The sequence below is a fragment of the Candidatus Peregrinibacteria bacterium genome (assembly GCA_016699755.1).
Classification (GTDB): domain Bacteria; phylum Patescibacteriota; class Gracilibacteria; order CAIRYL01.
Genome location: CP065009.1, coordinates 1,210,464 through 1,268,134 on the forward strand (window position 1 = coordinate 1,210,464; position 57,671 = coordinate 1,268,134).

The 57,671-nt window shown below is 41.0% G+C and carries 51 protein-coding genes and 1 tRNA gene (2 of these 52 cut by a window edge); 25 read left to right on the forward strand and 27 right to left on the reverse strand.

The window, feature by feature from the left end:
* The 5 genes from IPN35_05410 to IPN35_05430 all read right to left on the reverse strand — a co-directional run.
* On the reverse strand, positions 1–1,176 hold the 5' portion of the coding sequence (locus tag IPN35_05410; GenBank protein QQS58993.1) for a threonine--tRNA ligase. It extends 567 nt beyond the left edge of the window; the window shows 1,176 of its 1,743 coding nt (coding positions 1–1,176); its start codon is at positions 1,174–1,176; its stop codon lies off the left edge, out of view.
* A 164-nt stretch (positions 1,177–1,340) separates the two neighbouring features.
* Complete coding sequence (locus tag IPN35_05415) at positions 1,341–1,532, reverse strand: hypothetical protein (GenBank protein QQS59946.1); 192 nt, start codon at positions 1,530–1,532, stop codon at positions 1,341–1,343.
* Between the two features lie 175 nt (positions 1,533–1,707).
* Complete coding sequence (locus tag IPN35_05420; protein QQS58994.1) at positions 1,708–2,625, reverse strand: tyrosine-type recombinase/integrase; 918 nt, start codon at positions 2,623–2,625, stop codon at positions 1,708–1,710.
* Positions 2,622–3,476 (reverse strand): glutamate racemase, encoded by an 855-nt coding sequence (gene murI / locus IPN35_05425; protein QQS58995.1) that lies wholly within the window; start codon positions 3,474–3,476, stop codon positions 2,622–2,624. The genes IPN35_05420 and murI overlap by 4 nt, the downstream gene beginning before the upstream one ends.
* Before the next feature lie 69 nt (positions 3,477–3,545).
* Positions 3,546–5,090, reverse strand: a complete 1,545-nt coding sequence (locus tag IPN35_05430; GenBank protein ID QQS58996.1) for a hypothetical protein — start codon at positions 5,088–5,090, stop codon at positions 3,546–3,548.
* A gap of 103 nt (positions 5,091–5,193) precedes the next feature.
* Here IPN35_05430 and IPN35_05435 point away from each other — a divergent pair, with 103 nt between their 5' ends.
* The gene (locus tag IPN35_05435) at positions 5,194–5,667 is read left to right on the forward strand and encodes a hypothetical protein (GenBank protein ID QQS58997.1); all 474 of its coding nucleotides are present in this window, start codon (positions 5,194–5,196) and stop codon (positions 5,665–5,667) included.
* 2 nt (positions 5,668–5,669) lie between these two features.
* Positions 5,670–6,944, forward strand: a complete 1,275-nt coding sequence (locus IPN35_05440) for an FtsX-like permease family protein (protein QQS58998.1) — start codon at positions 5,670–5,672, stop codon at positions 6,942–6,944.
* Positions 6,945–6,979: 35 nt separating this feature from the next.
* Here the strand turns inward: IPN35_05440 and IPN35_05445 are convergent, their stop codons facing one another.
* The 4 genes from IPN35_05445 to IPN35_05460 form a co-directional block, all read right to left on the reverse strand.
* Positions 6,980–8,035, reverse strand: coding sequence for a 1-deoxy-D-xylulose-5-phosphate reductoisomerase (locus IPN35_05445; protein QQS58999.1), 1,056 nt, complete (start codon positions 8,033–8,035; stop codon positions 6,980–6,982).
* Positions 8,036–8,040: 5 nt separating this feature from the next.
* Positions 8,041–9,144, reverse strand: a complete 1,104-nt coding sequence (gene dnaN / locus IPN35_05450; protein ID QQS59000.1) for a DNA polymerase III subunit beta — start codon at positions 9,142–9,144, stop codon at positions 8,041–8,043.
* A 427-nt stretch (positions 9,145–9,571) separates the two neighbouring features.
* Positions 9,572–10,870, reverse strand: coding sequence for an NTP transferase domain-containing protein (locus tag IPN35_05455; GenBank protein ID QQS59001.1), 1,299 nt, complete (start codon positions 10,868–10,870; stop codon positions 9,572–9,574).
* A gap of 37 nt (positions 10,871–10,907) precedes the next feature.
* Positions 10,908–11,768 (reverse strand): MBL fold metallo-hydrolase, encoded by an 861-nt coding sequence (locus IPN35_05460; GenBank protein ID QQS59002.1) that lies wholly within the window; start codon positions 11,766–11,768, stop codon positions 10,908–10,910.
* A 164-nt stretch (positions 11,769–11,932) separates the two neighbouring features.
* On the opposite strand from IPN35_05460, the gene IPN35_05465 reads away from it, so the two are divergent.
* From IPN35_05465 to IPN35_05490, 6 genes are all read left to right on the forward strand, one after another.
* A complete protein-coding gene (locus tag IPN35_05465) occupies positions 11,933–12,340 on the forward strand; it encodes a hypothetical protein (protein ID QQS59003.1) in 408 nt (135 codons plus the stop codon).
* Between the two features lie 4 nt (positions 12,341–12,344).
* Complete coding sequence (locus IPN35_05470; GenBank protein QQS59004.1) at positions 12,345–12,737, forward strand: hypothetical protein; 393 nt, start codon at positions 12,345–12,347, stop codon at positions 12,735–12,737.
* The gene (locus IPN35_05475; GenBank protein ID QQS59005.1) at positions 12,725–16,138 is read left to right on the forward strand and encodes a PKD domain-containing protein; all 3,414 of its coding nucleotides are present in this window, start codon (positions 12,725–12,727) and stop codon (positions 16,136–16,138) included. The genes IPN35_05470 and IPN35_05475 overlap by 13 nt, the downstream gene beginning before the upstream one ends.
* A gap of 26 nt (positions 16,139–16,164) precedes the next feature.
* A complete protein-coding gene (locus IPN35_05480) occupies positions 16,165–19,200 on the forward strand; it encodes a PKD domain-containing protein (GenBank protein QQS59006.1) in 3,036 nt (1,011 codons plus the stop codon).
* Positions 19,201–19,312: 112 nt separating this feature from the next.
* Positions 19,313–19,588, forward strand: coding sequence for an HU family DNA-binding protein (locus IPN35_05485; GenBank protein ID QQS59007.1), 276 nt, complete (start codon positions 19,313–19,315; stop codon positions 19,586–19,588).
* Positions 19,589–19,733: 145 nt separating this feature from the next.
* On the forward strand, positions 19,734–20,492 hold the full coding sequence (locus tag IPN35_05490) for a slipin family protein (protein QQS59008.1): 759 nt from the start codon (positions 19,734–19,736) through the stop codon (positions 20,490–20,492).
* 10 nt (positions 20,493–20,502) lie between these two features.
* Here the strand turns inward: IPN35_05490 and IPN35_05495 are convergent, their stop codons facing one another.
* Positions 20,503–20,667, reverse strand: a complete 165-nt coding sequence (locus tag IPN35_05495; protein QQS59009.1) for a hypothetical protein — start codon at positions 20,665–20,667, stop codon at positions 20,503–20,505.
* Positions 20,668–21,090: 423 nt separating this feature from the next.
* Here IPN35_05495 and IPN35_05500 point away from each other — a divergent pair, with 423 nt between their 5' ends.
* Positions 21,091–21,918, forward strand: a complete 828-nt coding sequence (locus tag IPN35_05500) for a transketolase (protein QQS59010.1) — start codon at positions 21,091–21,093, stop codon at positions 21,916–21,918.
* Complete coding sequence (locus tag IPN35_05505; GenBank protein ID QQS59011.1) at positions 21,915–22,841, forward strand: transketolase family protein; 927 nt, start codon at positions 21,915–21,917, stop codon at positions 22,839–22,841. The genes IPN35_05500 and IPN35_05505 overlap by 4 nt, the downstream gene beginning before the upstream one ends.
* A 28-nt stretch (positions 22,842–22,869) precedes the next feature.
* Here IPN35_05505 and fmt read toward each other — a convergent pair whose 3' ends face one another.
* Positions 22,870–23,772 (reverse strand): methionyl-tRNA formyltransferase, encoded by a 903-nt coding sequence (gene fmt, locus IPN35_05510; GenBank protein QQS59012.1) that lies wholly within the window; start codon positions 23,770–23,772, stop codon positions 22,870–22,872.
* Between the two features lie 72 nt (positions 23,773–23,844).
* Here fmt and IPN35_05515 point away from each other — a divergent pair, with 72 nt between their 5' ends.
* The 4 genes from IPN35_05515 to IPN35_05530 are packed head-to-tail and all read left to right on the forward strand — an operon-like array spanning position 23,845 to position 26,944.
* A complete protein-coding gene (locus IPN35_05515) occupies positions 23,845–24,159 on the forward strand; it encodes a ribosome-binding factor A (GenBank protein QQS59013.1) in 315 nt (104 codons plus the stop codon).
* 15 nt (positions 24,160–24,174) lie between these two features.
* Positions 24,175–24,636 (forward strand): 6-carboxytetrahydropterin synthase QueD, encoded by a 462-nt coding sequence (gene queD / locus IPN35_05520; protein QQS59014.1) that lies wholly within the window; start codon positions 24,175–24,177, stop codon positions 24,634–24,636.
* Positions 24,623–25,846, forward strand: coding sequence for a bifunctional 3,4-dihydroxy-2-butanone-4-phosphate synthase/GTP cyclohydrolase II (locus IPN35_05525; GenBank protein ID QQS59015.1), 1,224 nt, complete (start codon positions 24,623–24,625; stop codon positions 25,844–25,846). The genes queD and IPN35_05525 overlap by 14 nt, the downstream gene beginning before the upstream one ends.
* A 57-nt stretch (positions 25,847–25,903) precedes the next feature.
* The gene (locus IPN35_05530; protein QQS59016.1) at positions 25,904–26,944 is read left to right on the forward strand and encodes a hypothetical protein; all 1,041 of its coding nucleotides are present in this window, start codon (positions 25,904–25,906) and stop codon (positions 26,942–26,944) included.
* Positions 26,945–26,988: 44 nt separating this feature from the next.
* Here the strand turns inward: IPN35_05530 and IPN35_05535 are convergent, their stop codons facing one another.
* The 4 genes from IPN35_05535 to IPN35_05550 all read right to left on the reverse strand — a co-directional run bounded on the left by IPN35_05535 (position 26,989) and on the right by IPN35_05550 (position 32,666).
* Complete coding sequence (locus IPN35_05535) at positions 26,989–29,073, reverse strand: hypothetical protein (GenBank protein QQS59017.1); 2,085 nt, start codon at positions 29,071–29,073, stop codon at positions 26,989–26,991.
* Between the two features lie 81 nt (positions 29,074–29,154).
* Entirely contained in the window at positions 29,155–29,949 is a 795-nt protein-coding gene (locus IPN35_05540) for a hypothetical protein (GenBank protein ID QQS59018.1), read from the reverse strand.
* Positions 29,950–29,959: 10 nt separating this feature from the next.
* Positions 29,960–32,104 carry a hypothetical protein gene (locus IPN35_05545; GenBank protein QQS59019.1) on the reverse strand — a complete coding sequence of 715 codons (2,145 nt, stop codon included), beginning with the start codon at positions 32,102–32,104 and terminating at the stop codon, positions 29,960–29,962.
* 1 nt (position 32,105) lies between these two features.
* Entirely contained in the window at positions 32,106–32,666 is a 561-nt protein-coding gene (locus tag IPN35_05550) for a hypothetical protein (GenBank protein QQS59020.1), read from the reverse strand.
* A 66-nt stretch (positions 32,667–32,732) separates the two neighbouring features.
* Between IPN35_05550 and IPN35_05555 the strand changes: the two genes are divergently transcribed.
* The gene (locus IPN35_05555; protein QQS59021.1) at positions 32,733–33,365 is read left to right on the forward strand and encodes a superoxide dismutase; all 633 of its coding nucleotides are present in this window, start codon (positions 32,733–32,735) and stop codon (positions 33,363–33,365) included.
* 83 nt (positions 33,366–33,448) lie between these two features.
* On the opposite strand, the gene IPN35_05560 is transcribed toward IPN35_05555, so the two are convergent.
* The gene (locus tag IPN35_05560) at positions 33,449–35,617 is read right to left on the reverse strand and encodes a bifunctional (p)ppGpp synthetase/guanosine-3',5'-bis(diphosphate) 3'-pyrophosphohydrolase (GenBank protein ID QQS59022.1); all 2,169 of its coding nucleotides are present in this window, start codon (positions 35,615–35,617) and stop codon (positions 33,449–33,451) included.
* 122 nt (positions 35,618–35,739) lie between these two features.
* Here IPN35_05560 and IPN35_05565 point away from each other — a divergent pair, with 122 nt between their 5' ends.
* On the forward strand, positions 35,740–38,376 hold the full coding sequence (locus IPN35_05565; GenBank protein ID QQS59023.1) for an ATP-dependent Clp protease ATP-binding subunit: 2,637 nt from the start codon (positions 35,740–35,742) through the stop codon (positions 38,374–38,376).
* A gap of 34 nt (positions 38,377–38,410) precedes the next feature.
* On the opposite strand, the gene trpB is transcribed toward IPN35_05565, so the two are convergent.
* On the reverse strand, positions 38,411–39,664 hold the full coding sequence (gene trpB, locus IPN35_05570; GenBank protein QQS59024.1) for a tryptophan synthase subunit beta: 1,254 nt from the start codon (positions 39,662–39,664) through the stop codon (positions 38,411–38,413).
* 82 nt (positions 39,665–39,746) lie between these two features.
* Here trpB and IPN35_05575 point away from each other — a divergent pair, with 82 nt between their 5' ends.
* Together IPN35_05575 and IPN35_05580 are read left to right on the forward strand one after the other, a co-directional pair.
* Positions 39,747–39,974, forward strand: a complete 228-nt coding sequence (locus tag IPN35_05575; GenBank protein ID QQS59025.1) for a hypothetical protein — start codon at positions 39,747–39,749, stop codon at positions 39,972–39,974.
* A gap of 6 nt (positions 39,975–39,980) precedes the next feature.
* Positions 39,981–40,448, forward strand: a complete 468-nt coding sequence (locus IPN35_05580) for a 23S rRNA (pseudouridine(1915)-N(3))-methyltransferase RlmH (protein ID QQS59026.1) — start codon at positions 39,981–39,983, stop codon at positions 40,446–40,448.
* A 65-nt stretch (positions 40,449–40,513) separates the two neighbouring features.
* On the opposite strand, the gene nrdR is transcribed toward IPN35_05580, so the two are convergent.
* Complete coding sequence (nrdR, locus tag IPN35_05585) at positions 40,514–40,957, reverse strand: transcriptional repressor NrdR (GenBank protein QQS59027.1); 444 nt, start codon at positions 40,955–40,957, stop codon at positions 40,514–40,516.
* A 109-nt stretch (positions 40,958–41,066) separates the two neighbouring features.
* Complete coding sequence (locus IPN35_05590; protein ID QQS59028.1) at positions 41,067–43,214, reverse strand: tetratricopeptide repeat protein; 2,148 nt, start codon at positions 43,212–43,214, stop codon at positions 41,067–41,069.
* 159 nt (positions 43,215–43,373) lie between these two features.
* Here IPN35_05590 and IPN35_05595 point away from each other — a divergent pair, with 159 nt between their 5' ends.
* The 3 genes from IPN35_05595 to IPN35_05605 are packed head-to-tail and all read left to right on the forward strand — an operon-like array spanning position 43,374 to position 45,422.
* Entirely contained in the window at positions 43,374–43,877 is a 504-nt protein-coding gene (locus IPN35_05595) for an asparaginase (protein QQS59029.1), read from the forward strand.
* 40 nt (positions 43,878–43,917) lie between these two features.
* Positions 43,918–44,523 carry a hypothetical protein gene (locus tag IPN35_05600; protein ID QQS59030.1) on the forward strand — a complete coding sequence of 202 codons (606 nt, stop codon included), beginning with the start codon at positions 43,918–43,920 and terminating at the stop codon, positions 44,521–44,523.
* A complete protein-coding gene (locus IPN35_05605) occupies positions 44,520–45,422 on the forward strand; it encodes a GNAT family N-acetyltransferase (GenBank protein ID QQS59031.1) in 903 nt (300 codons plus the stop codon). The genes IPN35_05600 and IPN35_05605 overlap by 4 nt, the downstream gene beginning before the upstream one ends.
* On the opposite strand, the gene IPN35_05610 is transcribed toward IPN35_05605, so the two are convergent.
* The 3 genes from IPN35_05610 to IPN35_05620 form a co-directional block, all read right to left on the reverse strand.
* On the reverse strand, positions 45,378–48,149 hold the full coding sequence (locus tag IPN35_05610) for an HD domain-containing protein (protein ID QQS59032.1): 2,772 nt from the start codon (positions 48,147–48,149) through the stop codon (positions 45,378–45,380). The two genes, IPN35_05605 and IPN35_05610, sit on opposite strands and share 45 nt — an antisense overlap.
* 63 nt (positions 48,150–48,212) lie before the next feature.
* Positions 48,213–48,656, reverse strand: a complete 444-nt coding sequence (locus IPN35_05615; GenBank protein QQS59033.1) for a DoxX family protein — start codon at positions 48,654–48,656, stop codon at positions 48,213–48,215.
* A 251-nt stretch (positions 48,657–48,907) separates the two neighbouring features.
* Positions 48,908–48,982: transfer RNA gene (locus tag IPN35_05620), tRNA-Glu, on the reverse strand.
* Positions 48,983–49,143: 161 nt separating this feature from the next.
* Between IPN35_05620 and IPN35_05625 the strand changes: the two genes are divergently transcribed.
* On the forward strand, positions 49,144–50,595 hold the full coding sequence (locus IPN35_05625) for a leucyl aminopeptidase family protein (GenBank protein ID QQS59034.1): 1,452 nt from the start codon (positions 49,144–49,146) through the stop codon (positions 50,593–50,595).
* A 114-nt stretch (positions 50,596–50,709) separates the two neighbouring features.
* Positions 50,710–51,240, forward strand: coding sequence for a hypothetical protein (locus tag IPN35_05630; protein ID QQS59035.1), 531 nt, complete (start codon positions 50,710–50,712; stop codon positions 51,238–51,240).
* Here IPN35_05630 and IPN35_05635 read toward each other — a convergent pair whose 3' ends face one another.
* Complete coding sequence (locus tag IPN35_05635; GenBank protein ID QQS59036.1) at positions 51,241–52,137, reverse strand: GNAT family N-acetyltransferase; 897 nt, start codon at positions 52,135–52,137, stop codon at positions 51,241–51,243.
* Positions 52,138–52,211: 74 nt separating this feature from the next.
* Between IPN35_05635 and IPN35_05640 the strand changes: the two genes are divergently transcribed.
* Positions 52,212–53,096, forward strand: coding sequence for a cation diffusion facilitator family transporter (locus IPN35_05640; GenBank protein ID QQS59037.1), 885 nt, complete (start codon positions 52,212–52,214; stop codon positions 53,094–53,096).
* Here IPN35_05640 and gatB read toward each other — a convergent pair.
* The 3 genes from gatB to IPN35_05655 form a co-directional block, all read right to left on the reverse strand.
* On the reverse strand, positions 53,093–54,526 hold the full coding sequence (gene gatB / locus IPN35_05645) for an Asp-tRNA(Asn)/Glu-tRNA(Gln) amidotransferase subunit GatB (GenBank protein QQS59038.1): 1,434 nt from the start codon (positions 54,524–54,526) through the stop codon (positions 53,093–53,095). The two genes, IPN35_05640 and gatB, sit on opposite strands and share 4 nt — an antisense overlap.
* A gap of 217 nt (positions 54,527–54,743) precedes the next feature.
* Positions 54,744–56,390, reverse strand: a complete 1,647-nt coding sequence (gene groL / locus IPN35_05650) for a chaperonin GroEL (GenBank protein ID QQS59039.1) — start codon at positions 56,388–56,390, stop codon at positions 54,744–54,746.
* A 38-nt stretch (positions 56,391–56,428) separates the two neighbouring features.
* Complete coding sequence (locus IPN35_05655; protein QQS59040.1) at positions 56,429–56,698, reverse strand: co-chaperone GroES; 270 nt, start codon at positions 56,696–56,698, stop codon at positions 56,429–56,431.
* Between the two features lie 170 nt (positions 56,699–56,868).
* Between IPN35_05655 and IPN35_05660 the strand changes: the two genes are divergently transcribed.
* Positions 56,869–57,570, forward strand: coding sequence for a hypothetical protein (locus IPN35_05660; protein QQS59041.1), 702 nt, complete (start codon positions 56,869–56,871; stop codon positions 57,568–57,570).
* Here IPN35_05660 and IPN35_05665 read toward each other — a convergent pair.
* Positions 57,485–57,671: the final stretch of an undecaprenyl-diphosphate phosphatase gene (locus IPN35_05665; GenBank protein QQS59042.1), read on the reverse strand. It continues 605 nt past the right edge of the window; 187 of the gene's 792 nt are visible here — the last part of the coding sequence; the start codon falls outside the window, past its right edge — the gene reads right to left on this strand; its stop codon occupies positions 57,485–57,487. The two genes, IPN35_05660 and IPN35_05665, sit on opposite strands and share 86 nt — an antisense overlap.

Sequence of the window (57,671 nt, forward strand, 5' to 3'; positions counted from 1 at the left end):
TTCCTCAAGCACCTTTTCTGCCTCATCCCAAGAGCTTGCTTCCCCGAGATATTTTTCTGGTGTTTTTGGGTCTCGAACCGAAAGGCTCACCCAATATCCTCCTTGCTCAAACATACCAAGCTTCCCGTAGAATTCACGAATCACCGAAACAATGTTTTTTGATTCTTCTTTTATTTGGGCGATACGACAAAAAATATGCCCGTCATCTTGTGTAAGACTCCTGACACGGGAAAGCCCCAAGAGCTCCCCAGGAAGCTCATCACGATAACATGCGGTAACTTCGGAATATCGAATAGGAAGATCGCGATAGCTTCGCATTCTGCTCGAAAAAATCTGAGCATGATGCGGACAGTTCATAGGTTTCATCACAAATTGCGTATCACCTTTTCCACTTACATGAAATAAATCGTCTTTAAATTTTTGCCAATGTCCACTCTTTTCATAAAGATCCTTTTTCGCAATATGGGGAATATTTACTTTTTCGAAACCATATTTTTCCTGAATTTCTTGAATAGTATCGGCAATTTTATTACGAATGAATGTTCCTTTCGGTGTAAAGAGTGGTAAGCCCGATCCGACAAGTTCGGAAAAGGTAAACAGATCTAGCTCTTGTCCGATCTTTCGATGATCTCGCTTTTTTGATTCTTCTAAGAGCATGAGATGATTTTTAAGATCCCCTGGAGAAGCAAAGCAAAGCCCGTAAATACGGGTCATCTGTTCACGACCGGAATCCCCCTGCCAATAGGCACCAGAAAAATGGGTGAGCTTAACCGCTCCAATTTGTCCAGTGTGCTCTACGTGTGGACCCTCACAAAGATCAACAAACACCTCTCCGTTTTTGTAAAATGAAACAGATGTCACCCCTACTTTTTCGAACTTTTCTACGAGTTCTGCCTTAAAGGGTTGGTTTATTTTTCGGAGAAAGGCCTTTGCCTGATCAATTGGCTCATCAAAACGTTCAAATGGGATTTTTTTTCCAGAAATTTCTCGAATTTTTTTCTCGAGGATTGGAAGGTCTTCGGGAATAAGCGGGCGAGGAAGAAGAAAATCATAGTAAAACCCGTGATTAATGACCGGTCCGGTTCCCATTTTTGCCTCAGGGAAGAGAGAGAGTACTGCTGCCGCAAGAACATGCGCCGCAGAATGCCGTCGCTCATCAATGGTAATTTCTGACATAAAAAGGATAAAGAAAAAACTCCGCTTTTGTTACGGAGCACTTTTTACCAAAACAGGAAAAAAACTCCGCTCATTACAGAGATGTGATTCGCGTTATCGCCTCTGTTGTAAAAATAAGGAAGATCATGCAGGGGTGTATATACCTTTTGTGTGAAAGGCAAAATTCATGAAGAGTGTCGTTCGTCTTTTACTTTCATCTCTGAAAAACCAACATGTTTTCTTTGGAGAGGATCATACATTTTATCTGCCACCTTCTCTTTCGGTACATTCCGATGATTGTTGTGGTACTTGTGTTTCAGAATTTGTCCATTTGGACCAATAATCACAACCACTTTTTTCTTCTTTCCGCGCGGCATCTTTAAAAAATTCAAAAGAAAGACCGGATTATTCTGTCAACTTCTCTTCCAAGAGTCAAATATTTGTTTTTTAAGCTCCTGATGAAGAAATGGAAGAGTCAAAATGAGACAGGACTCCCGAGAAATTTTGAAGTACAGCGTCATATTTCGTACCCCATCAACACAAAAAAGACGCTTAGTGGTGAAATTTCTCATGGATTTCGTGCAGGTTTCGGTCTGTGAGGTGTGTATAAATTTGGGTGGTAGCAATGGTACTGTGTCCGAGCATTATTTGCACCGCACGAATATCTGCGCCGTTTTGGAGAAGCGTGGTGGCGAAAGAGTGGCGAAGTGTGTGTGGTGTAACGTGTTTTACAATTCCTGCCGAAAATGCCGCATTTCGAACAACGGTCTCCACTACACCACGGGTAAGCCTTCGTCGTTGCCCGTCGACAATGTCGTCTTTTGACTTCCTTGCATACGAAAGAAACAATGGCGAGAGGTTGTCGGTTCGCTTTTTGAGATAGTCTTGAAGCGCATCAGCTGATCTGCTTGTAAGAAAAACGAGTCGCATTTTTTGCCCCTTTCCTCTCACGGAAAATTGACGCGTTTTTAAATCCACGTGTTCACGATTCAGCGAACACAATTCGGAAACACGAAGTCCTGTGGAATAAAGGGTTTCACAGATAGCGTAATTTCTCGCCTCAAATAGCGTTTCTCGTGGCATATCACAAAAGAAACGTTCGGTTTCTTCGGCGGTTAAAAAATCTACCGTTCTCTCGGGAAGTTTGGGGAGATCGACCTTTTCTGCGGACAAACATTCAATATCGTGTCGCTGAAGGTACTTTAAAAAACTTCGGAGCGCACAAAGATGGTAGTTTTGTGTGCGAAGAGAAAGCGGTGGAGACGCCCTGTTCATAAAAATTCGAAAAGACTGAACTGTATTTTGAGTGATTTCTTTTGGCTCCTTTTTGTCTCCCACAAGCGAAAGAAAACGATTCAAGTAGTGTCGGTAATTCTCGAGTGTTCGTGGGCTTCTGTTTTTTCCGATTTCGAGAAAAACAAGAAACTCTGAGACCAGTTCTCCAAGTGGTTTTTGTTTTTGTGTGTTCATTTTTGTGGAAAAACCGGAAGGAGTTCAATGTGCGAAATTTGTTTTGAAGAAATGGTTTCCCCAAGAAAACGAGACCCAAGCTCCCGAAAACGCGTTGCATCATCTGTTGTTAAAAACCGACACACACCATTTTGAGAAAGTGTTTGCTCTATCTCCCTGTGTCGAGAAAGATAATTTACAAAATTCCTTGCTTGTGCCACTCCAGAATTAATAATAACACATTGTTTTCCCATTTTTCTTTGAAACTCCTGAAGCAGGAGTGGATAATGCGTACACCCAAGAATGAGAGTATCAATATTCGCCTCCTTAAGGGGGCGAAGATACTTTCGAAGAATCATTCGCGTTTCTGGTTTTTTTATCCATCCTTCTTCCACAAGCGGTACAAGAAGGGGGGCAGGGGCGGAAGTAATTTTTGGAATTTGCTCTGCTCGTGTATCCGCAGGATGATACAAGAGTGAAGTAAGCTTATTGAGTTCTTTTTCATAATTTTTTGATGCCACCACGCCTCTTGTGGCGAGCACCCCAATACGTCCAAAACGAGTTTGAGCAAGGGCTTCTTCTGCCGCAGGAATAAGAACGCCGAGAGTTTTTTGGTGTGGATACTTTGATTGCAAATATCGAAGCGCATCTGCACTCGCCGTATTACACGCCACAAGCACTATCTTTGCGCCTTCTGCAAAAAGGCGCTGTACCCCCTCTTCAGTAAAGCGCGTTACAGCACTTGTGCTCCGTGAGCCATACGGCGTTCGTGCAGAGTCTCCTAAAAAAAGAATATCGTATTGTGGGAGGATGCGTCGCAATTCACGCACTGTTGTAAGTCCACCAAATCCGGAATCAAAAATACCAATCATGTGCTCTTAGAGACTATGCAAGAGAAGCATACTCTTTTTCAAAAGGATTGTTGAATACTGAAGTTTTTCTTAATGTTTCTTTTGTGTTGTATTTCTCCATTTTGCAAAGAAAAAGACCTCTTCCATTTCAGGAAATCGAAGCCAAAGTGCACCCCCAATAAAAAAAGATCCTCCCACAACAATTCCTCCGAGGAGGCGAAAAAAAACAGAAAAATCACCAGAAACCATGAGAAAGCTCATCACTACTAGTGCATCAAAAAGAGAAAGGGCTCCAATCCGAAGAACCCGAAGAAGAAAATCGCGTAAAAAGAGAGATGGATTTTTTCGGAGAAAAAGGGTCATCAAAAAGAAACACTCTGCAATAGCTCCTGAGGTAAATGCTACTCCAAAAATTGCGGCGCCACTTTTAAGATCAAATCTTACCACTAAGACGGCTACTACAAAAAAAAGGAACTTTCCGAGTGCTGGAAAAAGAGTGTTTTTTTGCGCTAAAAATGCACGAGAAAAAAGGTGTGTGAGCGATTCAAAAGGTGTTGCTATAGCAACACCCACTAAAACAGATGTCACCAAAATTCGCGAATGTTCATCAAAAGAACCGCGCTCAAAGAGTGCTTCCACAACAATATTTGCCACAAGCACAAGCCCAATTGTGGCAGGAAGAGTGAAGAAAAGAATTTGTGATGCGGACTTTAGGAGTCTCCTTTGAAAAGCCTCCTCTTTTTTCTCTGTAAAAAACCCAGAAAGAAAAGGGAGTGCCGCCGTGGCAAACGCAACCCCAAAAAGAGAAACAGGAAGACTTTGAATATTTCTCGCAAGATTCCACGCGGAAAGACTACCCTCTGGCATTTTTGATGCGAAAACGGCAAATACAAAAAGTGTTGCTTGAAAAAAAATAAGTCCCAGTGTTTTTGGAATTCCTAAAAGAAAGATGGATTTTAGCTCTGGAGAAAAAGAGATTTTTGGAAGAAGAGAGAGATTAAGAGATCGAAAATCAATAAGCCGTGAGCCAAGATGAAGGAGTGCGCCAAACACAGCTCCCCATACGGCGGCGTAAATCCCTATGGACTCTGAAAAAAAAAGAATTCCTCCAATAATTCCGATATTGTAAAGCACAGGAGAGAGTGCCATAGAAAGGAAGTGTTTTCTTGCCAAAAGAATCATTCCAATGGTGTTGGAAAGACAAAAAAGAAATGGTGAAAGAAGAAGGATTCTTGTAAGATGGGTTATTTGTTCAATTTGATCCTGTTCCATCTCAAAAAAGAAAGGGAGAAGAAATGGAGTAATGCAAAAGAAAAGAGCAGAAACAACTGCAACAAAAAAAGAGAGGAGTGTAAGGAAGCTTCGAAATACATCTTCCGCCAAAAAAGAATTCTTTTGCTCTGAAGAATGGAACACTGACAAAAGCCCTCCAGAAATAAACCCCATTGCCAAAAACGAAAAAAGGAAGTCTGGAAGAACAAAGGCAGAAAAAAAAGCATCAGCTTTAAGAGAGGTTCCAAAATGATTTGTGAGTAAAATATCTCGAAAAAGCCCAACACCATAACTCAGAAGATTTGCGAGTAACAAAAGCAGTGCTCCAGCACCGGCGCCAAGAGGACCAAAAAAGGGTTTCATCTTGAAAAGAATACCGAAACAGAGTCTTGTTTGTGAACCCCTTGTTTTCTTGCGATATATTGAATATTTCGGCAGTATCTCATTTGCATTTTTAAGATACCATATGAAAACAGATATTTTAGAAACAATAAACACAGTGGTTTCTAAATTCCTCAGTGCCCTCGATTTTCCTTATACAAAAATAGAGATCGTTGAAGAGAGTGAAATATTACGAATTAATATTCAGACTGATCGAGCACCATTTCTTATTGGAACCCATGGAGATCGTCTAGATGCACTTCAACATATTATTAAAAAAATTATTTGGAATAGTATTCCGCACTCAGAAGAAGAAAGTATTTCCCTTGTGGTAGATGTTGATGGGTACCGAAAAAATCAAGAAGAGAAAATTCTTCGTATTGCGCAAGAAAAGGCAGATGCCGCAAAAAATAGTCAGATAAGCCAGCTTATGCCCTCACTTGATCCATATCTTCGAAAACGAGTTCATTTGTATATCAAAGAGGTGTATCCCGAGCTTACAACAAAAAGTATTGATGGAGATGGTCCACGGAAGCGGATTCAAATTCTTATGGGTTAATTATGCGGCTATCTGAAGTCTTTCGACTTTCACTTATTTTACTTTCGCGGAAAAAAATTCGCTCATCCTTTTGCGCAATTTCCATTGGAATTGGTGTTTTTTTCTGTCTTATTTTCTTTGGAATTGGCTCTACAGTAAACACTTTATTTTTTATTCCGCTTTTTGAGGAACAAAATCAAAATGAACTCCTTATTGTGAAAACAAAAAAATCATCAATTGATTTTTTTTTGGGAAATGGAAAGCTTACTGAAAAAGATGTGGAGGTTTTTCGGAATACAGAAGGGGTGACAGCAGTTGGAAGACAGCTTTTACTTGGATTTCCAAACTCACTTCGCATTAATATGTTTGGCTTTGTTTTTGAAACTGATAGTCCAATATTTGGTGTGGATCCACTTATTGCTAATATTTCCCCGGAAGAGTTTACAAAAAATGAACGTGGCGTCCCTTCTATACTTTCTCCACAACTTCTACTTCTTTATAATTCTACTATTGCAGATGCCTCTCTCGGGGTTTCCCGCTTTTCTGAAGAAGAAATTCTTGGAAAATCTTTCTCTTTCTTGTTTGGTTCTTCCTCTTTACTTGGTGTTTCACTTACTCAAAATAAAAACCAAGAAGAAAAAGGATATATTGCCGCACTTTCACCATTTGTTCCTGCTATTGGAGTCTCTATTCCTCTTGGTTTCGCTCAAGAAATAAACAAAAAAATCGGAAATATTTCTCCAGAAAACTCAATTTATACTCAAGTTTTTCTTCAGGCAGATTCCGCAAAAAGTGCCGCATATATTGAAAAAAAACTCTCTCAGAAGGGGTATTTTATTCAAAATGCCGAAACTCTTCGTTCAGAAATGCGAAATATTCTTTTTTCATTTTTTGCAGTGCTTATTCTTACTGGCGGAATTATTCTTTCTCTTTCTATACTTCTTCTTTCTTCTTTTTTCTCGGCACTTATTACTCAACATGCGTACGATATTGGGCTTCTTCTTATTCTTGGAATGCAAAAAAAGAAGGTATTTCTTATTTTTGGCGCACAAGCACTTCTTCTTGTTGGTATTGGAACGTGTTTAGGGTTTTTTGGGGCGTTTTCTGTCTTTTCACTTCTTTTGCAAAAAATAACAGATGTCTTTTTTGGAAACACTATTCTTTTTTCTGAATTATTTTTTCCAAAACAAGAGATTATTTTATTTGCAGTGTTTCTTCTTTTGACCACACTTTTATTTATTCTTCTTCCTCTTGTTTTTTTCTTCAAAAAAGAGCCACTCGAAATACTTCAAAAATAAAATACCACCTCCACTTCTACAGAAAAAACTATTTTTTATACATCACCATACACTGCAAACCGCACTCGCTCAAAAATATCTGTAAAAGAAATTTTTCCAGAAATAAATTCTAAAACTGCCTGTTCATTTGCTTGATTCATTACCTTACACCTCTTTTTTTTAAGTGCGTCTCGAGCAAAAATAAGAGAAGGAAAACGTTCTTCATCTACTTTTTGAAATGTAAGTGTTTTTCCAAAAAAAGATGTTTTTGGAAAGAGGAGTGGTGGATGATTTGGATAAAAAAGTGAATATGCTATAGGAATGCGCATATCTGGCATCCCCATTTGCCCAACAACCGACCCATCACAAAACTCCACTGCAGAGTGAAGAAAAGATTCTGGATGCACCACAACTTCTATTTTTTCTGGCAAAACACCAAAGAGATACACTGCCTCAATAAGTTCCAATGCTTTATTCATAAGTGTTGCGGAATCAACAGATATTTTTTGCCCCATTGACCAATTTGGGTGTGCAACAGCTTCTTGTGGAGTAACAGAAGAAAATCGGGATTTTGGCCATTTCTCTACATCAAAAAATGGACCCCCTGAACATGTGAGAAAAATTCGGGAAACTTCTTTTTGTTGTCCAGAACGAAGACATTGCCAAATAGCAGAGTGTTCTGAATCGATTGGTCGAATCTTTTTTTTATGTTTTTTAGCAAGAAGAAGAATTTCTTCCCCTTCTTCTACTAATGCTTCTTTTGAAGCTAAAAGAAGATGTTTTCCGCTTTTTATAATCTCTTTTGCTAATAAAGGTGATAATGGTCCTGAGGTTGCTAATATCGCCATATCTGCATCTGTTTCTCGTATAAGCCGAAGAAGCCCCTCTTCCTTGAAAAGTATATTTTTTTGAGAATTTTTTTCTTCCGGAGAAGAAAAAAGAGCAACACGGGGAAGAGAAAATTCCTCTTGAAGACGAAGAAGTTTTTGAATATTTGTATTTGCTGATGCACCAACAAGTAAAAATTGGTCTGAAAATTCTCGAAGTACCTCACAAGTTTGTGATCCAATAGATCCAGTTGCTCCTAAAAGGAGTACTTTTATTTTTTTCACCTGTTTTATATTTTAAGAGGCATAATAATATGTGTTAACCCTTCCTCATTTTTAGAACACACCATAATAGGATTTAGCTTCTCTCCAAATCGCAAAAGAACCTCAGGGTCTTTAAAAACCAAAAGAATATCTAAAAGAAACTGAGCATTAAGTGCTACGGCACTTTCACCACCAGTGCTTTTTATAGAAATAACCGACTCTTCGGTTCCAATTTCTGTTGCATCTGTTGTTATTCTCATTTCTTCTTTGGAGCAAAAAAGTTTAATATTATTATTATTCTCACGAGCAAAAATACCAACCCTGCGTACAGTTTGTATAAGCTCTTGTCGTGAAACACTTACCTCGTTTTGATGTCCTTTTGGAAGGATTTGTTGATAATTTGGAAAATTCCCCTCAATAACTCGTGATATAATTTTTACAGAGTTAAATGAAAGGAGAATTTGATGTTTTGAGAAGACAATTTCCACATCCCCCTCCTCTTCAGATAAAAGAATTCGTTCTGTGTCGAGAAGTGTTTTTGCAGGAATAATACATGAAACATTGTTTTTTACTCCTTTTTTGAGAGGAATTTTTTTCTCTGAAAGACGATAACTATCTGTTCCAACGAGAGTAATATTTTTCTCTTCCGCAATAAACAATATTCCCGAAAGCACTGGTCGTGTTCCAAAAGCGGCAGCACAAAATACCACTTGCTCAAGTGCTTTAGAAAATATTTTCTTGTCAATAACAACTATCTCTTCTTTTTCGACGACAGGAAGAATAGGAAATTCATCAGCAGAAACACCAAAGAGTGTTGTTTTCGTCCCTAAAGCCTGAAAAAGTATCTTTTCTCCTTCAAGTCGTGTACATCCCATTTCTTCTCCAGGGGCAAGCTTTACCCAAGAAATTAAAGTTTTTGCAGGGATTGTTGTTTTTCCTTCATTTACTACTTTTGCTGAAACAGTTGTTGTTATTGATATTTCAAGATTTGTAGCCGAAAGTTCTATTCTTTGACCTTCTGCAACAATAAGAATGTTCTCGAGCACAGGGAGTACACCTATTCCTCCTACTGCTTTTTGAACCACACTAAGTGCCTGTAAAAATGATTCCCTATGACAGGAAAACTTCATAAAAAAACAATAATTCTTCTAGGGTGATTCTTTCATAAAAGAAATAAGGAGGCAAGAAAACAAAGTCTTTTTCAAATATTTCTTTTTTTTGACGAACAATGTCGATTTTTTCTTCCAAAGGTGACTTCTTTTTATTTTCTTAAGAAAAATATTTCTTTTTTTAAATAAAAAAACCCTCTGTGAAAAAAAGGGAAAAAAGTGGAAAATACTCTTTTGTATACCTTTTTGTTTTCAAGAAACAATATGTCGAAGTTTGGCGAAAAAAAGTGAACATTTTTCTATCTGCTTAATATCTATGATTTTCTTTTTTTCGACAGAAAGCGACAATTTATGGTGAACAAAAAAAATGAAACAAAGAAGAAGTCTGTTTTTTTTCGCTTGAAAAAGCGAAAAAAAAAGAACAGAAAAAGTGATCATTCTGAATATCTTAGAAATCTTTTCGTGTATCCACAGAGAAGGTGTTTTTTTTTCTTATTTCTGATGTTGTAAAAGAGAGGAAAGTGTTTTCTGGAACATCTTGTATACAAACCCCTCCTGCTCCTAGAAAACTTTCTGCTCCAATTTTTATTCCCGGCATAATACTTGTATTAATACCAATACGAACGTTTTCACCAATAATAGAGCCAAATTTTATAAGACAAGAATTTATTTTTTCTCCTTTAATATCAGAGGAAACTTCTTTTTCATCAAGACGAAGATTTCCTGTTTGTGTTCCTGCACCGAGAGAGACATTTTTTTGAAAAACACTGTCTCCAATAAAATTTCGGTGTGTCCAACATGAGTCACTAATAATACTTCGTGCAATTTCTGTGGTGTGACCAATAACACAGTTATTTTCAATAATAGAATCGCGTACAAGTGTGTGGTTCGCCACTATGGTGTTTTTTCCAATATATGCGGGTCCTTGGATAACCGCAAAATCAAAAATTCGAGCTTCTTCTGAAATAATAACATTTCCGCGAACAACAGCATTTTTCGATATTTGTGCAGAAGGATGAATTTCTTGTTGTTGAATACTTTTTAAAAACCATTCTCGTAAAACAAGAAAATGCCACGGATATTTAATTGCCTGCCAAAATCCACTATATTCTAAAACCTCTGCATCTCCACCATCAGAAAACCACTCTTGAAGAATTTCTTCATAAAAATCTCCTTCTTTTCTCTTTTTGAGACGCGCAAAAAGATTTACAGGGTGTCGGTAAAAATGAATAAGAAGAGAAACCAAGTTACTCGGCTCTGTTCCAGGTGTTGGTTTTTCCACAATACTAATAATTCGTCCGGAGTCATTTACTGAAAGATATCCACCAGGAAAATAACTCTCCACTTTTTTTGCCACCAAACATATTTCTGTCGACGATTTTTTTGTCTTCTCTAAGAGGTTTAGAAAGACATTGTTTTCCACAATGTCATTTGAACAAACGATGCAAACCGGCTTCTCTTGCGAGGTAAAATTTTCTGCGGAAAGAATTCCACCACGCTGTCCTTCTTTAAGATTTTCTTGAACCGCAAAAGAAAATTTCCCCGGAAGAGGTGCACAGATCTCCTGTATACGACTAATATTTTCTTTATTTCCCACTACACAAATTTCATAAAGCCCTGCAGAGAGAAGTGTTTCTATTTGGTGTTGGAGAATGGATTTTCCAAGAATAGAAAAAAAAATTTTTTCGCGAATCGGCCAGGTACGTGTGCTTTTTCCTGCGGCAAGAAGTATGACAGAAGGGGTCATGAGCTGGTGAAAACAAAGAAAAAAAATTCTCCTTTTTTTAAAGGGAAAAAGCAATATCTCCTTCATCCTTTGTGATGTGTACCATTATATTTCTTTCAAAAAATGACTGCACAACAGAGGTATGCGGATGTCCAAAAGGATTATCTTTACTTGCGGAAATAAGTGCAGTGCTTGGAGAAACGGCATCGAGAAATTTTGGGATAGAAGAGGTTTGTGATCCATGATGCCCCACTTTTAATATAGAAGAAGAAAGCTTGTGTGAGCTCATTAAGAGATTTTTTTCTCCTGTTTTTTCTGTATCACCCATAAAAAGCACACTTTCTTTTGGAAACACTCCTCGAAACACAAGAGAGTTTTGGTTTTGATTTCCTATAGAAACACCAAGGAGTGTTGATGATGGAAAAAGAACATCAAACCAAATGTTTCCCATAGAAAAATCTCGTTGTTCGTGAAGAAAAAAAACAGGGATCTTTTTTTCTTGTATAAAATGGAGTAACGCTTTTTTTTGATCACTATCTTCACCAAATGCACCAGAAAGAAGAATACTTTTTACGGGAAAAGATGAGAGCACTAAAAAAAGACCAGAAATATGATCGAGGTCAGAATGGCTTATAATAACCGCATCAAGACTCCGGTTCCAAAATGGTGTGAGTGCAGAGAGTTTTTCTGCGGCAGTGTCGTCCATTCCGCCGTCAATAAGAATACGGTGTCCCGAGGAAAGGGAGAGAAAAAGAGATTCTCCAGGAATATGAAACATATAAAGCTTTGTGTGAAAAAACTCTGGAGAAAGAGAAAAAACACCACCAACCCCAAAGAGGGTGAAAAAGAAAAAGAGAAAGGAGAAGATTTTTGTATTTTTAAGGCAGATGCTGATGTCATAAAAAAGTGAATGCATCATAAAAACCAAAAAAAGAAGAGGACTTTTAAAAGAGATTTTTTTCCAACAAGAGAGGGGAAAATAAGAAGAAAGAACCTCCAAAAAGAAGTCCCGAAAACCATTGAATAAAAAAGATATTTTAAGTATAATATAAAGAAAAAAAAACAAAACCCTATTTCGAAACAATGGCACATCTTTGTAAGCTTCTTTTCTCTCTTTTTCTTTTCACTTTTCTCTCTTTTCCGCTTGCTTCTCGGGCAGATGGTGATCCTGTGTTTTCTTGTCCTGGAGAAGCCTGTGGAGCAGAGGGCGGACTAAAAGTGCTCCTCGGGTTTTTACCGGGAACAGGAATTATTGAGAGCGATAATCTTATTTTAGTAATTTTGGGGTGGGTGCGTTTTGGACTTGCGCTTCTGGGAACCATTGCTTTTGTTGCTCTTGTATGGGCGGGGTTTCTGTATGTCACCGCTTTTGCTGGAGGTGAAGAGAGTACTGAAACCGCCAAAAAAATTATTATATGGACAGCGATTGGTATTATTCTCATTCTTATTTCCTATGCGGTTGTTTCGGTGCTTATTACCGCTACAGCGTAGAAATATGCAAAAAATAAAAATCTTTTTTTGGCAGTCATTCGTTGTTTTTCTCGGAATATTTATATTTCTGGAAAAAACATATGCAAGAGGTATTCCTCAAGAAAACTGTCCTCCAGAAGGGTGTTTGGCACCACCGCCAAGTAATGGTCTTGTTGGTGAAATTTGTACAAAGGGGTTTCGGGAATGTGTCTTGGTAATCACCAACTACTTCCTCGGCTTTGTTGGACTCATTGCTGTTGTTGCTCTTGTTTTCTTTGGATTTCTTTGGATTACTGCTGGAGGGAATGATGATCAAATAGATCGAGGAAAAAAAGGAATTATCTGGGTTGCCCTAGGAATTATTCTTATTCTTCTGTCGTGGGCAATTGTGAGTTTTTTGGTGAAATGGGCACAATAAAATACCTTCTCTTTTTTGGCATTTTTTTCACCCTCCTCTTTGGGGCAATAATTTTGCCAGACACCACAGGGGCAGTTCCAAGTGGAAAACTTCCTGGAGAAAACAACACTTTTGCGCCTCCGAACCAAGAAGATGTGCCAGTCGAACTAAATAACAACGATTTTCGGGCGCAAGTACTCAAAATCACCAACTACTTCCTCGGCTTTGTTGGACTCATTGCTGTTGTTGCTCTTGTTTTCTTTGGATTTCTTTGGATTACTGCTGGAGGGAATGATGATCAAATAGATCGAGGAAAAAAAGGAATTATCTGGGTTGCCCTAGGAATTATTCTTATTCTTCTGTCGTGGGCAATTGTGAGTTTTTTGGTGGGCACCACAGCAAATGCCGCTGGTCAAAATATCCACGAAGACGAACAAGTGGTTCGTGATCGACTCGAAACACTCTCTGAATCAATGGACACAAAGCGTATCTCGCCTCTCCTTTCTGAAGAATGGAGCGCTTCTTATGGGGCAATTTTTTCTGATCTTTCAGAATCGGAAACCATTCGAATTCTTAAGGAAGGGTTTCACCAAGGAACAATGAAGAATGCTGACGAAGAAACTCAAGAAATGTTCAAAAAAATAATAAATATTACCAGGGAGTTCGAAAATCTCGATCTTGCCGCAGAGGATATTCAAGATCAACAACGAAAACTTCAGTCTCAGTTTGAGCAATTTCGATCTCAAATTCGAAATCGTCTTCAGGTTCTTCTTCGAGGAATTGAAGAAACCCCTCGGATGGATGCAAAAATAGAAACGACTCCTCGCGAAGGAAGCCTTCCTCTTGCTGTTCGTATAAGCGGACTTTCCTCAGAAGATCCTTCTCGTATCACAATTCCTTCTCAAAATTACCGATGGAGTTTTGTGGATAACAAAGGGGTAGAGCAGAATTTGGGAGATGGAGCAACAAAAGTGGTGGACTTTTCTGAACCAGGAAGTTACGTGATTCGTTTGGAGGTTTCAACTGCATCCGGAAAAAATATTTTACCAGGTGTAGCGACCGTCATTGTTCGAGTGTTTCCCGAAAAAACAACAGCACGATTCACTATTAATGGGCAAGACCCTACTAGTATTTTTAAAATATCTCTTCAAGATGCAAAATCAGGGATTATTTTTGATCCCAGCCCCTCCACCATTGCAGAAGGGGCTGTGGCGAGCGAATATCTCTGGAGCTTTGATGGCGAAAGGGAGGTTCAACACTTTTCTACTCCAGTAACTCACTTTTTTTCTGAAGTCGGGGAAAAGCGCGTTTCTCTGAAAATCTCTACAAATACCGAGGAGTCGGGAAAAGAAAAAGAAATTCGCTTACAAATACTTCCTTCTTTTGCCGCTATTGATGTTTCTCCTGAACACCCCGAGGCAGGGCAACCTGTGGAAATAAATGGTTCTCGTTCTTCGCTGGAAGAAGGGTTTACCCCCGAATATCGTTGGCGTATTTTGACGGATAGCGGAACACTTATTCATGAGGAATCTGGGAATCCACGAATTGCATACGTGTTTTCGAAAGAGGGGGAGTATTTTATAGAACTCCTTTTGGGGAATGGTGTTCAGGCGCAACAAAAAATTTCTATCTCCTCTTTATCTCCTACAGCATCCTTTGTGGGAGAACCGGTTTCTTTGGCAGATCCTGCACTTTTTCGTTTCGATGCTTCCGCAAGCTTTGATCCAAATAACCAGCCCCTATTGTATTATTGGGATTTCACGAATGATGGGAAGTTTGATATTCGAAGTAGTCAAGACACCAGTGCAACCTATCGGTTTTTGGAGAGCGGAACACACACGGTTCGTCTTGAGGTGGTGAGCTCAACAGGAAAAATAAGTTCAATAGAAAAATCTTTTGTGATCAAATCGGTATTAAGTGCCCATTTTTCTCCCTCTCAGTCCGTCGTTCTCCCTGGAGAAAAGATATTCTTTTCCGCAACAGAAAAAAAAGCATCATCATATTCTTGGAATTTTGGTGATGGTTCTTTTGAGGAAACGAGTGTTTCGAGTGTTTCCCATTCATACAATTCTCCTGGAATATATACTGCCTTACTAAAAGTGCAGGGTTTTGAAGGAGGCGAGAGTGTCTTTCAAGATACTGTTGTGGTGGGAGGTGATGATACCCCTGTAGTTGTAGCAAGGGCACAACGAGATGGATGGAATATTCCTCTTGAGGAGGGGGTCTGTAATGGAAAATCAGCATTTCGGGTGCGAAGAAAAGAGCGAATTACCCTTGTTGCATCAAGTACAATTTCTTCTGATGCGGGGTACACATGGAGTTTTTCTGACAACGAGAGTGCGAGTGGAGCAGGGGTTGTGAAGATGTTTTTGGCAACAAGTTCGGATGGAGTATGTGAGCAGGCCACTGTTTCTGTTCGTGATACTCAAACCGGTATTACGGCAACATCACCACCTCTTTTCTTTTTTGTGGAGAATATTCTTCCGCATGCTTCTCGTTTAGAGGTGTCTACTACAGGAAGCCAGTGCACAACCCCTTGCCTTATTTCTCTTTCGGTGCAAGGGGCAACTGATCCCGATGGATCGATTGTGGAATATCAGTGGTGGGCAACTCGAGAGGGGAGCACAGAAAGGATTGGGGCGCAGACAACAAAGGTTCCAAATACACAAATCCTTCTTCCAACTGTTGGCATCGAAAATCAGGAAAACACCTTTTTTCTTTTTGCGGAAATCAAGGATAATGACGGGGGGGTCACCCAACTTGAAAGGGAATCTGTTCGAGTTAAAAACGGAGAAAGCTCGGATTTTTCGATAAATTTCTTCCCCGATAAGACGGCTGTGTTATCGGGACAGCCCATCCGCTTTACCGCAGAAGTGAATGATAATTCTGGAAACAATGATCACCGATTTTTTTGGGATTTTAATGGAGATGGATTAGACGACGATATTACCTCTGGATCGGAGACCGTGTCATCATTTTCTAAGAGCGGAACATACACCGTTCGATTGCGTGTAGAGTCAAAAGGAGTTGTTCGCTCAGCTGAGCGAACAATCTTTGTAGAAGACGAGAGTGTTTTTCGTCCAGAATACCATTCTGCTGAGCGAATTATAGAGAAGACTCCTGCTCTCTCGGTAAATGCTCCTTATGCCTTACTCACGCTTTCTGCCGTGTCTGATCCAGAAGAAGAAAATGTTTTTACCATATATGCTTTTGGCAGAAATATAGACGGAACCCTTGCAGAGGGGGATATTGCTTTTGAGTCAGAGGGCGCAGAGATTCTTTCTCCTGTGACACAAATGCAACGGGGGGTCGCTACCATCCGTCTTCAAGTAACGGGTAACGAAGCTGTCCTTCGCGCGCGCCTTCCACTCTCAATAGGAATTCTTTCAGAAACGCTTTCTCTCCCTATTTCTTCCTCATGAAAACAACACTCTTCTTTCGGGCCCCCATGTTCCTTTTCCTCCTGTTTTCGGGGTTGTTCTCTGCCGTTGCCGCTGGAATAACAACTGTTTCTCCTGGAGAAGAGGTGGTGATTCGACCCGATTTTACAATGGAGAATCCGGTATCATTTGAATGGGCTATTTTTCAGGATGGATCACAAAAAGAGGTTCTTTCGGAAGAAGTGTTTTTACACCGTTTTTTGGAGGAGGGAGAATATGATGTTGTGTTTTCTGTGCGGAACGAAGAGGGGAAAACCGAAAGCTCGACCATGCGCGTTATTGTTCGATCTAATCCGAACGAACTTCTCCCGTTTGATGCGGCACTCCGAACGCTTCCTCCGACAGATGAAGAAGGGATTATTCATGTTTCAAAGGATAATCCTTCCTTTTGGATGATTGCCAAAGAAAGCTCAGGAGAGATTGCGGAGTATCGATTTGATAAAAATCTTGTTGTTGATTCAGATGGTGATGGGACCCCATCAAATGATCAAGATAATCCAGATCCGTCAAAATCAACATGGGTTGTGGCATATCAGCAGGGGGTTTTGGGGGATATTCCTGTTCGTTTTTCTGCAGTGAATGCCACAGGAGAGGTTTCAACCCAAACGCGAACGGTTCGAGTGGAAGATCTTTCTCTTCTGGAGCAACCAATAGAGGCGGTGATGTTTTCGTATCCACCAGCAGATAAGAGCGGCGTGATACATCTCTCTGGTGATTCGTCCGAAGTGTATTTTCTCCCCTCACTGAGCAAGGGAAACATTGTTCAGTATCGGATAGACGAAAACACGGCAATTGATTCTGATGGAAACGGGAATCCTGCTGATGATATTGATAATCGTCGTGATACCAGTTTTTATCGGGGAACTCCTTTTTCACTCATTTTTCAAAAGAGCGATGCCGAGGAGCGCATCCTCCAGTTCGTGGTTGTTTCTGAGGAAGGAAAGGGAAGTTTGTTGCGCAGAAAAATAGTGTTTGATGGTGCTTTTCATAAAGAGGAGACTATCTCAGAAATGAATCCGAAACTTATTCTCGATCATCCCAGCCCATTTGTTGGAGAAGAGGTGACCTTTACAGTTCTCGGTACTTCGCCCGGTGTTATTTTTTCTTGGGATTTTAACGGAGATGGAGCTTCAGATAAAAGTGGTGAGAGCTCCTCCGAGAAACACATATTCTCCACAGAAGGTGAGTTTACAGTAGGAGTTACTGTTTCTTCTGGAGACACATCAATCTTACTTCATGAATCACTGACAGTTCTGCCGATTCCAAAGGAGGATGCAATGCAGACTACCGCACCTCCTATTGCCAATTTTTCTTTTGAGAATGTAGAAAATGGCACCTCTTTTACCAATCTTTCACGCGCCGACACTCGTTTAGAAGACCCTTCTCTTGCATTCCTTTGGGATTTTGGAGATGAACAAACAAGTACAGACCCCTCCCCCTTGCATCAATATGCCAAAACAGGAACATTTTCTGTTTCGCTTACTGTTACCGATACGACGAAACAATCCTCTCAAAAAACCGCTTCCGTCGTTGTTGATACAGCGACAGAGCAGGCACCTACGCCAACAGTTGGGATTCTCACAATCACAAAAGGACAGGGATTTGAGGGGGAAGTTGCAAGTGTCCCCAGTGGAATTTCTTGTGGAGAGACATGTTCGGCACCATTTCCCCTTGGAACAGCGGTTTCGCTTTCTTCAGATAGAGAAGACATTGCATGGTCGGAGGGGTGTAAGGGTGGAAGCATTGCCATTGCTGAAGATACTGTGTGTACCATTGACATTTCCCAAAAGGCACTCTCGTCAAACACACCCTCTGATGAAAAAAAATCGAGTTTTCTTCTTCCTTTTTTCATTCTCTTGGGAACATTCCTTCTTTTACTTCCAGGAATTCTTCTTGTGATTCGCAAAATACAATCACCAGACGAGTCGTTTGGAGAAATTTTGGAAGAAATGCTTCCAGGGCGAAAAAGGCCAGGCATTGCCCCTTTTCAAAAACAAAATCCCGAAACGGTTCCCATAGCGAATGCGCCATCTATTTTTCAGGCAGTTGCCGTCCCTCCACCTTCTGATGTTGCACCAGCGGTGTCGACACCGGCAGAATTTCCCGAGGAGACGGATTCTTCTGACTATTCTGAAGAAGTATCAGACGCAAGAGGGGTGATCAGCGAAACACCTGTATGGATTTCACCAACGTCGCCTGTCATCCCCGATGATGTTGATGGTCAAGAAGAGGCTCTTTCTCCAGAAATACTCGTATCAACACCAGAAGAGAAAAACGAACAACCGGAGACAGAGGTTTCTACGACACCGACATCGCTTCCCGAATGGCTCCACAATAAAGAAAAAGAGGTGGGAGAAGAGAATCTCATCGGTGAATCAGGAGATATTCCATCAGAAAATTCACAAGAACAAGAGGAGGAGAATGCACCTCAATCACCACTAGGGTGGCTTCAGGCAGTGAGTGAACCAGAAGAGCATCAAGACCCCCTTCTTCAGAAGAAACTAGGGGAGACTTCCTTTACTTCAGAATGGACTGATGAAGACACCCCTTCTTCGCCCTTAGGTTCGCAACAAGAACCAGTTGGTACTCTAGGCGAACCCCCTCTTGAATCTGTGGTGGATCGTCAAGAATCAAAACAAAAATCAGACACTACTGTTCCAGAGTGGCTCAAAGATGACTATTTGGATTCTCCTACGTCGCCTCTCCCCATGGAGTCTTCTGAGAAAAAGATGCCAGCCATTCCGACGGTCCCTCCCTTTGTTCCTCCTTCGGATGTTTCAGCGCCAAGCAACACTTCGTCTTCTTTTGATTCTCTCGAGCATTCCAAAGAAGTGTCATCTGCTGAAGAAAAAACTGTTTCTGAAAAAGAACTTCCACCACCTCATCTTCCGCCCTCGATCCCAGAAACTTCTTTTTCACAAAAGACTTCTGCACCAACGCAAGCCTCTCCTCTTCCCGAAAATCGTATAGGAACATCAGAAGATCTCTTGTTTGGTGAGGCGAATCTTCCGCCCATGCCGTCCCAAGAAAATAAGGGCAAATAAATGGCTTTGGAATGACCCTCTGACGAAATCAAGCGGTTTTTCGGAAGAATCGCTTGATTTCCGGTTTCTTCTACGGCAAGGTGAAGGGCAGTTTTTCTTTTTTTTTCTTCCCATGACCAAAGCTGACATGGTCAATGCGATTGCCGCTGCCGCTGGTATTACCAAAAAAGCGGCATCTTCCGCTCTTGAGGCCGTTGTTGATATCGTCACCGGAGAGCTCAAAAAGGGCGAAAATGTTACCATTACTGGTTTTGGAACATTCCGCGTGAGCAAGCGTGCCGCTCGAACGGGTGTCAATCCCCGAAACCCTTCCGAAAAAATCAAAATCCCTGCAATGAAGATTCCCGTCTTCAAGGCAGGAAAGGCACTTAAGGATGCTGTTCGTTAATTGGTTTTTTGTTCATGGGAATAGGTCATAACCTATTCCCATGGGTAGTTGGATATACTTTAAAACAAAAATACAGAGAATCAATTTTTTTTCCTTCTCTTTTTTGGTGCCATTATCAATAATGGTTCTGACTTTTTTTTCTCTCATGGAACCCTTCTTCCTTCTTTTTGTTTTTGTTGTTGGTTTTTTTGTCGTGACTATTCGACAGGTCAATCAATACGAACGAGGAGTTATGCTGACGTTCGGAAAATTCTCCGGAATTAAAGAACCAGGGTGGCGCATTGTTGTTCCGGTTTTTCAACAGATGCGAAAAATTGATATTCGCACGAAGGCCGTGGATGTTCCTGATCAAGAGGCGATCACAAAAGACAATGTCTCCGCGCAGATTAATGTTGTGGTGTATTATCGCGTAAAAGATGCCGGAAGGGCATTTTTGGAAGTGGAAAACTTTTGGGTTGCCATTGCACAGCTGGCGCAAACAACCATGCGAAATGTTGTAGGAAAAACAGATCTCGATGATCTTCTCTCAAACCGAGAATCAGTTTCGGTAGAAATAAAAGAGGAGATTGATGCCGCAACTGATCCATGGGGAATCGATGTGAGTTCTGTAGCGCTAAAAGATATTTCACTGAATGACGAAATGAAGCGGGTGATGGCAAAACAAGCGGAGGCGGAGCGTGAAAAGAGGGCTGTTATTATTAAGGCAGAGGGGGAGCTTGCCGCCGCAGAAAATATGGCTGCCGCTGCAAAGCTTCTCGAGAGTGCTCCGGGCGCACTTCACCTTCGAACATTGCAGTCTGTGAATGACCTTTCAAGTGATCAGAGCAACACCACTATTTGGATGCTTCCAGTAGAAGCGCTCAGAGCGTTGGAGGGGGTGGGGAAATATTTTGAAAAGAAGTGATTTCTAGAATTTATGTAAAAGATTTGCCGAGCACACCTTTGAACTGTTCGTAACTTCCGATCTTAGCAAAGTTTATTTCAAATTCAGAATTACTGATTTTATCAATTCTGACTGAGTCTCTTCCTAAAATTTGCAATTTTTCATAGGTCAAAAGTTCTCCTTCTTTTGTATTCATGCTATGCAAAGGAAATATAATCATCTACAATATCTTCTAAAGGAGTTTCATCTTCTTTCATTACAATTCTATTTTTCAGCTTATCAATCCAATATTGAATTTTTTTTAGAAGATAGTTTTTCTAAAAATTTAAAATCGTAATTTTGGGCAAAAATAAAAATTTCTGCATTAAAACTATCGGCACAAGAAAGTTCATCTTGAGAAAGAATCTCTGTAAAAAGCTCAATTTTATTTTCTCTTACATATTTTCTTCTCCTCTGTCACCCTAATAATATAACGACAAACTGTGTATTTTTACAATTTCAAAAAATAAATAGCCCTTCGCCTAAATGATCCTGTGGGCTACTTGAAGGGGCTTGGATCAGCCTATCAAATGAAAACGATTTGCTCTCCCTCTTCTTTTTCTGCCACAATACGCGCGAAATGAAAAAGAATCTTTCTTACATTGCCGCGCAAGTTCGTATTGATGCCCTTCGCATGATTTATGCGGCACAATCTGGTCATCCGGGGAGTAGTTTTTCATGCGTGGATATTTTGGTCACCCTTTTTTTTGGTGGGTTCATCAAATTTGATGCGCAAAATCCCCATTGGGCAGAACGAGATTATTTTATTATGAGTAAAGGACATGGTTGTCCAGCGCTCTATGCTATTTTGGGTGAGTTGGGGTATTTTTCCAAAGATGAGTTTTATCGCTTGCGACAAGTTGATTCACTTCTTCAAGGACATCCAGAGGTCTTTATCCCAGGAATTGAGGTGGCAAGCGGACCATTGGGACAGGGGATGAGCGTAGCAAACGGTATTGCTCTTGGTCTTCGCATGGACGGAAAGCAAAACACTGTCTTTTCGCTTCATGGAGACGGTGAGCTTCAGGAGGGGAATATTTGGGAGGCGACAATGACCTCTGCAAAATATGGCATCGATCATCTCATTTCTATTGTTGATCGAAACCACTTGCAAATTGATGGTTCTACCGAAGAGGTAAAATCAGTAGGAGACGTGGCAGAGAAGTTTCGCGCATTTGGATGGGAGGTATTCGAAACAGACGGGCACAATTTTGTTGCACTTTCCGAAACGATTACGAAGGCAAAAGAGGTTACGGGAAAGCCCACATGCATTGTGGCAAATACCATCAAAGGAAAGGGGGTGAGTTTTATGGAGAATCAAGTGGGATGGCACGGAAAAGCGCCGAATGATGAGGAGTTTCAAAAAGCACTGACAGAACTTGAACACACTCTTTTTGAAGCGCAATGAGCATTGCTACTCGAGTTGCCTTTGGCGAAACCCTTCTTGAACTTGGTTATGAGAGAGATGATATTGTGGTGATTGATGCCGATCTCCGAGAATCAACAAAAACCGGAAAATTTGAAAAGGTATTTCCCAATCGTGCTTTTAATATTGGTATTTCAGAACAGGATCTTGTTGCGACTGCAGCAGGCTTTGCCATTGCAGGGAAAAAGCCTTTTGCGTGCTCATTCGCCACTTTTCTTACAGGGCGAGCATACGATCAGATTCGCACCGCTGTTGCTATCTCAGAGAAACCAGTGGTACTCGTTGGATCGCATGCCGGTATTCTTACAGGAGAAGATGGGGCAACACATCAATCTCTTGAAGATATTGGGCTTATGCGTGCGCTTCCGGGGGTAATAGTGCTTCATCCGGCAGATGCAGAAGAAACAAAAGCAATGGTTCGTTTTGCGGCAGAATCTTCTCATCCTGTTTACCTCCGATTGGGGCGCATAGGAGTTCCAACAGTATTTGAGAGTGGAACAAAATTTGAGATTGGAAACGTTCAAACACTCACAGAGGGGAGGGATATTACGCTGTTTGCCACCGGTCCACTCGTGGCAAGTGCTCTTATCGCCACAAAAATATTAGAAGATGAAATTTCTGTTCGAGTAGTAAATGTATCTTGTCTTTCTCCGCTTGATATAAAAGGAGTACTTCAGGCGCTGGGCAAAGTTTCAAAAGTGATGACAGCAGAAGATCACTCTATTTATAATGGGCTCGGAAGTGCTATAGCAGAGGTGATGGCAGAAAATGCAATCGGAATGCCACTTTTTCGTCATGGTATGCGACGATTTGGAGAATCAGGAACTTCTCTCGATCTCTACGAAAAGTACAAATTTGATGGTGAAGGGGTAGCGGAAGTAATCCGAGAATTTTGGAAAAAATAGTATTTTCGCGATGTTAGTGAATGTATTTTTATCGACTTACAAGTCCGCGTGCAAATTCTGCGCCGGTCATTTCTCGTTTTCCTTCGGGGCGAACTTGTAGCATATTGAGTGATCCAATGCGGAATCCCACAAGGCATCCATCCTGAAATCCCCGAAGCGTTCCAGGGGGTGTTGATTCGGGGACGTGTTCTGCGCGCAACACCTTTATTCGCTTTCCATTCAGCGAAAACCACGCTGTTGGCCAGACGGAAAAGGCACGAATTTTTTGAAGAGCCTCTTCTGCTGTTTCTTTTTTTGGAAAGAGTTCTGCATCGTTTTTCTGTATTTTTCCACAATAGGAAGCATTTTGATGATTTTGTATTTTTTCGGAAATTATTTCTCCACGGGCAATATGCTGAAGAAGGGTTTCCAAAAGATTGCCTCCTGCCTCTTCCATGAGCGCAAAAACTTCATTCGCATATTTTTCGGAAATATATACCACTGCTTCTCCTAATATCGGACCATCATCAAGTCCTGGGGTAATACGAAAAACGGTGATACCACTCTCTTTTTCTCCTGAAAGGATGGCAAATTGCACGGGTGAGGCACCGCGAAATTTAGGAAGAAGAGAGAAGTGGAGATTCCAGAGCGGTGGTGAATTTTCGAGAAAATCTGTTGAAAAAAGAAATCCATACGAAATGATCAAAAAAAGTTCTGCACCATGCTCCTGAAGTTTGTGAGAAGTAGCAACATCTGGTTTGTTGGGTTGAAATACAGGGATGGAATGTGTTTCTGCCCAAGTTTTTACTGCCGGAGGAGTGAGTTTTTTGCCACGTCCCGCAGGAGCATCTGGCGCTGTGACAACCGAAACTATTTCAATATCTTTACATGTTCTGAGGTGTTCAAAAATATTTGCGGCAAGTTGTGGGGTTCCAAAAACGGCAATTTTCACAAAAAAAAACAGAGAAATAGTTGCGTTACCGAAAAAACTCCGGCAGAAGTATTCTTGTCTTTTTTTTCTTCTATGACCACCCGAACTGAGCAGATTGCGAGCGTTATTCAGCGAGGGCTTGCTCGACACTTGCTTCCATACGAACAAGAATATGGAATTGTGACTATTATGCGCGTTGTGGTGATGGAAGATCTTTCGGAAGCACGAATTTTTGTTGATGCTACGCGAAGCGGAAGACGATTAGTAGAAACCTTGAATCGGAGAGTTGGTGTTTTTGCACGAGAGCTCCGCGGGATAATGACCCAAAAACGGACGCCAAAACTTATCTTTCGTTTGGATGAAGGAACTGTCGCTTCTCGACGCATTGACGAACTCTTGGAAGAATAATACATTTTCCTCAACATGTTTCTTATTACCAAAATATTTTCTTTTGCGGCGGCGCATCATCTTATTCGTTATCACGGAAAGTGTGAGCGTCCTCATGGGCATAATTATCGCCTAGAAATCTCTGTGTTAGGGGAAAAAGGGGAAAATGATCTCGTGCTCGATTTTGTTCTCCTGAAGAAACTCGTAAAAGACACTGTTCTTTCTCGACTCGATCATCACAATCTCAATGATTTTTTCGACAATCCTACTGCAGAAGTTATTGCCGAATGGATTTGGCATCAGCTTTTTCCACTCTCCGAAAAACTTCTTCCGTATCGGAATGAGGCAAATTTTCCAGAAGAAATTATCAATCTCCTAAAAGATCCTTCTGGGGCAAAAATTGATGATGGGTCGGAGAACATTGTTCTTTTTGAGGTAAAACTTTGGGAAACAGACACCAGCATTGTTCTTTATCGTGGACCACATGGAAACTTCTAAAAAAACATCGACATACTTACTCACTCCTGTAGAGGAGGCAATTGCCGCTATTCGCGCAGGGGAAATAATAGTGGTTGTTGATGATGAAGATCGTGAAAATGAGGGAGATCTCATTGTTGCGGCGGAAAAAATTACACCAGAAATTGTAAATTTTTTTGCCTCCGAGGCACGCGGACTTATCTGCACACCAGTAGGTCCTGAAATTTCGAGTCGACTTCAGTTTCGTCCTATGGTACGGAGAAATGAGGAGAGTACGGGGTGTAATTTTGCCGTTTCGGTTGATCTTCGAAGAGGAATCGCCTCTGGTATTTCGGCATTCGATCGCGCGGCGACCATCCGCCATATTGCAAACACTTCGTCGGTTCCAAGCGATTTTGTAAGTCCAGGACATGTTTTTCCGCTCAATGCAAAAGAAGGTGGAGTACTTGTTCGTGCAGGACATACTGAGGCAACGGTCGACCTAGCACAACTTGCGGGGCTCGCACCAGCAGGAGCACTCTGCGAAATTATGAATCCCGATGGTACTATGGCACGACTCCCCGAGCTTATTGCATTTGCTAAGAAGCACAAACTCAAGATTATTTCTATTGAAGACCTCATTCGGTATCGTCGGGAATGCGAAACACTAGTGGAAGAAGTGGCCTCTGCTACTATTCCCACAGTATTTGGTATTTTCACAGTGCGTGTTTTTCGAGAAAAGCTTACGGGAGCAGAACATGTTGCCATGATTCGTGGAAATCCTGCTGATTCTCCTTCTCCTATTGTTCGAGTTCATTCCGAGTGTCTTACAGGCGACGTTTTCCGTTCTCTTCGATGTGATTGTCGGAGTCAGCTTGATGCCGCACTCGATCGCATTGCCGAAGAAGAGGTAGGGGTACTTCTCCGTATGTCCCAAGAAGGACGAGGAATTGGGCTTTCTGCGAAAATTCAGGCGTACGCTCTTCAGGACGAACACGGCATTGATACGGTGGAAGCAAATCATCGTCTTGGGTTTCGTGATGATCTTCGCGATTACGGTATTGGGGCACAAATTTTGAAACAACTTGGTGTGAAAAATATGCGCCTTCTTACCAATAATCCTCGAAAAATTGTGGGACTCTCTGGCTATGGTATTTCTATTGATGAACGGATCCCGCTTCTCGTGGGGGAATCGGAACAGAATCACGCATATCTTCAGACGAAAAAGGAAAAGATGGGACACCTTTTGTAATTCCATTTTTTGTCCAAAAGAAAAAGGTGATACGCTTGCACTACATTTTTTAAGCTCATGTCGCAAAGTTACAAAGATGCAGGAGTCGATATTGTTGCAGGGGATTCCGCGAGTCGTCTCGCCGCCACCGCCGCAAAAACAACATTTTCTGGAAGAGTTGGAAAAATTGGTGCTCCAGTTGATTTGCCAGGTGGATTTGCCGGCATGCTCGATTTTGGCGATTTCTATCTCGTGCAGTGTTGTGACACAGTGGGAACAAAAATTGATCTTGCTGAACAAGTCGGAGATTTTTCCGGCTTAGGGTTCGATCTTCTTGCTATGGTGGCAGATGATGCCGTGTGCCTTGGGGCGGAAGTTGTTTCGCTCACCAATACATTTGAAACAGGAGCCATAAATTCCGAGGAAATTGGAGCGATGATGAATTCTCTTGCTGTCGCATGTAGAGATCAGAATATTGTTATTGCTGGTGGAGAAATTGCAGAAGTGGGAAAAAAAGTAAACGGAACGAGTTGGGGGGCAGATGCTGTTGGTATCGTTGAAAAAAATAAGGTAATCACCGGAGAAAAAGTTCGGGCAGGGGATGCAATTATTGCGCTAAAAGAAACGGGATTTCGATGTAACGGCTATTCACTGGTGCGGAAAATTCTCAAAGAAATTTCTGCAGATTCCTCGCTTCTCCAAAAGTGTGTTCGCCCATCAACGGTGTATCATTCGGCAGTTCTTTCGCTGTGCGGAAGGTATAGAGAGCCAGCAAAGATCTCTGTTTCGGGCATTGCACACATAACGGGTGGTGGAATCTCGGGGAATCTCTTTCGTATTCTTAAAAACGGATGTGGAGCAAAGCTCAACAGCCTCTTTTTTCCACCAGAAGAAATGATTTTTTTGGCGGAAAAAGGTGGGGTAAATACTCGAGAATTCTACCAAGTGTGGAATGGCGGAAATGGAATGCTCCTCGTGATTCCGCAAGAAGAGGCAAAGTACGCGGTTACTTTACTCGGCGAAAACGGCGTTTCCGCACAAATATGCGGAGAAATAACAGATTCCGGAAAAATAGAGCTTTTGGCGTGGAATGAGGAACAAATAATCTACGAGAAATAGTCTTCGTATTGGATGAATGCAGAAAAATGAATCCACGAAAGTTTTTATGAACTCCAATTCCTTTTTATTTCATCATCAAGTGCATTTGTTTTGCCCTGCTCCCTGAGTTCCACAACAACCTTTTTAGCATCATCGTAATTACTGTATCCCGCATTCTTGAGTGCTCTGGCAACATCAGCAGGACTGCTTCCCATGTTTATACTGATCGTACTTGCAATTTGCCAAGGTTGATTTTTTAATTGAGGACTCTGTGCTGGTCCGCTATAGACTTGTTGTGCGGCATTCACCACTCGCTGAGAAAGGTCTGCCACATTTTGTTTTGTGGCAGAGTTAATTCCATTCCTCTTGAGAATATTGACTGCTTCTTCAGAGCGAGATGCACTTGCCAGTTTTCTTGCAATTTCGAGAGTGTTTCCTTTGTTGTTCAGAAGGGTTTGCATTTGATTTTGTATAGTGGAATCGAGCCCCTGAAGATGTGAATCAACACTATTTCCTCCTTGTTGACCACCAAAAAGCATTCCTTGTCTACTCATTCTATTATACTGTTCATTGGTATGAATATTTGGTAAGTCTTTCAACATGGCAGAAAGGTCTGCGAATGCGGCGCCGTCTTTTTTACCACCGGTTGAATTTCCTATTGGTATCCATGGCAAATAGGCAGGGGTTTGCATAATAAATTTTCCAACACCTTCTACTCCTTGTTTTATTCCATCGACTGCAGGTTTTACAATAACAGCAGATTTTGAGGCAAGGTTTGCTGATTGCCACAACACAGCAAGAGTTAAAATATACCAAAAGAGCGCCTGAAAATCGTCGACGCCATTGATGAGCTTACTGGCTCCTATGATTTCGATTCCACCATTCGCCACTTGCATGTTTTCCATTTCTGCCGATTTTGCTACCATGATCATGATTGTCGCAAACACAACTGGAATTCCAATAATTGCTGGGATAAAGGCGCGGTGAACAAAGGCATTAAATCCGAGAATATTATTGTCGTCACTCCCTATATTTATGGGAATAATGTCTTTCATGACCCACACCAATACACCAATGGGCGAAAGCACAATATTCACCCAAAGAATAAGAACACGCTCGAGAACAACAAGAAAGAGAATAGTAAAAATAGCAATAATAACGAGCATCACGAGAAAAGAAAACACCGCCTGAAGGGTGAGATCTGCCCAGTCTATCTGCTTTCCATCTGTCATGGGGAGAGATTGCACTTGGAGAATGGAGTATGCAAAAACGCTTGCAAACGTTTTGTGGGAAAATTGCTTCCACTCCTTTTTCCACTCAAAAGTCATGGTTACTAAATCGGTGCGATAAATAATCTGATCCTTTCCTTCCCCATTATCCCAGCCTCCTTTTGCGTTTCCTGTTATTTTTCCGTTGTGAATATCCATTTTAACGAGAGATACCGGACAAGTGGGGCTTGGATTTTTTTCTGTCTGTTTACTTGCTTCTAAGGGGCTTATACAGTTTTTAATGGCAGTGTTTATTCCAACAGATTGTGGAATAGAAAAGACAACATCGGTTGCTATACTTGCCGCATCAAGTATTATTTTGGCGCCAAACCAAGTAAAGTTAACCGCCACTACTGCAATAACAAGCTTCGGCAAGACCTTTCCGATTTGAAGAGAGGTCTCTCCTCCTCCAATACCGCCACCCGCTGTTGCTACCACCATAAACGCCATAACAATAAGGACAACGATAAACATGTCGTTTACCATATTCCGAACAATTTGCCATACATAATTAAGCAGAACACCAATGTCTTGTGTCTCTTTCACTTGTTCCGTCACAGGTCGTGATGCATCGACTACTCCTCCTTTTCCAATAATAAATTCGTTATCCATAAAAATACCGATCATGGCGGTCTCAATGCCAATCACCGGAACGAGAAGCCCTGTTATAAATCCTGCCCCTTCACTGAATTTTTTTTTCAAATCCGAATAGTCACTTTCTGCCGCATGTGTTTGCGGAGCCCATGTTCCAGAAAAAATGGAAATACTCGGACCAAATGCCCCCAGTAAAAATGTAAAGCACAGCAGTCCCACGCCTATTTTTTTTTGAGCACGCCTCCAAAAACTTTCTGTCATCTGTTTTACTATTTTTTTGTTTGACATATTCCTTGTATTGTAGCGAAAAACCTTGTTTTCAGCAAGGTGCGCTCTGCGGAATCTTGTTTCTGTTGAGAAGTCGAAATCTTACGAGAAGAACATCATCCCAAAAAAGAGAATTCCTCCCGTAATTCCTGCTATCACCCCTCCTTTTTTGGTACTAAAAAGTTCTTGATTCCTTTGTCTTTTTTGTATTGGTTTTTGATTAGGCGCGCGAGGTAGTGGCGCATTTTGAGGTTGATTTTTTTTCTGCTCAGTGTGTGGTGATGCTTCTTCTTTTTCTCCTCCACTTCCGAGTCGCTGAGAAATGGACGATATTTTTGAAGATGACGGAAGAGAAACGGGCATAGGAGCATTGTACGAAGAGTATCTTTCGGAAAGATAGAGGTTGTGAACAAGCGGAGGAATGCCGTGTTCTATTTTCTGCAGAACTCCGAAGGCATTTATAGCCTGTGCCATAGTGGCACTTTTTATAAAAGTCGCATTTCGCATGATTTCGGTTTTTTGGATGGCATTCCCGAGTTCAAATGCTTTCCATTTTTCATCATTGAGAGAAATTTTTATGGCGGCAACAATCGCCTTTTCCTGGTGAATTTTGCTCTTCGTATCTACTCCAAAGGGTTGTATTTTTGAGTCGGCATCTCCAAGTATTCTTGATGCTCGCTCCTCCCAAAGGTCTTTTGCTATTTTTAATGTTTCTGTTTTTTGCGCAGAAGAAATGCTTTCGGGGCTTTCTTCTGTCATAACAGCACAGAAAAAAGGAACAATCTCTCTTTGTCGCGGGTCAGATGAACCAGAGAGAGATGTATTTGTGTTAGTGTATTCTGCTCTCCAGTGAGAAACATTTTGGCGAAATTCGTCTCGAAGATTCATTTCTGACATTTGGAAAAAACTATACTAAAGGGGTTTGGGGGTTGTTAAGCTGTGGATTTACTGTTGTTTTTGCCAGTATTCTTACGCTTCTCTTTTCTAGGTCTCGTGAGACGAGTGACATTTCATGTATACGATCGTTGGGGATGTTATTGTAGTATATCCACTGAAGAGCATTTATCATGTCGCTCATAGAAATAGGGGCGCTTTCTTTGTATTTTTCATCGTATCTTTGTCCGAGAGGGGAAGAAGCCGACCCACTTGCGACTCGGTTTTTTGCACCATCTCCACGAAAGATTCCCGAAAAAACCTCTAAGAACTCCTCTATTCCTACCTCATTGAGCTTATCGTCAGGAGTTCTTGTTTGCTGATTACCATTCTGTTTTTGCGATTCCTGCTTATTGTGTTGTTTTTTTGTTCTCGTTAGTGCTTGACGAAAAGCTCCGCTTCCCCGTTCTCCAAAATCAATGCACGAGAAAAAATCTTCATATTTCCCATAGAGATTCCAGTATTTCTGCTCTTCTGATCCACTCAGTGATTGAAGCTTGTTGAAGACCATGTTTTCGGGGTGCAACGCACTATCGATTGTTTTTTTCTGCAACATTGTTACACCACCATGACTTATGCCAAGCCCCGCCATAGCGTAGGCAAGACTCGTGGAGTTCGGTTTTCGAATAAAAACAAGGATATTCATCAAAAACATCATTATTCCACTCATGGTAGCTATTCCTGCGGGGAGTCCTTCAAAACTAGTGAGCTGTTTTGCAAAATTTCCGGCATTTGAATAGTCGAAATCTTCTTTATTTGCCATCTTTCCGTTTGCTCCAAGTATCATTTTTCCTTGAGGGAGTATTTGAAACCCCGAGCCTTCCATGAGGTTTTTTTTGTATTGTTCTGGTATTTTTTTGAAATCTGTTTCGAGTTTTTTTTGAGCATCAATCGCCAATTCATAAAGTGCAATATGGAGGAGTTCGTTTTGAAATTTCGACATGCCTTTTGCGGAAAGTCCTGTTTCTTCTTCTCCTGCCGTCGCCTGTTCTCTGCCCTTTGTGGCATCGGCCTTTCCTATTTCTCGAGCTATTTTTTCGAGATTTTTTGGTGAGAATCGAATATTTTCGCCTTCCGCTGTAATATCTGCGATGAGTTGTTGTATTTCTAATACACGATCAGGAGTTTCTACTTTTCCCGTGCGGAGGTATTCCATGAGCGGTGCAAGGCGCGTATCAACTTCCCCCCCTCTTACCAAAAGGTTGGTCTTCATAGCATCTACCTGCCCCCTTGCCACGCTTGGGAGACTGAACTCGTTGTGAGATCCTTCTATTTTTTCTGTCGCATTCTCCAGAGTAAAATTTTTTCCGAGAGGAATATTTTTGAGATACGCCTCTACTTGTGGAGCCTCTATCATCCCCGAGGTGAGAAGTTTTGAGAGGAGAAGAGTACTAAAGGCAAGAAGGTGTCCTCCGTATGCCTCCCTTTCGCTTTCTGTCATCTTTTTTTCTTCACGTTGTCGCAAAAGCATTCCTATGGGTGATTTTTCAGTGCTCCCCGAAATGCCAAGAAATACTTTTATTTTTTCGGCATCTTGTGGAAGAATCGTGTTCTGAAGGGCAAGCATATCCATCGTTGCCATATCATTTGGCAGTGATATTCCTTTTTGTTGGACAATTTTTTGAAAATTTCCTCGAGAAAGCGCACCAGCAATGGTGAGTTTTTGTTCCATTTGTCCCAAGATGGGGGCGGACGAAGAAATTTCGGAAAGAGAATTTATCCAAGAAGAATAGGTCTTTTCTGACATATTTGGAATGTCTTTTGCCAGCGCATTAAGATCGGAGTAGCGCTGTATAATGAGTGCATCTTGTGAAGAAGGGGAAGCACTCAGAAGGTCTGCTATCTCTTTTCGTGTTTGCATAATAGGATGTACCAATGCTTTTTGAAAGAGTTTTCCTTCAATGGTTTCCTTTTTTTCCACTCCTGTGGTGGGGATTCCAGCTAGGAGTCTTTGACAAATATCGGCTTCATTAAGTGGTAATAGGGTAAGTGTTGCGATGTCTTCTGTGTAACTCTCTCCTTTTTTTTCCCATTTTGCGCTTTCAATGGTTTCCTTTAATGCCGACAGGCGACTTGAAGCAGAGGATTCTACTATTTTAGTTGTTTCTGATGATTCCATATTACAACCGTAAAAGACGGGAAATTTTATCTGTCAGTTCTTCCGTCTTGTTTTCTGATTCTGGAATATGTGCGCTGAGAAGCATTCGTACTTCTACGGGATTCTGATCTTCAAGCTCACATTCTATATTTCGAAGAAAACCGGCCTTGAGATTAATATGAAGACGCTTTACGTGTATTTCAGGGTGGTATAAGATCCAGAATGTCTGGATATTTTGATACGCACAAAAAACATCTCCTATTTTTATACCACTGGTGGTAAGAGCAATCTCAATGCGCCTCGGTTTTTGTTTGTAGTTGATGTAGTAAAGTCCTGAGATAAGAAGAACGATAAAGGCAAATGGAAGGTTTCCTGTAAAGATTCCAAAAATAACAAGCATTATTGCGACTATTGCTCCCCGAAGTGCCCAAGCGTCTCCTCTTTCTACTTCCCTGAATTCTGGTGCACTCCAGCTCATAATGGCGCGACCATAGTCTTTGCCTGCTGTATTTTTGAAAGTCGCATTTTGCATTTTTTTGTTTTTTATTCCCCATATTCTTCCATATTTTTCATTTTTTTTCAAGACAGAGAGGTTGTTCTTTTTGCGTTATGGTCGTACCATTTTGTACGAATTTCTTTTTTCTCGCCTATGTTTACTTGGAAACTTACTCCGAGACCATATTCTGATGAGGAGGCGAAAGAACTCCTCACTCCGCTTATGAGTCCAGAAACAACAGAGTGGCATTACCGAAAACACCACTCGGGATACGTTGTGGCCCTGAACACGATTGAAAAAGAACTGCAAAATGTCACTCGTGATGGCTCCAATGGAAATTACTCTGGATTTGGGGAACTCAAGCGACGCCAACCGTTTAATCATGCAGGGACAATTCTTCATGATGTTTATTGGATGAATGTCGGTGGAAATGGCGATGTGAGCAAGGCGCCTCAGCTTTTTCAAAAAATAGAAGAAGAGTTTGGATCATTTGAGGCTTGGAAAGAAGACATGATCGCCACCGGGATGGCGGCAAAACTTGGTGGATGGGCAGTGCTGACGCTTGATACACTTATTTCTGGTCGACTCCTTAATATTCTTGTTGATGAGCATCAGAATGGTGCTTTATGGGGCGGAATTCCCATTGTTGCGCTCGACATGTTTGAGCATGCGTATTATCACCAAGATGGGCCCGCTCGTCCGGCGTTTATCAATCACTTTTTTGAAAGTCTTCATTGGGAAAGAATTGAGGCGTTGTACACACAACACTCCTCTTCTGTGCATTAACAAGAGAATTTTTTCGCTAAATAATGAGATGGGCGTAGCAATTTTCTGTGTCCATCTTTTTATGTGATTCATTGTTGGAGAAATTATATTTTCGGTAATTCTGGAATATTTTCAATATGTGCTACAGACGTTATGTTCTGCACTTTTTCAATAGTGTTCATAATAGGAAAAATATCCTGAAAATCCTGAATCTCTAAGGAGAAGAAAATTGTGGCAAACGCCTTTGATCGCTCTTGAAAGACAAAATTGTTCACATTGGCACCAAACTTGACAAAAACAGAGAGAATGTCGTGTAAAATACCAATACGGTCTCCTGTTCTTGTGATTTTGAGAAATACCACCTCCTTCTTTTCTTCTCCTGAAAATCGAGCTTCAATGATACGACTGTTTTCGAGGTGAGTGAGAATTTTGCAATCAATTCTGTGTATCGTAATGTGTTTTCCTCTAGTAATAAAACCAAGAATCGCATCTCCCATTTTTGGATGACAACAGGAGGCAATTTTTGTGGGGATATCTGTTCTTCCAGAAATAAGAATTTTTCCTTTTTCTTCTGTTATTTTTGGAGAAGAAGATTTAGAAGAACCTCCCTCTCGTTTTTTCCATTCCTGAAAAATTTCCCTCGCAACGGTTTCGGGAGAAAGTGTTCCCGCGCCAATATGATGGAGAATTTCTTCTCGTTGTTTTCGGGGGAGATTTTTTCCGCGAAAATGCTGAAGGAGAGAAAAATGTGGATCAAGTTCGCGGTGCCCTAAGCGAGTGAGCTGGTGATTGAGCAGTGTACGCCCCTCCTTAAGAAGTGCATCTGGATCTTTTTCTCGAAAGAAACTCCGCAAACGATTTTTTGCCTTGCTGGTAACACACATAGAAAGCCAGCTCTGACTGGGAACAGTGTCTCGACGAGTAGAAACTTCAATAATATCTCCACTTTTGAGTGGATGATCGAGTGGCACTACTTTTCCGTTTACTTTTGCCATGCGTAGGGAAAGCCCAATTTCCGAATGAATAGAGAAGGCAAAATCAATAGGCGTTGCCTGTTCAGGAAAATCGAGAACATCGCCTTTTGGGGTCACCACAAAAATTCGTTTTGCAGGAAGATCATCTCTGTGAACTTCTTTTGCATCTCTTATTTTTTTCTCTGAAAAATGCCCTGTCTCAAAAAGGCTCTCAAGCCAATCAACCGCCTTTTTTTTCTGCCACTTCTTTTTTCCTTCTTTATAATACCAGTGCGCCGCTACACCAAATTCTGCTTCCCGATTCATTTCTTCGGTACGAATTTGAATTTCAACGGGGAATGTTTTTCGAGAGGCGTCGGAAAGTCCCATAACTGTTGTATGAAGACTTCGGTATCCATTTGGTTTGGGAACAGCAATATAGTCCTTAAAGAGATTTGGCAATGGAATAAAGTGTTCATGAATCACTCCAAGTGCCGCATAACATTCTGAGAGATTTGATACTATAATACGAATGGCAAAAACATCATGAATCTCATGAATTGAGTCTGCAGATTTCCGTTTCATTTTTTGGGAAATGCTGTAGAGATGTTTCACTCGACCAAATGTTTCTGAGGAAATCCCTTGTTTTTCGAGAAGTTGTTGTATTTTTTTTGATGCATTACGAATGATGCGATCTCGATAGTGTTCATGTTGGATCATTTGCTGACTCGATTTATTGTGCTCTTTTGGAGAGAGATAGAAAAATGAGAGATCTTCTAAGGGCGCTTTCATGGCGTATATTCCAAGACGGCTTGCAATGGGAGCATAAATAAGGAGTGTTTCGCGTGAAAATGCCTGCTGTTCTTCTGGTAAATTCCACTCGAGATTTCGCATTTCATAAAGACGCTCCGAAAGTTTTAAAAGAATAACACGAGCATCCTGTGCCATTGTGAGAATCATATTTCGGAGGAGTTCTGGATTATTCAGGCTTGTTTTTGTGGAGGAAGAAGCAATATGGGATGATCTTTCGAGAAGCATGGTGGCAGAAGGTCCAAATGTTTTTTGAAAAAAAATTTGTTGTTCTGGAAAATCAGAAAATACGCCATGAAGAAGACCCGAAATAATAAGCGATTCCTCTGCTTGCATTATAGAAAGGCTTCGAGCAACTTCTATTGCCCGGTCTTTATATCGATGTGGAGAAATTCGATTTTGTTTTTGTGAAAACTCCTTAAGAATTGTATACGCTTTCTGTATCTGCTCTTCGGATGCTTTTGATTTTGTTTCGCGAACCCGATGCAAAATCTCTTCAAAAGCAGACATTTTTTCAGGAAACTTTTATACTTCTTGAGTGTGGCATATTTCTCTCCTTTTGACATTCTCTTTTCTTTTCTCGCTATCTATGAGAAAATGTGCTGAAATTTTTTTGGATTTTTTCTTCTCTCATGTCAAACGATAATAACGGTGATAACGGCACGCCAACTCCTTTTGATCGATTTACTCCAGAGGCGCAGCAAGTGCTCCGCCTCGCAGAAACGGAATCAAAATCTGGACGATCATCCTCCATTGGTACTCAACACCTTCTCATTGGAATTCTCCGTGTAAATAAGACGATCGCCTTTTCTCTTCTCAATCGAGCAGGAATTAATGTCTCTGCTGTTACAGCGCTTCTTTCGGAAGTTTCAGAATCTGGAGAAGGGGGAGGACTTTCACGAGAACTGAAGAAAGTTTTGGAGGGCGCTATTAAAATGTCATTCCAGTTTCGTCACCAATTTGTTGGTGTAGAACACCTTCTTTTTTCTCTCCTCGAGCACGATCAAGCGGCAGGAACGCAAATCATTCGAAAAATGCAGGTAAACACTTCAGAAATTCGCCGTCAGCTCGAGGAGATTTTTACGCAAATTTCAGAAGGAAGCCGAAATGGAAAACCACCCGAAAATATGCTTCACGCACTCGAAAATCTTTTAAGCGGTTTACAAGGGGCTATTGCCGGAATGCGTCCGGGGGAAGATTTTTCCGATGCGTATCAGCACAAAAAAAAGAAAGAGGAGGAAGAGTCAGAAACGCCAGCGCTCGACTTTTTTTCCACTGATCTTTCGGAAGAAACTCGGGCAGGAAAAATTGATCCCGTTATTGGACGCGATGAAGAAATTGAGCGAATGGTGACCATTCTCAATCGAAAAACAAAAAATAACCCCGTTCTCATTGGAGAACCCGGTGTCGGAAAAACTGCCATTGTAGAGGGCTTGGTTCAGCGAATTGAGCGTGGTGCTGTCCCCGATTCCTTGCTTGGAAAACGTGTTCTCGCACTTGATATGGGAAGCTTGGTCGCAGGGACAAAGTATCGTGGAGAGTTTGAAGAGCGACTCAAGGAAGTCATTGAAGAGCTCATAGAATTTGAAGGAGATGTTCTTCTTTTTATCGACGAACTTCACACAGTTGTTGGTGCTGGCTCTGCAGAAGGATCGCTCGATGCGGCAAATATTTTAAAACCAGCTCTGTCACGAGCGCGTATTCAAGTTATTGGTGCGACGACATTTGATGAATACCGAAAACATGTCGAAAAGGATAAGGCGCTTGAGCGCCGTTTTCAGCCAATCACTGTAGAGGAGCCAAATATAGAAGATGCCATTACTATTCTTCGTGGCATTAAAAAGGAATATGAAACTTTTCATCATGTTCGCATTTCCGATGCGGCAATTTTGGAGGCGGTAAATCTCTCAAAGCGCTATATCGCTGACCGATTTCTTCCCGATAAGGCAATTGACCTTCTCGATGAGACGTGTGCCAAAAAAGGTGGACGGAGCCAAGGACATTCAGAAGAGATTAAAAAAATCGAAGAACGTATTGGCAAAATTGTGAAGAAAAAAGAAGAGGCAGTAAAAAGCCAAAACTACGAAAAGGCACTCGAATGGAAAAAACAGGAAGAAAAACAGCGGGAACTCATCACTGAAATCCGTTCTGCAAAAAAACCAAAAACTCCTCCCATTCCCATCACCGAGTTTGATATTGCCGCTACGGTTGGAAGAATAACCGGAATTGCCGTAGCACGTCTTGTAAAAAGTGATCGAGAAAAACTCCTCTTGCTTGAAGAGGGGTTAACGAAAAAAGTAGTAGGACAACGCGAGGCAATTGCAGAAATCGCACGAGCGATTCGAAGGAGTCGTGCTGGTATTTCTGATACACGTCGTCCAGTAGGAGGATTTCTCTTTCTGGGACCAACAGGTGTTGGGAAAACCGAACTTGTCCGAGTACTTGCAGAAGAGCTTTTTGGAAGTCGGGAGCATCTCATTAAAATTGATATGAGTGAATTCATGGAGCGGCACAATGTCTCTCGCCTTGTGGGTGCTACAGCGGGCTATGTAGGGCACGAAGAAGGAGGGCAACTTACAGAAGCAGTTCGCCGAAAGCCATTTTCCATTGTGCTTTTTGACGAAATTGAAAAAGCACATAGTGATTTTCAGAACATTCTCCTTCAGATTCTCGAAGACGGAGAACTCACCGATGCCAAGGGACGAAAAGTAGATTTTCGAAATACCGTTATTATTATGACTTCCAACTTAGGAGCAGAAGCCCTTACAGAAGAGGCTACTAAGATTGGATTTTCCGCGAAAGGAGATTCTCTCAAAAAAGCAGAGGAAGATTTTGAAGACAAGAAAGGATTTGTACTTGATGAATTGCGTCGTCATTTTCGACCAGAATTTTTGGGACGAATTGATAGTGTTGTTGTGTTTCGTCCGCTTTCGGCAGAATCGCTAAAATCCATTGTTGCCATGCGTCTTTCAGAACTTGGTGGCCGACTTCTTGCAAAAGAAATGCAATTCGAATATTCCCCAGAAGTCGTTGATCTTCTTGCAGAAAAGAGCTTTGATCAAAAGTCTGGAGCACGAAAAATTCGGAAGGTGCTTTCGGAGCTCGTGGAAGACAGTATTGCTGAGGAAATTCTTCGGGTGAAAGACACCAAAAATGCCACAGTGTGTCTTTCTGTGGAAAACAACACATTACTTGTTGCTATTCTTCCTGCAAAACCTGAACCAAAAAAGAAGGGTTCTAAGAAAAACGGAAAAATGGCAATGGTATAGTTACTCCTTTGCAGGGATGAGTTGCGATTTGTCCCTACAGATTTTGTACTGTTCGCCTTAGAAAATCCGTAAATCCTTCATCACCAAATGCTTTTGTGGTAATGAAGAGATCCTTATCTCCGCGTCCGGAAACATTGATGACAAGTATTTGGTCTGATTGCATTTCTTTTGCTCGCCGCACACCTTCTGCAACCGCATGTGCCGATTCGAGTGCTGGGATGATTCCTTCGTGTTTGACGAGCATTTTCCATCCCTCCAGAGCTTCCTCATCTGTTGCGACAACATATTCCGTTCGTCCCTCATCTCGAAGCCACGCATGAATGGGGGAAACGCCAGAGTAATCGAGTCCTGCACAAATAGAGTGTGTATTTCGCATTTGTCCATCTTCATTTTGGAGAAAATAGGACTTCATTCCTTCTGAAACTCCGGCGGAACCACCAAATTTTCCAGAGACAAAGCGTGCTGCATGATCTTTTCCCTCGATTCCAAGTCCTCCTGCTTCTACTCCAATAAGTTGAACATCCATATCATCCAGAAAATCAAAAAATGCGCCCATGGCGTTACTTCCCCCACCAACACACGCTACAACAGCATCAGGAAGCACTCTTCCGGTTTGCTTTTGAAGTTGCATACGAACTTCTTCGGAAATAATCTTTTGAAAATAGGTATTCATTTTGGGATACGGATGCGGTCCGCAAACGGTTCCCAAAAGATAAAGTGTGTCGTATGGATTAGTGACAAGATCGCGCAACGCTTCGTTGATAGCATCTCGCAAGACTTGTCCGCCGTTTTCTACGGGAATAACTGTGGCACCGAGTTTCTCCATCCAAAACACGTTTGGTCGTTGTCGTGCTACGTCTTTTGCTCCCATATAAATCACGCACTCAAGCCCCAATTTGGCGCACATGGTTGCCGTGGCAAGTCCGTGCTGTCCGGCACCGGTTTCTGCAATGACTCTCATTTTTCCCATCCGCTTTGCGAGGAGTCCTTGCCCAAGGCAGTGATTCATTTTGTGTGCTCCCGTGTGTACTAAACCTTCGTTTTTCAAAAATATTTTTGCTCCGCCAAGTATTTTTGTGAGATTTTCTGCAAAATAAAGTGGTGTTGGTCTTCCGGCATAATTTTGCTGAATATCGAGGAAATCTTTCCGAAAAGACTCATCTGTAATAGCCTTTTCAAAGGCATCCGAAAGTTCGAGCATAATGGGTATGAGCATTTCAGAGACATACTGTCCACCATAGGAGCCAAAATGACCATTGGAAGTAAGAATGCTTTTACGAAAGGACATGTCAGAAAAAAACCAAAATAAAGTATGCCTGCTTTTCAAAAAAACTCAAAATGGCATACTAAAAAACGAATTTTGAAAAATAATGTCTTTAAAAAATACTCCAGAAGGAGCATTGAGGGGGAGTGAACTTCGAGAAGATTCATCAGAAATACACAAAATTTTGAAAGGAATATTAGAGAAAATTCGAGCAGTACTCCATTTTGTTACCGATCGAATTGATGAAATGCAGTTTTCCCTTTCGACTTATGGAGTTCACAAAATCTCTTCCTCACGAGAGGATGATAAAAAAGATGATGATGATGTTTCATAAAATTCTATGCGCTTTGCTCTTCTTACACCTGGTACGATAAAACATTCTTTTTTTGCTGAAGCACAAAAAGAATATCTCTCACGGATTCAGAAATTTTGTACATTTGATATTCGAGAAATTTCGGAAGAAAAGTTGACGAAAAATACTTCTGAAGAAGTGACAAAAAAGCGTGAAGCGGAACGTCTTCTTTCTACTTTTCCCAATCGGTCTACGGTTATTGCGCTTGATGAACGTGGAAAGGAGTTTTCTGCGCAAGAATTTTCTCATTTTTTAGACAAACTCCTTCTCGACGGAAAAGATGCCTTCTTTTGCATGGGTGGCGCAAATGGACTCGACGCCTCGATTCTCGAGAAAGCGAATACGGTAATAAGTTTTGGGAAAATGACACTCACTCAAGATTTGGCACGCATTGTATTTTTGGAAACAATGTTTCGCGGATTTTCTATTCTGAAAAATTTACCGTTTCATCGGTAATCCCTTGCACCAAAAACAAAGGAATTTTCGCTAGAATCCATTTTATTAAAGAAGGCTGGAGAGATCTACGGGAGGAGCTCCGAAATTTCCTTTTTAAACTCTTCCACGTCTTTAAATTTTCGATAGACGCTCGCAAAGCGAATGTAGGCAATATGATCTATTTTTTTGAGAACATTCATTACTGCTTCGCCAATTTCAGAGCTTTGCACTTCATTTTGTCCTGCCCAATTTTCCGAAAGCTCATTCACCATTTCTCGAATTTGATCTCGAGAAATCGGACGTTTTCCACATGCCACTCGAATACTTTTTTCTAGCTTCTCTGCGGAAAACGCTTCTGTTTCGCCATCCCGTTTTTTTATTATGAGATTTCCGGTAATCACTCGTTCGAGTGTCGAGAAGCGAAACTCGCATTTCTCGCATTCCCGTCGTCGTCGAATAGAGCGCCCTTCTCGTTCGGGACGTGAGTCGATGACTTTTGTTTCCGAATGGTGGCACCGTGGACACTGCATGATGAGCGAAAATCCCTTGTACTCTAGGGGGAATCTCTCAAAAAGAAAAGCACCTTCTTTCTTGTGAATAGTCCTGCTCAAAATCCAAAAAGCCGAGATATAGCAATTTTTACGATGCTAATCCGACAATCATGCGGAATATTTTGAGTCTGCGAATATTTTTAAAGCTCTCTTCTTTTTGTGCTTCTTCTCGTAAACTTTCATCAAGAATGGTTGCCAGCTCAAGCTCTCTGAGTGCCAAATCTCTATTTTTTAAAAGATTAAGGGCACATGCCTTGTTGTAGTGCGCAAATGCATCTCGCTCGTTATACGAAAGTGCTTCGTCGTACGCTCGTACTGCTCCCCAATAATCTTCGAGCGCAAAGAGCGCATTTCCTTTGTTAATAAGTGCAGGGAGATGTGCAGGGCTTGTGGCGAGTATTTTATTGTATGCGGTAATGGCTTCTCGGTACTTTCCAAGCTCAAAAAGCGCAAGACCTTTGTTGTAGAGTGCCTCGAGATCATTTATATTTTCTTTAAGATAGGCATCAAAATCCATAATAGCTTTTTGAACATTTCCCGTTTGGAGAAAAATAGTGCCACGCTGAAAGTATGCGGACGAATATGATGAATCCACTTCTACTGTTTTGGTAAACATTTCTCCTGCTTCTTTTGGTTTTTGGAGAATTACAAGACATATTCCCGCCTTATACCATGCCACAGCATTTTTTGGATTCTGCTCTGTACTCTTTCGAAAACACTTTTCTGCTTCTGCAGGATTTCCAAATTGTTCCAAAAGAATCTCTCCTTTTTGGAGGTGCGCTTCTTCTAGGTTTTCATCAAGAGAAAGCGCATGTTCAAAGCAAAGTATTGCCTTTTGAAAGTTTTTTTCGCGGAGGTGGGCATTTCCCTTTAAAAACGAGAGTCGTGCAGAACGAGGCACCTTTCTCATCGCTTTTTCTATTGTCTTTAGAAGCGAGGAACCTTCTTTGAGTGCATTTTGACACTCTGCAATTTGAAGGAAAATATTAGGGCTTTTGGGGAGTGATTCATAGAGCAAAAGTGCTTCCTTCCAGTTTTCGAGAAGAAAAAGAACTCCTGCTAAATTCTGCTTGGCATCATGATTATTAGAAGAAATTTTTCGGAATACTTCTTCTGCTTCCGTGAGATGATTGAGCGCAACAAGCGCATTTCCCATAAAGATTCTCGGATTCTCCTCTTCTGAATTTTTTGAGAGGAATACAGAGAAAAGACGTTCGACCGTTTTCCAGTCGCAAAGTTTTACGGCAAGTACTCCGCCAAAAAAAAGAAATCGTTGTTCTTCTGAATGTTTTTGAAGAATAGTGTTTGCAATGTGCTGTGCCTCTTTGTACTTTTGAAGACGAAAAAGTGAGATTCCCAACCCAAAAAGACATTCCACAGATTTTGGATAGAGCGAGAGTGCTTTTTGAAAAATATCATGCGCATCTTTGCTACAACCCTGTTCTAAAAGAGTGATTCCCAAATTTTGTAAGACCGATATGTCTTGTGGAGCAATTTGTTGTGCTTTTTTGAGAAAAGAGATGGCCTTCTCTCTTTTATTTTCGCGGAGAAAAAGAGTTCCTTGGGCAAAGAATGGAACATGTTTTCCGAGTCCGAGTTGCGCCGCTTTTTGGAAATATTGGAGTGATTTTTTTGTTTTTCCAGTTTCTGCCAATGCATTTCCTGCATTCAAGATGGTGTCTCCAAAACAGGGATCTTCCTGAAGAATTTCTTCATATACAGAAAGTGCAGAAGCATATTCTCCAAGCTCTACAAGCGTATCTGCGGATCGTTTTTGCGATTGCAATATTCCAAGAGTGTCGCGTTGCTCTGGGAGTGCTGATCGTGAATGCGCTTTTCCAAAAAAACGTTCTGGAAGAGCAAGAAGAATGCCGGCAATAAGTGCAGGAATGCAAAAAAGGAGAAGCATTTCTGTTTCTGGTTGACAGGTTCCGTTCTCCGTTCCACAAAATGCAGGAAGATGGTTGCTAAAGAGTGCCTGAAACAAGGATCCCAAGAGGAGTAGCGATTCAACAACAAGAATTCCAAGAGAAAAGAGTGATGCGGCACGCTTAGGACTTTGGATTCTCTTGCGTTTTCGGATTCGTGCAAATGGTGAAAGGCGTTTCGGAATGTCAAAATTCCAGACAAAATCTGCCCTCTTCGGTAAAAAAGAGTCTTCATCTGGTGTGATGAAAAAATTTGGTAAGAAAATTTGTTTTTCGGTGTTTTTTGTTGATGTGTTTTTTTCGGACAACGACAGTAAAAATATCTTTGTATTCTACAGAAAACTACTCCCTTTGGGCAATAAAAGCAGGTTGCGAAAACAAAAAAGAGTGGTGGAAAAAAAACTGCGCTTTTTCTTGTCAAAAGGAGAAGAAATAGGTTTTTCTAAGGGTGGGTATTTTTGTAAAATATGCTTCTTCTTCTCTGCGGTGGAACGATCGACAAAACTTATATTCCTCAGCTGGAAAAATATATGTCAGACAAAACCCATTTTTCCGAGATGATTGCTCGAGCAAACCTTTTCGATATTTCTCTTACAGTCCATTCACTCTTTGCGAAAGATTCCCTAGAAATGAATGATGAAGATCGGGAACAAGTAGTAGAGGCATGTGCCAAAACGAGTGAAGAAGAAATTCTCGTTGCTCACGGAACCGATACCATGGTAGAAACCGCTACAGTTGTGGCAAGGCACCTTGAGCAACACGGAATAAAAAAACGAGTAGTATTTTTTGGTGCTATGATTCCCTATGAAAATTCTCGAAGCGATGCCCTCTTTAACCTTGGAACAGCCATCATGGCAGTACAAATTGTGGAAACAGGAGTGTTTGTTGCTATGAATGGACAGCTTTTTCCTTGGAATTTTGTACGAAAAAACAGGGAAAAAGGGGTGTTTGAGAAACTCACAACATCTTGACAATGGGGTGATATAGAATATAAAGTAGAAAGCCTTTTTTATGAAAAAAATGCTGACTCTAATGTCAGAAAATGATGGTGTTGACATAGAAAAAGATGGTAGGGATAGGGGGATGTATATAGATCAAGAGCAGGTGGGACTGCTCTTTCATGCCGTTTGTCTTGAGGCAATTGCAAAAATTCATGATTGGCTAACAAATGTTTTTTCTAATGAATTTCCGTTAGAATATGTCAAAGTTCAGCAAAGAAGTTTTATTGCTTATTTTGATGAACACTGTTCCAAGAAAAAACCAAAGAGTTTTTCGGGTTTAGAGATTCTCTTGAAATCATTGGTATTCTATTCGCTTGATAGTATAACATTGGGTTTTAGAAAATACCTTGAAGACACCAGTATAACACAGCAAGAGATGCTTCGTTTGACAAAAATTAACCCATTACAGCAAATAAATGGTGAGGTTTCCAGAAAATTTTGCGCGTTGTTGCTATCCAAAGATTTTCCAGTACAAGGGTCTGATGGGGCTTTTACTATAAAAGAATTAAATGATGCGTACATGGAAATGCAGAGTAGTGAAGAGGTGGACCCTGATTCTCGAATAAGAGAAGCCGTTATCTCTACATTGCGCACTATTTTGGAATCCGAATCATGAAAGCACTTACACCAAATGCAGCCCTAGGGTTCCCCACAAATCCTTTTTTAGGAGGAACTCTCCGGTCGTTCAAAGGAAGGACTCAAGCTAGAGGTGCAAAAAATATTCTTAATTTTACGAGAAGTGGTGATTCTGGCGTCATTCGAACTGCAACTACTCAGGATGCAGAAAGAGTGATAGAGCTTATCAAGAAAATTCAGCTTGGTAAAATAGGTCTCATAAAGGATATTGCTACAGGTGAAAACAGGATTGAGTCTGGGGGGTTTTCAAATCACGGAGGGTTTTTTGATAAAAATTTTCCAAAACAAGCGCAAAATGCAATTACAGATGAGGAAAATATACCCATTCTTGCAGAAGTATTGGGGACGAGAAAAAATGAACTCGTGGGATTTATGTGGGCAAATACAAAAAAAAAATTCCCGCTAGGAAGTGCCATTGAAAAAATACCAGAAGACGCCACCGCCGATAAAAAATCGTACATCATAGCGGCTCTTCAGGATAATTTTCGATCGAACATTGTAACCATAGAGGCTATTGCTATTGCCAAAAAATTTCAAAGACATGGTTACGGGAGGCTTCTTTATCTGGCAATGTTGCAGGAACTTCAGGAAAGAGGTTTTACAATAGCCACCCTTGAAATATATAATATTTTTTCTTTTATTCGAGGGGAAATTGAAGAAAGGTGTCAGCTTCCAAATTCAGCCAGTATAGGACTTCATGAAAGCTTTGGGGCAATGAGGATAGGATCGGTAGGGGTTTTTGCAAAGGAGCTTTCCAGTGGGGGCATATGTGAAATCACTTCCAAGCTTTATGCACTTGATATTGAAGAAGGCATTGAAAGAATTAAAGGCTCCCTAGGAAAAGATTCCCCTTTTCTCCTCTACCCTAGAGTCGTTTAGAGCCCCATTTGTTGAGAGCCTTTTCATCAGAAACAAAAGACTGCCTAAAATGGCAAACATGCTTACCGCTGTGTAAAAATTTATTTTTAAGAACATAATGTCTAAAAGGATTGTAATTATTACTGTCACTAATACTTGCAAAAAATTTGTTTGAATTGGATTTTTGATTTTTTGAGCAGAAAATAAAAATAGTACATGTGGCATTCCTGTAAAAATAATGGCAAAAGCAAAACCCAAGATATAATGCCAAGGGTTTTTATTATCTAAATTAATAAAGGGGAGGAGCAGGAGGCAAAAAATAGAACAATAAACTACTGTGAAAAAGTGAAAAAGCAAGTGTCTACTAAGAACATTTTCACGGTGTCTATATTTATTTACGAGAAAGCTGTAAACAAAAAAAGCTCCTGTCGCAAGAAGAAGCAATATTCTCCCCAATGTATCTGAACTACCTTGAAAACACAGTAGAAGGTACCCAAAAAAAATGAATATTATCAGCATTATATTTATAAGGTTTTTAGAATGGGCACCCAGAAGAAGAACAGTAAAAAAACCATAAAGGGCAATGTTAATATTGTAGTCTGAGGGAGAAATGCTTTTTAGGGAGAAATAGCTTAGGAGTGCAACTAAAAAAAGACTCAGGGAGATAAAGAATATTCTTTTATCCCAAAAAGATAGACTCTTCTGCAATATAAATTTTTGAAAAAAGAGTTTTTGAAATAGAAAAATAATTCCTAAAAACGAAGTAACGGAAAAAAATCTCAGAATGGTTAATTCCTCTGGGGTAAACCAATTTTTCTTTATCATCAAAGCGGCGAATACAGGGTCGAGTCCCCACAGAAGGGAAATGATAATAAAAAACAACCAATATGATTTTTCTGACTGCCGAATGCTGATAATCCTCATCCCTGGTGCCCTTCGTATGGAGTGCACAAGAATATTTCTTTCTTCAGGAGAAAGGCGTAAGACACTCTTTATCTCTAAGATATCTTTCCATTTTTTCGTGTAATGAACACTGAGCTGTTTAACCCGATCCCCTATCATATCAAAAAAGGAGCTGAGATCGTCTTTTTCCACCAAACAGATTAGTTTTTCTTCATTCTTTTCGTCTTCTTTTGTGTTCTTTCTTTTTTTTCTCGGAAATATTCTGCTTACCACCTCTTCTGGGAAGATATATACCTCTCCTATTTTTTTGAGAAGATCAGAGAAGGAATCAATTTCCAAATCTTTACAAGAGATAAGAATCGCCTTTTCATTTACCTCTTCAACAAATCCAAGATTATTTTTATCAAATTCTTTCTGAAGAAGCTTTTTCCCCAGCACCTCTTTCTCTGTTTGATTTTTTTCTCGAAGTGCTTTTTTTATAATTTCCATGCTCACAGCATTGTCCACAAAAAGAATCCATTCGTGTGAAAAAGTCGATTTTTCCGAAAGTGTAAAATGAATATGTCCCCCGTCTTCTGCCTGTGTCTGGAGAGTAACTGGTTTTTTTCCGACAAAAACCGAATCGAGAAAAAGTGCTTTTTCTCCTAAAAATGCAAACGCTGCATCGAGATAGGTTGATTTTTTGGGAAGCGAAAGAGTTTTTCCTTCAGGACCATATACCACAATAAATCCCTCGAGTAGATCCGAATGAAGGCCATTCCAAAATTCTAGACTTTTTTCCTTATTCAAAATGAGAAGTTGGCTGAGCTTCTCTATCCACGGTAAGACATGCGTTTGTTCTTTTTGTTCCTCAAAACAAAATGTTGTGATACCTTTTTTGGAATATTTCAACATTTCTGGGGTCATAATACGCACAAGCACCTCTCCTCCTTCTGGAAGGAGAATAGTGGTGTGAAGTGCTTGATATTCGTTTATCTTTGGCGTGCTGATGAAATCTTCAAAACTATTTTTTTTGCTCTGCCAAGTGCCGTGTAAAAATGAAAGAGCATGATAGCAGGATTCCCCGTCTTTTGTGATGCAGGCGATACTAACCGGAGATGATGAAAAATATTCCTCCTGAAAAGAAATGTCCCAAGGAGAGAATGTGAGTTGAAGATTTTCTCCTCGATATTCCCACATTTTTTGAAAAGATTGAGCTATTTCTTCTGTTTTTTCTTTCTTGTTCCGAATCTTCCCCCTAATATCTTCATATTCTTTTTCTGATATTATATAGCGAAGCGCTTCTTGCTCTAAGCTCTGTTTAATATCCAAAAGGCAAAGCCACTCACATATTCGTGCGTATACCTCAAGCGTCTCCTGGGCAATTCGCATTCTTTTTTGAGGATTGGGAAAAGCATCAAGTGTTTTGATATTATCGAGTCGATCTGCAATTTTAATAATCGCAATACGAAGATCTTGTTGAAGAGCAAAGAGCCATTTTCGCAGTGTTTCTATTTTTTCATCCAAATCAGTCCTTTCGCTGAAGTGATTTTTTTCAAACTTTGTTAGTCCATCCACCAACTTGGCAACTTCTTCTCCAAATTCCTTTCGAATAGCATCCAAAGAAAGCGCGGTATCTTCCACGGTATCATGCAAAAGGGCGACGATAAGAGTCGTTTCATCTGCTCCCATTTCTAGAAGACTGATGGCAACTGCAACGGGATGAGTAATGTAGTCCTCCCCTGTTTTTCGTTTTTGTCCGAAGTGTGCCTTTTCTGCAAGAAGATATGCCTTTTCTATTTTTAAAATATCGTTTTTCTTCTCATTTTTTTCTTCAAGCGCCTTCCGAAGCGGAGCAAAAAACATAGTTGTTCTTAATAAACATGCTTAAAATATGGTTTATAGACCTAAAAAATGAAGCATACTTGCTTATTTTTCTTTTTTCCCTTCACAACAACATGCGCTTTTTTTGCAGAAAAGAGCATCAATACTCCATCTTCCTCCCCCAAGGAAGATAAGAAGAAAAAATGAAAACGAGTAGAGTGCAGCGACCTCCCCCTTGTTCATTACAGGCCAAAACCCGCTGGAGGCATGCACCATGAAATAGGCAACTGCCATGAATCCCGAAAGGATGAAGGCGGTGCTTCGGGTGAAAAGCCCAACCATCAACAGTATTCCACCAACAAGTTCCAGCATTCCTGCTGTCCACATGAGAGTAAGAGGTTCGGGTTGCATTCTTGATCCCAAAAGCCCAAATATTTTTTGAAATCCGTGTTCAATAAACAAAAACCCAAGAATGAAGCGATATACTGAAAGTACATAGGGTTTTCCGATCTTGAGCACACGAAAAAGTTCACCATGTATGTGATTCATAGAAAAAAATATAGAAATCTTACATCTCTATGGTACCAGTTTTTAAAAAAATCAAAACTTTTTTCTTAGCATAATTTGCGTCGACATCTGCGAAGGCTCTTTGAATGTGCAGGCACTATTCTTAAGTTTTGAGAATTTTTCTCAAAAACAGAATATCGAAAAAAAAATGTTAAAAAAGTAGCAGGGGGGAATTTCTTAAGCATTACCCGAACCTTCTATTGGAGTTTTTAATTTTTCTTATTCTCCTCAGTTGGTAGCCCGTAGGAGAATCGAACTCCTGTTACCAGGATGAGAACCTGGCGTCCTAACCACTAGACGAACGGGCCATTTTCACGAAAAAAGCACGGCTGACTTTACTCTGATGAAAGTCATCTTTCGTGCTGAGGGATTTTACCCTTCTGTGGCTCCTTTTGGCAAGAATTTTTGTGATGAATTTGTTCACTCCTTCTCTCTGTGATATGGTTTCTCGTAGTTTTTTTAAATACAGATGATTTCATTCTCATTTTCCCAGACGCAAAATGGTGAAACGCCCGTTTTTGTTCCACTTTTTCTTGAGGATCTCGATCCAAAACGCCGAAAAGTATTCCGTTCGCTAACTCGTGCACAAAAGCGCGCGCTTCGCTCGGTACTTCTCAGGGGTTTTTTTCCAAAAGCTGGTGTACATCCCATATTTTCTGGTGATGCACCGGTATATCTTTTCCTTTTGGGGAATCGGAAAGAATCTGAGCGACGAGAGATTTTTGAGGCAGGACAAACAGTTTTTTCTTCTGCAACTGGATTTGAACTCGAAAAAATTATTGTGGTACCTGGAAGTTTGAACGAAAAAGAATTTTCCGCTTTTCAGGAAGGAGTGCTATTGGGGAGTTATGAATTTCTCGATTTCAAAGGAAAAAAGAAAGGGGGAGAAGAGAAAAAAGAAGAAAAAAAACTGACCAAAGTGGTTTTTTCCGCTCGTGAAAATAAGAAGATTTCCCAGTATGTTCGGGTTGTTGCGGAGGGGGTTCGGCTCACAAAAAATATCATCAATACTCCGCCTTCAGTGGCAAATCCCGATTTTATGGAAGAGGAGGTGCAAAAAATAGCAAAAGGAATTCAAAATGTTCGTGTCTCTGTGCTTTCCCGAAAAAAATTAGAAGAACTGGGTTGTGGAGGTATTGTGAACGTTGGTCGAGGAAGTCGCTTTGCTCCACGCCTTCTTGTGCTTGAGTATTCTGGAGGGGCAAAAAAAGAACAACCTATTGCGCTCGTGGGAAAAGGGGTTACGTTCGATACCGGAGGAAACAATATCAAAGGACGCTATATGCGTTGGATGAAACAAGATCTCGGCGGAGCGGCAACAGTGCTTGGTGCCTTTTTCGCAATTGCTTCTCTTGAGCTCAAAAAGAATGTACTCGCCGTGCTTCCAGTGGTGGAGAATACAGTGAGTCGAGATGCGTACCTGCCGGATGATGTACTTCACATGTATAATGGTATGACGGTAGAGGTCGACAATACCGACGCAGAAGGGCGTCTTATTCTTGCTGACGCGCTTGCATACGCAGAAGAGAAATATAAACCGCGTGCTATAGTCGATCTTGCCACGCTTACCGGAGCTTGTGTGTATGCTGTGGGAACCGATTTTACTGCTGCACTCACAAATGACAAAAAACTCTTCGATGCACTCAAGAAATCCGCGGAAAATACTGATGAGCCGATGTGGGAACTTCCTTTGCATCAGCGATACAAAAAAGCACTCAAGTCGGAAATTGCCGATATTGTAAACTGTAGTGATGGACTGAAACCCGGAACCATTGAGGGTGGACTCTTTTTGCAGCATTTCGTATCCGAAAAAACACCATGGTGTCATCTTGATATTGCTTCTGTTGCATTTGATGAGAAAAAAGGGCTTGCCACAGGGCGAAATGTCCGTCTTCTCGTTGATTTTGTAAAACAGTTCTAACTTTGCTCAGAAATGGCGTTTGATCCGTTTATTTCCCCGGGAAGCGATCCATTTAGAGGGTGTCGAATCTCAAAGTCCCAAAAAAAGAAGAATTTTTTTTTGGGACTTTTTGTTGTGAGCGGAATAATCGCCACTCTTTTTCTTTTCTTTGATGCAACTCCTTTTTCTGTTCGATTTGACCATGAGTTTTCTCGTTCGCAATTCGAAGCCGAACGTGTTTTGCGACAAGAATATTTTGTGCATTTTCGCGAGATGATGTGGCTTTTGGTAAACGCCCCAAATACAGGAGAGGCCATGCGAGAGCGAGATCTTTTGCGAGAATCGAGCATGCAGGTGACAGCATTTTTAAAACAAGGATTTGCTAATTTCTCCTTTGATCATTTTTCTGTGGAAGAAACCCAAAGAATTCATGATTTTTTTGAAATCTTGTTGCAGATCGATGCAATAAGACATCATCACGCTCTAAAAATGATAGAGTGTGTCCAAATGACACTTCTTCAAATGGAAACAGCAGAGGAGTTTTGCCAAGAGGAAGAGCATCGATACAGAGAAATTACCTCCGGTTATCGTGAACGTTTTCCAAAATCATTCCCCGATCTTCTTGTGGGTGAGAATGCATTTCTCACGCTTTTTTTGAGGTCATAATTATATGGCAGCAGTAATGATGCGGTTGTCTTCTCGGTGGTTTCCATTTATTTCAGCGTTTGGTACGACACCTTTAAAAAATTGTTCAGATCCAGGATTGGTTGGCATTGCCGAAATAGAAGAAAATCCTTCTTTTTTGAGGCGTTCAAGAGCAAAAGACAAAAGCATTCGCCCATATCCTCTTCCTTGAAAATCAGGGTGAACAATATACGCAATATCAACCTCCTTATTTTCGTTATCTATAGGGTACGCCTCGCAACACCCAATGGTATTACCATCAATGTCTTTCAGAAGGAACCACAATCCTTTTTCCTTTTTATGAGAAAGGTATTCCTCAAGGGAATATTTACTTTGTGTATTTCCAAACCTTTTGGAGAGTGCCACCCTTCCTCCTTCCGAGAGAAGAAGATTTTTTAAGAAGTTCTCCATGGATGGAAGATCTTTTTCGCAAACTACTGTCGCCTCTTGAGAAGCTTTTTCTATTGTCTCGGGAAATACTCCCTTGAGAATATCGTCTATTGCTTCGAGAGAAACAATAGCTCTTTCTACTATGGAATGATGAGGAGCGAGCCAAAAACGCAAGAGGGCATCTTGAAAATCTTGCGTATTTTTATAACAACGCTCCATTAGTTTTTCTGTACAATCATTGTAGAAATCTATTATTTTTTGTGTGCGTTCACGAAAAAGCTTTATCGCCTCTTCTGATAATTTCATGTTGGGAATCAGAGAGAGAAGTTGCTCTCTGTAGGTCCCCTGAAGTTGTACAAGTTGTTCAAGGTTAGTGATTTTGAAATGATCCATTTCTCGGTAAGCTCTTTGAAAAGAAAGGAGCTCTTTAAGAGAAATTTGAGGAAGTGACGGTTTTCGAATTTGTTCGCGAGATTCTTCTTTTTCCATAATATTTAAAAAATGTACCCCTTTATACAAAAGAAGCTTTTCAAAAGCAAATATTTTTGAGAAAAATAGAGGGTATGAAAAAAAAGGAAAAACAATGGGCAACAGAAACTCTTCTCTTAATGACCGCAGGGGCATCTGTGGGAACTGCCCTTCTTCTCTCTCTCGTGAAGTTTTTTGCGTGGCAAACTACTGATTCGGTAAGTATGCTCGCGAGTTTTTTTGATTCCCTCCTCGATTTTCTCGCTTCGGGAATAAATCTTGTTGCGGTTCGTTATGCGCTTTCACCACCAGACAATCGGCATCGCTTTGGACACGGAAAAGCCGAATCACTCGCAGGACTTGGACAATCACTTTTTCTTCTGGGTTCCTCATTCTTTTTGCTCTGGAGTGCTGAACAACGCTTTTTTTCTCCTATTCCTATTGAAAAAAGTAGCATTGGAATAGGAGTTATTCTTTTTTCTCTCATGGTAACCATTCTTCTTTTGTATTTTCAACGAAGGACAATTGCACAAACACATTCGGTTGCTATTCGAGCAGATTCTCTTCATTACATTTCTGATATTTTGTCAAATATTGCGGTTTTGTGCGCTCTTATTCTCGCTTCTTTTGGATGGAGTTTTTTTGATCCATTTTTCGCAGCAATTATCGCCTTCTATCTTTTTGGAAGTGCGTTTCATATTTTTCGAGATTCCATTCAGGCACTTTTGGATGAAGAATCATCCGAAGAAACGCGACGGAATATTACGCGCATTATCAAGTCACATCCCAATGTCCTTGGCATGCACGATCTTCGAACACGACAGTCGGGGCAAACACTTTTTATTCAATTTCATATTGAGCTTGATGCGAATATTTCCTTCAAAGAAGCCCATGCCATTGCTGGAAGAGTGAAATACAACATTCAACAGGAATTTCCCCATTCAGATATTTTGGTACATCAAGATCCAGAAAGGACCTAATTTTCCGCAAGCAACTTTCGAAGTACATCATTTGCCATTTGTGGGTTTGCTTTTCCTTTTGATTCTTTCATCACTTGTCCAACAAGTGCGCCAAGCGCTTTCCCTTTTCCGCCTTTATAATCCGCTACAATTCCTGCATTATCCGAAATGACTTGTTGGCAAATACTCTCTATTTCTCTGACATCCGAAACCTGAAGAAGCCCCTTTTCTTTCACAAGTTCTTCTGGATTTTTTCCTGTCTTCCAAAGATCGGGAAAAATGTCTTTTGCAATTTTTCCAGAAATGCTTCCCTCAGCAATCATTTTTACGAGCAAACCAAGGTATTCTGCAGAAAGAGGTGACTGTTTTGGGGAAAGTTGATGTTCATTGAGTGCCGCCAAAAAATCTCCCACGACCCAATTTGCGGTTTTTACCGCATCACCAGAGATAAGAAGCGATGTCTCAAAATAGATAGAAAGTTCTTTGTCTCCCGCAATGATTTCTGCCGCCTCCCACGAAATGTTGTGTTCTATAGCGAAACGCTCAGTTTTTGCCGCAGGAAGTTCTGGAAGATTCTTTTGGATTTCTGAAACTTCTTCACGAGAAAACGTGATGGGAGGAATATCTGGTTCGGGGAAATAGCGATAATCTGCCGCTTCTTCTTTTGTTCTTTGAGAAACAGAAACTTCTCTTTCTGCATCCCATCCGCGAGTTTCTTGTACTATTTTTCCGCCAGATTCTAAAATCTCCTGCTGTCGGACAATTTCCGCGCGGACTGCCTTTTCAATGTTCCCAAAACTGTTCATATTCTTGAGTTCTGTTTTGGTGCCAAATGCTTCGGTTCCCATTGGACGAAGAGAAATATTGACATCACACCGCATCATTCCTTTTTCCATATCCGCGTCCGAACTTCCAACCGTACGGAGAATTTTTTGGAGCTCCTTGAGAAACGCGGGAATTTCTTCTGGCGAACGAAAATCTGCTTCCGTTACCATTTCCATAAGAGGGCTTCCTGCACGATTCAAGTCGACGAGGCTCTTTTCTCCAGCGTGAATGAGTTTTCCTGCATCATTTTCGAGATGAAGACGGTTCATGCGAATAGTCTTCTTTTCTGTCCCGACAAAAAATGACACTTCTCCATTCTGTGAGACAGGCTCATCGTATTGAGAAATTTGATATCCTGCTGGAAGATCGGGATAAAAATAACTCTTTCGATCAAATTTTGAGAGTGATGGAATATGACATTTGAGCGCAAGAGCAGTAGTAATACCAAGGAGAAACGCCTCACGGTTGAGCACTGGAAGCGAGCCAGGAAAACCCGTGCATACTGGGCAAATAGTGGTATTCGGTTCTCTGCCAAAGGTGTCGTTTGAACACGAACAAAACATTTTTGTTTTCGTTTTGATGCGAGCATGAATTTCGAGTCCGGCAACCATTTCCCATTGCGACATGTTCTAGAAGACAAATGTACTTGCACTTTACCGGAGAACATGAGGATTTTCAAAGAATAAGAAAAGCACTCTCGAGAGTGCTGATACAAGTTTTCCGTTGCATTTCTGTTATTTTGCAAATAAATATAGGGAGTTATTGCTCATGCCAGAATACAAAAACCTCGTACCACAAATACGAGGAGAGGGCATCATTCCCCCTCCTCGTCAACATTCTTTTTTACATCATGCCACCCATTCCTCCCATACCACCCATTCCTCCAGCATGTGCATGATCTTCTTTTTCTTCTGGAATATTGGTGACCGCGGCATCACAAGTGAGGAATACCCATGCTACGCTTGCGGCATTTTGAAGTGCCGAACGTGTCACTTTTTTTGGATCAATAATTCCGGCAGAAAACATGTCCTCGTAGACATCAGTTGCAGCATTGTATCCGGTTCCTGCACTGCTCTCTCGAACACGCTCTACAACCACACCACCTTCTTTTCCGGCATTTCCTGCGATTTGTCGTACAGGAGCCGAAAGCGCGAAATACACTGTTCGAATTCCTGCCTTTTCATCAGAATCTTTTGCCTGATCAATAAGTTTTTCTAGTACTTTTGATGCCTGAAGAAGAGCTGTTCCTCCTCCAGCAACAATACCTTCTTCTACTGCGGCACGAGTTGCGGAGAGCGCATCTTCAATGCGGTGTTTTCGCTCTTTGAGCTCCACTTCGGTTGCGGCTCCCACACGGATAATGGCAACACCACCCGAGAGACGAGCAAGTCGTTCTTGAAGCTTTTCTCGATCATAGTCGCTTTTCGTGTTTCCAATTTCTGCTTTTATTTCATCAACACGAGCTTGAACCGCATCGGAAGAACCTTTTCCTTCAACAATAGTTGTATTCTCTTTTGTGGCGATAATTTTTCGTGCTTCTCCCAAATCGGCAAGCGTTGCGTTTTCGAGCTTGAGCCCGACTTCTTCAGAAATCATCGTAGCACCTGTAAGCGTAGCAATATCTTTAAGAATTGCTTTTCGGCGATCTCCAAAGGCAGGAGCCTTAATGGCAAGTGCATTAAACATTCCGCGGAGTTTATTTACTACGAGCGTTGCAAGCGCATCACCCTCAACATCTTCCGCGATAATAACGAGATCTTTTTTTCCCGATTGAACGAGTGCTTCAATAAGTGGCAGAATTTCTTGAATGGAGGAGATTTTTTTGTCGGTGATAAGAATTTTCGCCTTTTCAAATATTGCTTCCATACGGCCTGTATCTGTCACCATGTATGGAGAAATATAACCGCTATCAAACTGCATTCCCTCAACTACCTCTTTTGAAAGTCCCAAGGTTTGCCCTTCTTCTACGGTAATCACTCCGTCTTGCCCTACCATATCCATAACCTCGGCAATAAGGTTTCCCACTTCTTCGTTCTGTGCAGAGATAGAGGCAACTTGTGCCACCTCTTCTTTTTTACTGATTTTTTTCGACTGCTTTTCGAGCTCTGCTGTTACCGCTCCCACTGCCTTTTCCATCCCCGATTTTACCACCATAGGATTTGCTCCTGCAGTGATATTTTTGAGTCCTTCAGAAATCATGGAGTAGGCGAGTACTGTTGCGGTTGTTGTTCCGTCTCCTGCTACATCGTTCGTTTTGCTTGCGGCTTCTTTTACAAGCTGTGCCCCTAAGTTTTTCATCGGGCATTTGAGATCAATTTCCTTTGCGATAGAAACACCATCATTCGTTACAGTTGGTCCACCATAACTCTTTTCGAGAATAACATTTCGTCCCTTGGGTCCCATGGTAATGCGAACAGCGTCCGCAAGCTCCTGAACACCTTCAAACATTTGTTTTCGGGCATCATCGGAGAAAGTAATTTGTTTTGCCATACGATTATAAGAAAAAAGAAAAAGAGAAAATCAGTTTGTTATGAAAGTTTCCCGAGAAGATCTTCTTCGTCGAGAATAAAGTACTCCGTTCCGTCAATTTTGATTTCAGTAGGAGAATACTTTTTAAACAGCACCGTATCACCCTTTTTTACTGCTTTGCAGTCTGGTCCTACGGCAATAATTTCACCCTCCATTGGTTTTTCTTTAGAAACAGTATCGGGAAGGACAATACCAGAAGCAGTGGTTTCTTCCTTTGTTTTTGGTTGAACCACGACACGGGCGAAAAGCGGAGTTATGTTTTTTGCCATAGGGCAGAAAAAAAAGAAAAAATGTTTTTGGTGAGAGGAATATTTTTTTGGCACTTCCACCCTCCGAGTGCTAATTTTGGCAGACTCAACACGAGAGTGTCAAGAAGATTGAGAAATGTTGACAAGAGAGAGGATTTTCGGGAAAAGTGCTCCCTTCATTTTTTTTACTCATGAAAGGATTTAGAAAAATCGCTACCGCATCAGTTTTTGCGCTCTCTGGATGCGCAACTTCATTACCGTCGATAGAGCAGAATAACCCGTCGATAGAGCAGAATAACCCCAATTTACCCATTCCAAGGATAACCGCACAAATAAGAAGAACACTGCTTGATGAACTTTTTGCACAATTTCAGTCGCTTCCAGGAAAAAGGGAATCAGAAGGTGATGTTACGTGTTTGTATCCCACAGATAAAACAAAGCCAACTATATGCAAAGACAGCCACTTTGTTTCTTTTCGCCTACCTCATGGTGAGCAGGAATTTTTAGAGGGAGATATTCCAGTAAATCCAGAGGAAGAAAAGAATATGCGAATTGTTTATCTTGAAAATGACGACACGTGTATCGGTGATTATTGCCCAGAAGGAGGTGAAGATTTCCCGATTTGGCAGTGCTATAGCACCGAAAAGTTTCAATCGAAAAAAGAGAGGTGGATGTGTACATTTTATCCCCGAACTGATGAAAACGGCGTTCCGCCAAAAGATCCTTCTCGCTTTTTCGCATCAGACGAGGAAATATCCCATTTCTTAGAACAACTTGGCATTCTTCCTCAAAATGAGAACAAAAAACTCACCACCGAAAAACAACAAGGAGAGCCCCTGTTCCCAAAAGATAATAAGCGAATGGATAGAGGGAATATTCTTGGAAAAATTTGAGTAAGTATTTTGCTATCGCATACCCAATAAGAGCGGAGGTTATAAAGCCAATGCTGACAACGAAAAAGGAGAAAGGGAAATCCGATTTTCCAGAAAAAAGC

Coding starts and splice junctions, on each gene's coding strand:
- IPN35_05640 (QQS59037.1), top strand. CDS start 52,212: ATGAAAAAAAAGGAAAAACAATGGGCAACAGAAACTCTTCTCTTAATG.
- IPN35_05455 (QQS59001.1), bottom strand. CDS start 10,870: ATGACCCCTTCTGTCATACTTCTTGCCGCAGGAAAAAGCACACGTACC.
- IPN35_05435 (QQS58997.1), top strand. CDS start 5,194: ATGAAAACAGATATTTTAGAAACAATAAACACAGTGGTTTCTAAATTC.
- IPN35_05525 (QQS59015.1), top strand. CDS start 24,623: ATGGAAACTTCTAAAAAAACATCGACATACTTACTCACTCCTGTAGAG.
- IPN35_05565 (QQS59023.1), top strand. CDS start 35,740: ATGTCAAACGATAATAACGGTGATAACGGCACGCCAACTCCTTTTGAT.
- IPN35_05540 (QQS59018.1), bottom strand. CDS start 29,949: ATGTCAGAAATGAATCTTCGAGACGAATTTCGCCAAAATGTTTCTCAC.
- IPN35_05660 (QQS59041.1), top strand. CDS start 56,869: ATGAAAGGATTTAGAAAAATCGCTACCGCATCAGTTTTTGCGCTCTCT.
- IPN35_05415 (QQS59946.1), bottom strand. CDS start 1,532: ATGCCGCGCGGAAAGAAGAAAAAAGTGGTTGTGATTATTGGTCCAAAT.
- IPN35_05560 (QQS59022.1), bottom strand. CDS start 35,617: ATGTCTGCTTTTGAAGAGATTTTGCATCGGGTTCGCGAAACAAAATCA.
- IPN35_05465 (QQS59003.1), top strand. CDS start 11,933: ATGGCACATCTTTGTAAGCTTCTTTTCTCTCTTTTTCTTTTCACTTTT.
- groL (QQS59039.1), bottom strand. CDS start 56,390: ATGGCAAAACAAATTACTTTCTCCGATGATGCCCGAAAACAAATGTTT.
- trpB (QQS59024.1), bottom strand. CDS start 39,664: ATGTCCTTTCGTAAAAGCATTCTTACTTCCAATGGTCATTTTGGCTCC.
- gatB (QQS59038.1), bottom strand. CDS start 54,526: ATGTCGCAATGGGAAATGGTTGCCGGACTCGAAATTCATGCTCGCATC.
- IPN35_05580 (QQS59026.1), top strand. CDS start 39,981: ATGCGCTTTGCTCTTCTTACACCTGGTACGATAAAACATTCTTTTTTT.
- queD (QQS59014.1), top strand. CDS start 24,175: ATGTTTCTTATTACCAAAATATTTTCTTTTGCGGCGGCGCATCATCTT.
- IPN35_05440 (QQS58998.1), top strand. CDS start 5,670: ATGCGGCTATCTGAAGTCTTTCGACTTTCACTTATTTTACTTTCGCGG.
- dnaN (QQS59000.1), bottom strand. CDS start 9,144: ATGAAGTTTTCCTGTCATAGGGAATCATTTTTACAGGCACTTAGTGTG.
- IPN35_05600 (QQS59030.1), top strand. CDS start 43,918: ATGAAAAAAATGCTGACTCTAATGTCAGAAAATGATGGTGTTGACATA.
- IPN35_05490 (QQS59008.1), top strand. CDS start 19,734: ATGGAACCCTTCTTCCTTCTTTTTGTTTTTGTTGTTGGTTTTTTTGTC.
- IPN35_05545 (QQS59019.1), bottom strand. CDS start 32,104: ATGGAATCATCAGAAACAACTAAAATAGTAGAATCCTCTGCTTCAAGT.
- murI (QQS58995.1), bottom strand. CDS start 3,476: ATGATTGGTATTTTTGATTCCGGATTTGGTGGACTTACAACAGTGCGT.
- IPN35_05605 (QQS59031.1), top strand. CDS start 44,520: ATGAAAGCACTTACACCAAATGCAGCCCTAGGGTTCCCCACAAATCCT.
- IPN35_05655 (QQS59040.1), bottom strand. CDS start 56,698: ATGGCAAAAAACATAACTCCGCTTTTCGCCCGTGTCGTGGTTCAACCA.
- IPN35_05420 (QQS58994.1), bottom strand. CDS start 2,625: ATGAACACACAAAAACAAAAACCACTTGGAGAACTGGTCTCAGAGTTT.
- IPN35_05495 (QQS59009.1), bottom strand. CDS start 20,667: ATGAATACAAAAGAAGGAGAACTTTTGACCTATGAAAAATTGCAAATT.
- IPN35_05430 (QQS58996.1), bottom strand. CDS start 5,090: ATGAAACCCTTTTTTGGTCCTCTTGGCGCCGGTGCTGGAGCACTGCTT.
- IPN35_05610 (QQS59032.1), bottom strand. CDS start 48,149: ATGTTTTTTGCTCCGCTTCGGAAGGCGCTTGAAGAAAAAAATGAGAAG.
- IPN35_05480 (QQS59006.1), top strand. CDS start 16,165: ATGTTCCTTTTCCTCCTGTTTTCGGGGTTGTTCTCTGCCGTTGCCGCT.
- IPN35_05575 (QQS59025.1), top strand. CDS start 39,747: ATGTCTTTAAAAAATACTCCAGAAGGAGCATTGAGGGGGAGTGAACTT.
- IPN35_05505 (QQS59011.1), top strand. CDS start 21,915: ATGAGCATTGCTACTCGAGTTGCCTTTGGCGAAACCCTTCTTGAACTT.
- IPN35_05500 (QQS59010.1), top strand. CDS start 21,091: ATGAAAAAGAATCTTTCTTACATTGCCGCGCAAGTTCGTATTGATGCC.
- IPN35_05535 (QQS59017.1), bottom strand. CDS start 29,073: ATGTCAAACAAAAAAATAGTAAAACAGATGACAGAAAGTTTTTGGAGG.
- IPN35_05595 (QQS59029.1), top strand. CDS start 43,374: ATGCTTCTTCTTCTCTGCGGTGGAACGATCGACAAAACTTATATTCCT.
- IPN35_05460 (QQS59002.1), bottom strand. CDS start 11,768: ATGATGCATTCACTTTTTTATGACATCAGCATCTGCCTTAAAAATACA.
- IPN35_05555 (QQS59021.1), top strand. CDS start 32,733: ATGTTTACTTGGAAACTTACTCCGAGACCATATTCTGATGAGGAGGCG.
- IPN35_05515 (QQS59013.1), top strand. CDS start 23,845: ATGACCACCCGAACTGAGCAGATTGCGAGCGTTATTCAGCGAGGGCTT.
- IPN35_05485 (QQS59007.1), top strand. CDS start 19,313: ATGACCAAAGCTGACATGGTCAATGCGATTGCCGCTGCCGCTGGTATT.
- IPN35_05530 (QQS59016.1), top strand. CDS start 25,904: ATGTCGCAAAGTTACAAAGATGCAGGAGTCGATATTGTTGCAGGGGAT.
- nrdR (QQS59027.1), bottom strand. CDS start 40,957: ATGCAGTGTCCACGGTGCCACCATTCGGAAACAAAAGTCATCGACTCA.
- IPN35_05475 (QQS59005.1), top strand. CDS start 12,725: ATGGGCACAATAAAATACCTTCTCTTTTTTGGCATTTTTTTCACCCTC.
- IPN35_05470 (QQS59004.1), top strand. CDS start 12,345: ATGCAAAAAATAAAAATCTTTTTTTGGCAGTCATTCGTTGTTTTTCTC.
- IPN35_05625 (QQS59034.1), top strand. CDS start 49,144: ATGATTTCATTCTCATTTTCCCAGACGCAAAATGGTGAAACGCCCGTT.
- IPN35_05635 (QQS59036.1), bottom strand. CDS start 52,137: ATGGAAAAAGAAGAATCTCGCGAACAAATTCGAAAACCGTCACTTCCT.
- IPN35_05615 (QQS59033.1), bottom strand. CDS start 48,656: ATGAATCACATACATGGTGAACTTTTTCGTGTGCTCAAGATCGGAAAA.